This window comes from Clostridium oryzae (assembly GCF_002029235.1).
GTDB classification, from domain to species: domain Bacteria; phylum Bacillota; class Clostridia; order Clostridiales; family Clostridiaceae; genus Clostridium_AE; species Clostridium_AE oryzae.
This window is the reverse complement of sequence record NZ_MZGV01000009.1, coordinates 57,672-115,342: the sequence shown is the minus strand read 5'-3', so window position 1 is coordinate 115,342 and position 57,671 is coordinate 57,672. Positions and strand designations below refer to the sequence as shown.

The 57,671-nt window shown below is 32.9% G+C and carries 54 protein-coding genes, 5 tRNA genes and 3 riboswitches (1 of these 62 only partly in view); of the genes, 9 read left to right on the top strand and 50 right to left on the bottom strand.

Annotation, left to right across the window (positions count from 1 at the left end):
- Together tsaB and rimI are read left to right on the top strand one after the other, a co-directional pair.
- On the top strand, window positions 1–212 hold the end of the coding sequence (tsaB, locus tag CLORY_RS06320) for a tRNA (adenosine(37)-N6)-threonylcarbamoyltransferase complex dimerization subunit type 1 TsaB (RefSeq protein ID WP_079422662.1). The gene continues 508 nt to the left of window position 1, outside the view; only the last 212 of its 720 coding nucleotides appear in the window; its start codon lies beyond the left edge, outside the window; its stop codon occupies window positions 210–212.
- Window positions 199–645, top strand: a complete 447-nt coding sequence (rimI, locus tag CLORY_RS06315) for a ribosomal protein S18-alanine N-acetyltransferase (RefSeq protein ID WP_079422661.1) — start codon at window positions 199–201, stop codon at window positions 643–645. Before tsaB ends, rimI begins: the two co-directional genes overlap by 14 nt.
- Before the next feature lie 171 nt (window positions 646–816).
- On the opposite strand, the gene CLORY_RS06310 is transcribed toward rimI, so the two are convergent.
- Window positions 817–1,401 carry an ECF transporter S component gene (locus tag CLORY_RS06310; protein ID WP_242954355.1) on the bottom strand — a complete coding sequence of 195 codons (585 nt, stop codon included), beginning with the start codon at window positions 1,399–1,401 and terminating at the stop codon, window positions 817–819.
- A 134-nt stretch (window positions 1,402–1,535) separates the two neighbouring features.
- Window positions 1,536–1,651: riboswitch (FMN riboswitch) on the bottom strand.
- A 56-nt stretch (window positions 1,652–1,707) separates the two neighbouring features.
- Window positions 1,708–3,861, bottom strand: a complete 2,154-nt coding sequence (locus CLORY_RS06305) for a Tex family protein (protein WP_079422660.1) — start codon at window positions 3,859–3,861, stop codon at window positions 1,708–1,710.
- A 206-nt stretch (window positions 3,862–4,067) separates the two neighbouring features.
- On the opposite strand from CLORY_RS06305, the gene CLORY_RS06300 reads away from it, so the two are divergent.
- Window positions 4,068–5,408, top strand: coding sequence for a M28 family metallopeptidase (locus tag CLORY_RS06300; protein ID WP_079422659.1), 1,341 nt, complete (start codon window positions 4,068–4,070; stop codon window positions 5,406–5,408).
- A gap of 673 nt (window positions 5,409–6,081) precedes the next feature.
- Here CLORY_RS06300 and prfB read toward each other — a convergent pair.
- From prfB to CLORY_RS06265, 7 genes are all read right to left on the bottom strand, one after another.
- Window positions 6,082–7,189, bottom strand: a protein-coding gene (prfB, locus tag CLORY_RS06295) for a peptide chain release factor 2 (protein ID WP_139375975.1) whose coding sequence is annotated in 2 segments (ribosomal slippage) — window positions 6,082–7,110 and window positions 7,112–7,189 — 1,107 coding nt in all. Because the reading frame shifts where the segments join, the coding sequence is not laid out codon by codon here.
- Window positions 7,190–7,254: 65 nt separating this feature from the next.
- The gene (secA, locus tag CLORY_RS06290; protein ID WP_079422657.1) at window positions 7,255–9,762 is read right to left on the bottom strand and encodes a preprotein translocase subunit SecA; all 2,508 of its coding nucleotides are present in this window, start codon (window positions 9,760–9,762) and stop codon (window positions 7,255–7,257) included.
- A gap of 240 nt (window positions 9,763–10,002) precedes the next feature.
- Window positions 10,003–10,530 (bottom strand): ribosome hibernation-promoting factor, HPF/YfiA family, encoded by a 528-nt coding sequence (hpf, locus tag CLORY_RS06285; protein WP_079422656.1) that lies wholly within the window; start codon window positions 10,528–10,530, stop codon window positions 10,003–10,005.
- A 326-nt stretch (window positions 10,531–10,856) separates the two neighbouring features.
- Complete coding sequence (locus tag CLORY_RS06280; protein WP_079422655.1) at window positions 10,857–11,291, bottom strand: YbaK/EbsC family protein; 435 nt, start codon at window positions 11,289–11,291, stop codon at window positions 10,857–10,859.
- Between the two features lie 105 nt (window positions 11,292–11,396).
- Window positions 11,397–11,506: riboswitch (SAM riboswitch) on the bottom strand.
- Window positions 11,507–11,685: 179 nt separating this feature from the next.
- Window positions 11,686–12,141 carry a hypothetical protein gene (locus CLORY_RS06275; RefSeq protein ID WP_079422654.1) on the bottom strand — a complete coding sequence of 152 codons (456 nt, stop codon included), beginning with the start codon at window positions 12,139–12,141 and terminating at the stop codon, window positions 11,686–11,688.
- Between the two features lie 416 nt (window positions 12,142–12,557).
- A complete protein-coding gene (locus tag CLORY_RS06270; protein ID WP_169911547.1) occupies window positions 12,558–14,135 on the bottom strand; it encodes a response regulator transcription factor in 1,578 nt (525 codons plus the stop codon).
- 33 nt (window positions 14,136–14,168) lie between these two features.
- Entirely contained in the window at window positions 14,169–15,914 is a 1,746-nt protein-coding gene (locus tag CLORY_RS06265; protein WP_079422652.1) for a sensor histidine kinase, read from the bottom strand.
- A gap of 216 nt (window positions 15,915–16,130) precedes the next feature.
- On the opposite strand from CLORY_RS06265, the gene CLORY_RS06260 reads away from it, so the two are divergent.
- The 4 genes from CLORY_RS06260 (at window position 16,131) to CLORY_RS06245 (ending at window position 20,367) form a co-directional block, all read left to right on the top strand.
- Entirely contained in the window at window positions 16,131–17,441 is a 1,311-nt protein-coding gene (locus CLORY_RS06260) for an ABC transporter substrate-binding protein (protein WP_079422651.1), read from the top strand.
- A 140-nt stretch (window positions 17,442–17,581) separates the two neighbouring features.
- Entirely contained in the window at window positions 17,582–18,436 is an 855-nt protein-coding gene (locus tag CLORY_RS06255) for a carbohydrate ABC transporter permease (RefSeq protein WP_079422650.1), read from the top strand.
- Window positions 18,433–19,275: a carbohydrate ABC transporter permease gene (locus tag CLORY_RS06250; RefSeq protein WP_079422649.1), complete on the top strand. Its 843-nt coding sequence runs from the start codon at window positions 18,433–18,435 to the stop codon at window positions 19,273–19,275. The genes CLORY_RS06255 and CLORY_RS06250 overlap by 4 nt, the downstream gene beginning before the upstream one ends.
- Before the next feature lie 117 nt (window positions 19,276–19,392).
- A complete protein-coding gene (locus CLORY_RS06245) occupies window positions 19,393–20,367 on the top strand; it encodes a glycoside hydrolase family 43 protein (RefSeq protein WP_079422648.1) in 975 nt (324 codons plus the stop codon).
- Between the two features lie 190 nt (window positions 20,368–20,557).
- Here the strand turns inward: CLORY_RS06245 and CLORY_RS06240 are convergent, their stop codons facing one another.
- The 14 genes from CLORY_RS06240 to CLORY_RS06175 form a co-directional block, all read right to left on the bottom strand.
- Window positions 20,558–21,526: a permease gene (locus CLORY_RS06240; RefSeq protein WP_079422647.1), complete on the bottom strand. Its 969-nt coding sequence runs from the start codon at window positions 21,524–21,526 to the stop codon at window positions 20,558–20,560.
- Window positions 21,527–21,639: 113 nt separating this feature from the next.
- Window positions 21,640–21,879 carry a thioredoxin family protein gene (locus tag CLORY_RS06235; RefSeq protein ID WP_079422646.1) on the bottom strand — a complete coding sequence of 80 codons (240 nt, stop codon included), beginning with the start codon at window positions 21,877–21,879 and terminating at the stop codon, window positions 21,640–21,642.
- 28 nt (window positions 21,880–21,907) lie between these two features.
- Complete coding sequence (locus CLORY_RS06230; RefSeq protein WP_079422645.1) at window positions 21,908–22,201, bottom strand: ArsR/SmtB family transcription factor; 294 nt, start codon at window positions 22,199–22,201, stop codon at window positions 21,908–21,910.
- A 146-nt stretch (window positions 22,202–22,347) separates the two neighbouring features.
- Window positions 22,348–22,920: a cupin domain-containing protein gene (locus CLORY_RS06225; protein ID WP_079422644.1), complete on the bottom strand. Its 573-nt coding sequence runs from the start codon at window positions 22,918–22,920 to the stop codon at window positions 22,348–22,350.
- A gap of 408 nt (window positions 22,921–23,328) precedes the next feature.
- Window positions 23,329–24,006: a ComF family protein gene (locus CLORY_RS06220; protein ID WP_079422643.1), complete on the bottom strand. Its 678-nt coding sequence runs from the start codon at window positions 24,004–24,006 to the stop codon at window positions 23,329–23,331.
- Window positions 23,979–25,004: a hypothetical protein gene (locus CLORY_RS06215; protein ID WP_079422642.1), complete on the bottom strand. Its 1,026-nt coding sequence runs from the start codon at window positions 25,002–25,004 to the stop codon at window positions 23,979–23,981. Before CLORY_RS06215 ends, CLORY_RS06220 begins: the two co-directional genes overlap by 28 nt.
- Window positions 25,005–25,018: 14 nt before the next feature.
- Window positions 25,019–27,262 (bottom strand): SF1B family DNA helicase RecD2, encoded by a 2,244-nt coding sequence (gene recD2, locus CLORY_RS06210; protein ID WP_079422641.1) that lies wholly within the window; start codon window positions 27,260–27,262, stop codon window positions 25,019–25,021.
- Window positions 27,263–27,451: 189 nt separating this feature from the next.
- Window positions 27,452–28,627, bottom strand: a complete 1,176-nt coding sequence (gene metK / locus CLORY_RS06205) for a methionine adenosyltransferase (RefSeq protein WP_079422640.1) — start codon at window positions 28,625–28,627, stop codon at window positions 27,452–27,454.
- Between the two features lie 113 nt (window positions 28,628–28,740).
- A riboswitch (SAM riboswitch) is annotated at window positions 28,741–28,841 on the bottom strand.
- A 384-nt stretch (window positions 28,842–29,225) separates the two neighbouring features.
- Window positions 29,226–29,307 (bottom strand) — tRNA-Tyr (locus tag CLORY_RS06200).
- A 3-nt stretch (window positions 29,308–29,310) separates the two neighbouring features.
- Window positions 29,311–29,385: transfer RNA gene (locus CLORY_RS06195), tRNA-Thr, on the bottom strand.
- 16 nt (window positions 29,386–29,401) lie between these two features.
- Window positions 29,402–29,477, bottom strand: a tRNA-Val gene (locus tag CLORY_RS06190).
- A gap of 10 nt (window positions 29,478–29,487) precedes the next feature.
- A tRNA-Tyr gene (locus CLORY_RS06185) sits at window positions 29,488–29,569 on the bottom strand.
- Between the two features lie 6 nt (window positions 29,570–29,575).
- Window positions 29,576–29,647, bottom strand: a tRNA-Thr gene (locus CLORY_RS06180).
- A gap of 157 nt (window positions 29,648–29,804) precedes the next feature.
- Window positions 29,805–30,419, bottom strand: coding sequence for a hypothetical protein (locus tag CLORY_RS06175; RefSeq protein ID WP_079422639.1), 615 nt, complete (start codon window positions 30,417–30,419; stop codon window positions 29,805–29,807).
- Window positions 30,420–30,566: 147 nt separating this feature from the next.
- Here CLORY_RS06175 and yyaC point away from each other — a divergent pair, with 147 nt between their 5' ends.
- Window positions 30,567–31,091, top strand: coding sequence for a spore protease YyaC (gene yyaC, locus CLORY_RS06170; protein ID WP_079422638.1), 525 nt, complete (start codon window positions 30,567–30,569; stop codon window positions 31,089–31,091).
- Between the two features lie 129 nt (window positions 31,092–31,220).
- Here the strand turns inward: yyaC and mreB are convergent, their stop codons facing one another.
- From mreB to prmC, 26 genes are all read right to left on the bottom strand, one after another.
- Complete coding sequence (gene mreB / locus CLORY_RS06165) at window positions 31,221–32,234, bottom strand: rod shape-determining protein (RefSeq protein WP_079422637.1); 1,014 nt, start codon at window positions 32,232–32,234, stop codon at window positions 31,221–31,223.
- A gap of 86 nt (window positions 32,235–32,320) precedes the next feature.
- On the bottom strand, window positions 32,321–32,575 hold the full coding sequence (gene spoIIID, locus CLORY_RS06160; protein WP_079422636.1) for a sporulation transcriptional regulator SpoIIID: 255 nt from the start codon (window positions 32,573–32,575) through the stop codon (window positions 32,321–32,323).
- Between the two features lie 281 nt (window positions 32,576–32,856).
- Window positions 32,857–33,609 carry a M23 family metallopeptidase gene (locus CLORY_RS06155; protein ID WP_079422635.1) on the bottom strand — a complete coding sequence of 251 codons (753 nt, stop codon included), beginning with the start codon at window positions 33,607–33,609 and terminating at the stop codon, window positions 32,857–32,859.
- 356 nt (window positions 33,610–33,965) lie between these two features.
- The gene (spoIID, locus tag CLORY_RS06150) at window positions 33,966–35,036 is read right to left on the bottom strand and encodes a stage II sporulation protein D (RefSeq protein ID WP_169911546.1); all 1,071 of its coding nucleotides are present in this window, start codon (window positions 35,034–35,036) and stop codon (window positions 33,966–33,968) included.
- Between the two features lie 184 nt (window positions 35,037–35,220).
- Complete coding sequence (gene murA / locus CLORY_RS06145) at window positions 35,221–36,471, bottom strand: UDP-N-acetylglucosamine 1-carboxyvinyltransferase (protein ID WP_079422633.1); 1,251 nt, start codon at window positions 36,469–36,471, stop codon at window positions 35,221–35,223.
- A gap of 19 nt (window positions 36,472–36,490) precedes the next feature.
- On the bottom strand, window positions 36,491–37,174 hold the full coding sequence (locus CLORY_RS06140; RefSeq protein WP_079422632.1) for a hypothetical protein: 684 nt from the start codon (window positions 37,172–37,174) through the stop codon (window positions 36,491–36,493).
- Window positions 37,175–37,760: 586 nt separating this feature from the next.
- Entirely contained in the window at window positions 37,761–38,174 is a 414-nt protein-coding gene (locus tag CLORY_RS06135; RefSeq protein ID WP_079422631.1) for a F0F1 ATP synthase subunit epsilon, read from the bottom strand.
- 13 nt (window positions 38,175–38,187) lie between these two features.
- Window positions 38,188–39,588 carry a F0F1 ATP synthase subunit beta gene (gene atpD / locus CLORY_RS06130; RefSeq protein ID WP_079422630.1) on the bottom strand — a complete coding sequence of 467 codons (1,401 nt, stop codon included), beginning with the start codon at window positions 39,586–39,588 and terminating at the stop codon, window positions 38,188–38,190.
- A gap of 36 nt (window positions 39,589–39,624) precedes the next feature.
- Window positions 39,625–40,473, bottom strand: a complete 849-nt coding sequence (gene atpG, locus CLORY_RS06125; RefSeq protein WP_079422629.1) for an ATP synthase F1 subunit gamma — start codon at window positions 40,471–40,473, stop codon at window positions 39,625–39,627.
- A 32-nt stretch (window positions 40,474–40,505) separates the two neighbouring features.
- On the bottom strand, window positions 40,506–42,014 hold the full coding sequence (gene atpA, locus CLORY_RS06120; protein WP_079422628.1) for a F0F1 ATP synthase subunit alpha: 1,509 nt from the start codon (window positions 42,012–42,014) through the stop codon (window positions 40,506–40,508).
- Between the two features lie 4 nt (window positions 42,015–42,018).
- The gene (locus tag CLORY_RS06115; protein WP_079422627.1) at window positions 42,019–42,564 is read right to left on the bottom strand and encodes a F0F1 ATP synthase subunit delta; all 546 of its coding nucleotides are present in this window, start codon (window positions 42,562–42,564) and stop codon (window positions 42,019–42,021) included.
- Between the two features lies 1 nt (window position 42,565).
- A complete protein-coding gene (locus tag CLORY_RS06110) occupies window positions 42,566–43,045 on the bottom strand; it encodes a F0F1 ATP synthase subunit B (RefSeq protein ID WP_079422672.1) in 480 nt (159 codons plus the stop codon).
- 56 nt (window positions 43,046–43,101) lie between these two features.
- Window positions 43,102–43,326: an ATP synthase F0 subunit C gene (gene atpE, locus CLORY_RS06105; RefSeq protein WP_079422626.1), complete on the bottom strand. Its 225-nt coding sequence runs from the start codon at window positions 43,324–43,326 to the stop codon at window positions 43,102–43,104.
- Between the two features lie 35 nt (window positions 43,327–43,361).
- Window positions 43,362–44,039, bottom strand: coding sequence for a F0F1 ATP synthase subunit A (locus CLORY_RS06100; protein ID WP_079422625.1), 678 nt, complete (start codon window positions 44,037–44,039; stop codon window positions 43,362–43,364).
- A 4-nt stretch (window positions 44,040–44,043) separates the two neighbouring features.
- Window positions 44,044–44,412, bottom strand: coding sequence for a hypothetical protein (locus CLORY_RS06095; RefSeq protein ID WP_079422624.1), 369 nt, complete (start codon window positions 44,410–44,412; stop codon window positions 44,044–44,046).
- Window positions 44,413–44,952: 540 nt separating this feature from the next.
- The gene (locus CLORY_RS06090; RefSeq protein ID WP_079422623.1) at window positions 44,953–46,134 is read right to left on the bottom strand and encodes an acetyl-CoA C-acetyltransferase; all 1,182 of its coding nucleotides are present in this window, start codon (window positions 46,132–46,134) and stop codon (window positions 44,953–44,955) included.
- A 280-nt stretch (window positions 46,135–46,414) separates the two neighbouring features.
- Entirely contained in the window at window positions 46,415–47,548 is a 1,134-nt protein-coding gene (gene wecB / locus CLORY_RS06085; RefSeq protein ID WP_079422622.1) for a non-hydrolyzing UDP-N-acetylglucosamine 2-epimerase, read from the bottom strand.
- Between the two features lie 42 nt (window positions 47,549–47,590).
- Complete coding sequence (locus CLORY_RS06080) at window positions 47,591–48,079, bottom strand: deoxycytidylate deaminase (protein WP_079422671.1); 489 nt, start codon at window positions 48,077–48,079, stop codon at window positions 47,591–47,593.
- Window positions 48,080–48,240: 161 nt separating this feature from the next.
- Window positions 48,241–48,870 (bottom strand): uracil phosphoribosyltransferase, encoded by a 630-nt coding sequence (upp, locus tag CLORY_RS06075; RefSeq protein ID WP_079422621.1) that lies wholly within the window; start codon window positions 48,868–48,870, stop codon window positions 48,241–48,243.
- 17 nt (window positions 48,871–48,887) lie between these two features.
- Window positions 48,888–49,337 carry a ribose 5-phosphate isomerase B gene (gene rpiB, locus CLORY_RS06070; protein ID WP_079422620.1) on the bottom strand — a complete coding sequence of 150 codons (450 nt, stop codon included), beginning with the start codon at window positions 49,335–49,337 and terminating at the stop codon, window positions 48,888–48,890.
- A gap of 12 nt (window positions 49,338–49,349) precedes the next feature.
- Complete coding sequence (locus CLORY_RS06065; RefSeq protein ID WP_079422619.1) at window positions 49,350–49,787, bottom strand: low molecular weight protein arginine phosphatase; 438 nt, start codon at window positions 49,785–49,787, stop codon at window positions 49,350–49,352.
- Window positions 49,788–49,804: 17 nt separating this feature from the next.
- Window positions 49,805–50,848, bottom strand: a complete 1,044-nt coding sequence (locus CLORY_RS06060) for an L-threonylcarbamoyladenylate synthase (RefSeq protein WP_079422618.1) — start codon at window positions 50,846–50,848, stop codon at window positions 49,805–49,807.
- A gap of 134 nt (window positions 50,849–50,982) precedes the next feature.
- On the bottom strand, window positions 50,983–51,705 hold the full coding sequence (locus tag CLORY_RS06055; RefSeq protein WP_242954354.1) for a ZIP family metal transporter: 723 nt from the start codon (window positions 51,703–51,705) through the stop codon (window positions 50,983–50,985).
- 69 nt (window positions 51,706–51,774) lie between these two features.
- Complete coding sequence (locus CLORY_RS06050; RefSeq protein ID WP_079422617.1) at window positions 51,775–52,350, bottom strand: hypothetical protein; 576 nt, start codon at window positions 52,348–52,350, stop codon at window positions 51,775–51,777.
- An 82-nt stretch (window positions 52,351–52,432) separates the two neighbouring features.
- Window positions 52,433–53,512 (bottom strand): peptide chain release factor 1, encoded by a 1,080-nt coding sequence (gene prfA / locus CLORY_RS06045; RefSeq protein WP_079422616.1) that lies wholly within the window; start codon window positions 53,510–53,512, stop codon window positions 52,433–52,435.
- Window positions 53,513–53,597: 85 nt separating this feature from the next.
- Entirely contained in the window at window positions 53,598–55,430 is a 1,833-nt protein-coding gene (gene prmC, locus CLORY_RS06040) for a peptide chain release factor N(5)-glutamine methyltransferase (RefSeq protein ID WP_242954353.1), read from the bottom strand.
- A gap of 507 nt (window positions 55,431–55,937) precedes the next feature.
- On the opposite strand from prmC, the gene rpmE reads away from it, so the two are divergent.
- Entirely contained in the window at window positions 55,938–56,150 is a 213-nt protein-coding gene (gene rpmE, locus CLORY_RS06035) for a 50S ribosomal protein L31 (protein ID WP_079422615.1), read from the top strand.
- A gap of 36 nt (window positions 56,151–56,186) precedes the next feature.
- Here rpmE and rho read toward each other — a convergent pair whose 3' ends face one another.
- Entirely contained in the window at window positions 56,187–57,662 is a 1,476-nt protein-coding gene (rho, locus tag CLORY_RS06030; protein WP_079422614.1) for a transcription termination factor Rho, read from the bottom strand.
- Window positions 57,663–57,671: the final 9 nt, after the last annotated feature.

The following is a 57,671-nucleotide window of genomic DNA, read 5'->3' as shown; positions in this document are numbered from 1 at the left end:
ATTTCTTTAAGGAGAAGCTTTCAAACTGTTATTTTGCACCAACTCACCTGAATATAGCTAAAGCAGCTTCCTTAGGGGAGCTAGGATTGAAGTTGCTTGAAGCTGGAGTGAGCGAAGATTTAAACACATGCACTCCTATATATCTTAGAAAATCTCAAGCCGAGAGAGAATATGATAAGAAAATGAGGTTATTAGAAAATGGACACTGTTGAAATTCTACCAATTAACAGTAAACATTTAGATGGAGTATTAGCTATAAGTAAACTAAGCTTTGCCACAAGCTGGAGCAGAGAGTCCTTTGAAAGTGAGCTTACCAATCAGCACGCAACTTATTTTGTTGCAGTTGTGGATGGTTTTGTTGCTGCTTTCGGAGGAATGTGGATAATAGTTGATGAAGCTCATATAACTAATATAGCTGTTCATCCTGAATTTAGATCCTGCCACATTGGCACGAAAATATTAAGCGCACTGATAGATAAATGTAAAATGAGCGGCATAGCAGGCATGACTTTAGAAGTAAGAACATCAAATTATATTGCTCAGAAACTTTATTCCAACTTCGGTTTTCAGGTTGAAGGTGTAAGAAAAGCCTACTACGCTGATAATAAAGAAGATGCTCTAATTATGTGGAAAAGGGACTTCTAGAAAAAAAAGATAGCAGCATCCAGCTATTAATCCCTTTCGTTATTAAAACTAAAAAGGCGTGTAATAACAGAAGATTTTAGCCTTCTGTTATTACACGCCTTTAGACTAGCTTTATATTTCTAACATTTTATTTTTCTTCTGCTTATTCCTTAAAGCTTTTTCTTTATCATATTAATTCTGATTGACACTTTTCATGTTATTTTTTGTTTCTATATGCATTGCAATACTTACTCTCTTATATACAATAAAGGTTATTACTGATACCATAACTGCCTTAATTAAATTAAATGGTACAACTCCAGTTAATACATAGTTCATAATCCATGCTGGTTTCTGGCCAGGCATAAATAGCGGAATCAGTAAGAAATAGTTCGCTATTGCACCTACAACAGCCATTGTAACAGCACCAATTGCCATTCCTATAATTGCATTTTTCTTAGTTCTATTCTTAGAATATAAAATTCCTGCTGGTACAACTAATGCACAACCCATTATAAAGTTAGCAAGCTGTCCTATACCAGCTGTAGCTGTACCCTTTATTAAGGTTATCGCTATATTTTTTACAAGCTCCATTACTACTCCTGCTAAAGGACCGAAAGCAAACGTTCCTATCAGGATAGGCAATTCACTAAAATCCGTAGTTAACCACGGAAATGCTGGTAAAATAGGAAAATCAAAGTACATAAGCACCACTGCTATTGCTGAAAATAAAGACATTTTAACCAACGTGCTTGTTTTTACTGAAACATTTGTCAATTTTAATTCCTCCTCGTATTTTCATACATCCTCAAGGAGCACTATATGTGTTGATGTTCTAAAAACTTTTGGCGCCGTTAAAGTTTAACAAAACAAAAGCCCTAACAAAAAGTCAGGGCATAAATTCAACACACATATACCTTCTTCCATCCAGACTATACTGTCGGCTTCGGAATCTAACCGAATCTGCCAATTATGGCTCGCGGGCTTTACCGCCGGTAGGGACTCACACCCTGCCCTGAAGATAACTATTCTTTTTTCGTGTATATTATATAATACAAATTCAATATTTGCAATACTATTTAGCTATATTTTCATAGTTAATGATATTCTCTTTCGTTTTTCATCCACATCAAGAACTTTAACTTCAACTATGTCTCCAACTTTTACAATATCTAATGGATGTTTTACAAATTTATCTGCCATCTGACTTTTATGTACAAGGCCATCCTGGTGAACTCCAATATCTACAAAAGCTCCAAAATCAGAAACATTCCTTACCGTACCCTTAAGCAGCATTCCAGGTTTAAGCTGAGTTATATCAATAACTCCTGTTTTAAATATAGGTCTAGGTAATTCTTCCCTTGGATCTCTTCCTGGCTTCTTAAGCTCTTTGGCTATGTCTTGAAGAGTAGGCACTCCTATGCCCACCTCGTCAGCCAGCTTTTGAACACCTTTTTCTTTTACTCTCCCTTCAATGTCAGGTAAACCTCTGCTCACTTGATCTAAATCATAGTTGAGCAATCTAATAAGCTTTTCTGCTGCATTGTAGGATTCCGGATGCACAGCAGTGTTATCCAGAGGTTCATCACTTTCCATAACCCTCAAAAAACCAGCACATTGTTCATAGGCCTTTTGTCCAAGTCTTTTTACCTTAAGTAATTCCTTTCTGCTTCTAAACTTTCCATTCTCTTCTCTATAAGCAACTATGTTTTGAGCTATTGAGCTGTTTATACCAGATATATACGAAAGCAAAGATGCGGTAGCAACATTTAAATCAACGCCCACATTATTTACACAGTCCTCCACTATTCCCTTTAATGATTCATCTAATTTTTTCTGTCCTACATCATGCTGATATTGACCTACTCCTATAGATTTAGGATCAATTTTAACCAATTCAGCAAGGGGATCCTGAAGTCTTCTTCCAATAGATATTGCACCTCTGATTGTAACGTCCAAATCAGGATATTCTTTAGAAGCTAATTCTGAAGCGGAATATACTGAAGCACCAGCTTCTGATACAACTACATAATAAAGATCTAAGCCTTTTTCCTCTTTAACCTCTTTTATGAGCCTTGCGATAACCTCTTCAGATTCCCTGCTGGCAGTCCCATTCCCCAGTGATATAACCTGCACACCATATTTATATACAAGGCTCTTTAACGTCTTTATAGAGCCTTCTACATCGTTCTGAGGTGCTGTTGCATATATTGTTGCTTTGTCGGTAAATTTACCAGTATCATCTAATACAGCTACCTTACATCCTGTCCTAAAGCCTGGATCATATCCCATAACTATCTTACCTTTTATAGGCGATTGCATTAACAGAGCTTTTAAATTTGCCTTAAATATATCTACAGCTCCATTTTCTCCTTTTTCAGTAAGTTCAGCTCTTATCTCTCTTTCAATAGATGGGAATATCAGTCTCTTAAATGAATCCTCAACACTCTTAACTATGTACTTGTCTGTATAATCATTACCTTTCATACATCTCTTTTTTAGATATTCTAACACCTTATTATCATCTATTATCAATTTCACATTAAGAATCTTCTCTTTTTCTCCACGATTAATAGCTAATATTCTATGCGATGGTAACGTCTTAACAGCTTCTTTATAATCATAATACATTTCATATGGAGTTGGCTCTTCACTTTCACCACGGGTTTCAATAATGCCTTCCTTAAATGCATAGCTTCTTACCCATTTTCTAAATTCAGCCTCATCTGATATGTTTTCACTGATTATATCCATAGCGCCTTGAAGAGCATCTTCTACACTAGTCACACCTTTTTCTTCGCTTACGAATGTTGCTGCATAGGATTCTATAGGCTCATTACTATCACCAGAGTATATCCTGTCCGCTAAGTCTTTTAGTCCTTTTTCCTGGGCAATTATAGCTCTTGTTCTCTTCTTAGGTTTATATGGCCTATATATATCTTCAATTTCTGTTAATGAATCTGCATTTGTAATACTTGCTTTTATATCTTCTGTTAATTTACCTTGTTCCTCTATTAGTCTTATAACATCTTGTTTTCTTTCTTGAAGATTTCTAAGATATTGAAGTCTTTCTGAAAATTTTCTCAGAATCTGATCATCAAGTCCGCCAGTTCTTTCTTTTCTGTACCTGGCAATAAAAGGCACAGTGTTCCCTTCATCTAGAAGAGAAACAACGTTTTCAACCTGTTTAAGGCTTATATTAAGCTCTTCCGCTAATGTTCCCTCAATATTTTTCATATCTATTCTACCTCCAAAATCTTTTGCTAAGCCTTTATTTATTATACGTTAATACGCTTATCTATTTCAAGGAAATTAAGTACATCACATCTAAAGCAATACTTCTGAAACTTTTTAATTCATCTCTTATAGATTTTAGTTATGATATATCCCCTCATATCATATTAATTAAATAAATATCATTATTCGATAAGAGGTTAACTAAAATGAAAAAAACTTTTATTATATCAATTGTATTTGTTCTAATACTAGCAATGGGTTTAGGCATATACGGCATAACCCATCAAGGAAATTTCAGTGCTGCACAAGTGAAAAATACTGCTTCCTACCTATCCTCCTCAGACTTTGACGGAAGATTGTGCGGTACTATGGGGAACATTCAGGCAGAAGAGTTTATAAAAAACTGGTTCAAGGTAAACAAATTAAAATCCTTCAAAGGTACATATATGCAAAAATTCTATGTGTCTTATCCAAAAAAGATAGCCGGCAAGCCATACTTAAGAGTCGTGGATAAAAATTCTGCTGTTGTAAAAGATTTTATCTACGGAAAAGATTATAAAGAGGATATGCTTAATTTCAAAGAGCATAGCTTTAAGATAAGCAAAAAGCAGGTAATAAATAAATCCTCCTCTTCAATACATATTGTACAGAATAATAATTCATTTTTAATCTATCATGGCAACAATAAAAAGTCTCTTGAAATGAGAAGTTCCTTTTTCAGTGACTCAAATATCAGTATGTGCATTCTTGTTTCTAAAAACACTATAAGCAAACTAAATAAATATATTGACCAAGGATACTATATCGAGTGCTTTATTCCCATGGAAAACTCCAGGACCGCTGCCGAAAATGTTATGGGCTATATACAAGGAAAAAATAGAAATAAGGACCCTTTAATAATTTCGGCGCATTTTGATCATTTAGGCATGGATCTAAACAACAACATATACTATGGAGCACTAGATAATGCTTCCGGTACTGCCTTTATGTTAGAATTAGTCAAGTATGTAACTTCTCTCGGTACACCTGACAGAAGTATATTGTTTATAGGCTTTAACGCCGAAGAATTCGGTTGTTTAGGATCAAAAGCATTTGTAAAAAAGTATAAATCAAATATTAAGGATAGTACCGTATTTAACTTTGATATGATCGGAAGCAATAATTACCCCTTATGTATCATGGGAAGTGAATCGGATAGCTCTAAAACAAGTCTAATAAAATCTACTGCAGAAACCTGCACAAATAAGAAAGTGTACTATAATTATATTTTTGCCGACTCTAGCGACCACGAATATTTCAGGAAAAATAATATAGATGCTATAACATTTTGTGACAATGATACAAGCAAAATACATACACTTTCGGATAAAGCTGAAAATATAGATGTTTCTGCTATTAATAGGTGCTTCAAAATTATTTCAAGGGAAATTATCCGATATTCCTATAACAATGATCCTCTTAAATTGTATTGCAACCAAATTTTCATGTATTCATTTCTAGGTTTATGCGGAATATTTACTTTTCTCATGGTATATAAACGAAAATAAAAAATGGTTACACCCTATGTCGGGTAATTCCGCTGCGTTAAGCAATTTCACCGCATCTTTTAGTCAAATTTCCTAATGGCTCATAACTCGGCTGCGCCTCAAACAATTCGCCATCTTAACGTAAATTTGCCTAAAAGACACGGATAATTGCTAAACTCACTCCAAATGCCTCCGTCGGATGTAACCATTTTTAATGCCCTAACTCTTAATATTAACAAGATGCTTTTATTATACTGCTTCTGTTGCCTTCTTATCTTAATTCTCTAATTTCAAAATATATTACTGTTTCTTGTTAACTTCTTCGTAAACACGTTGTATCGTTTTTTCATTTAATAACCACCTTTTCTCTTATTTAGTGGTGTATCTTAATTTTGATTAAAAGTTATCCCCAATTGGAAAAAATCATAAATTCCTATAGAATGAAAAAGGGTAGGAAGTGATTTCCGTCGGCTGAAAAATGCCTTCTCCAACCACTTCCTACCCTATGCTGACTCTATGCATTTACAAAATATTATTTTCTATATTTCTTCTCACAAATTATTTTTCTTGTTTATTTATTTTTTATTATATTGCTGCTGTTATCTTATTCTCTTAATTTAATAACTTCAAAATACATTATGTAACGCTTTTTTAATTTTAATCTAAGGGAATAAGCAGATTTAAATTTCCAAATCTATTTACTGCTCTCTTTTAAATATTCATTTATAAATAAATCTATATCTCCGTCCATGACAGCTGTAACATTCCCATTTTCAGCACCGGTTCTATGATCCTTAACCATGGTGTACGGCTGAAAAACATAAGAACGTATCTGACTTCCCCAGCCTATATCCTTCAAATCTCCTGTAAGATCTTCTACCTTTTCCTTATGAGCTCTCTCCATAAGTTCTATAAGTTTAGCCTTTAACATTCTCATAGCTTCTTCTTTATTTGCATGCTGGCTTCTTTCGTTTTGGCACTGAACCACTATACCTGTAGCTAAATGTGTTATTCTTATAGCGGACTCTGTTTTGTTTACATATTGCCCTCCAGCACCGCCAGCTCTAAAGGTATCAACTCTTATATCCTCAGGTCGTATTTCTATATCCTGACTTTCTGTAAGCTCCGGAAGTACTTCAAAGGATGCAAAAGACGTCTGCCTTTTTCCATTAGCATTAAAAGGAGAAATTCTCACTAAACGATGGATACCCTTTTCTGCCTTCAAATATCCATACGCATATTCACCAATAACTTTAAATGTAACTGTCTTAATCCCTGCTTCATCTCCAGCAAGATAGTCTACAGTTTCAACCTTAAAACCTTTTTTATCACACCACCTAGTATACATTCTGAGCATCATTTCAGTCCAGTCTTGTGCATCTGTTCCCCCAGCACCAGCATGAAGTGTGCATATTGCATTGTCTGCATCATACTCACCAGATAGAAGCGTTTCTATTCTAAAACTCTCTATTTCAAAATTTAATTCAGCTATGCTTTGAAGCAATTCTTGTGTTTCTTGCTCATCCTCCGAATCGGCAAGCAACTCTAACATTACCTCAGCATCTTCTAAACCATGAAATATAGTATTCAGCCTTTCAAGTTTAGCTTTCATAATTTTGCTCTTCTGTGTTATCTCCTGAGCCTTGTTAACATCATTCCAAAAGTCTGGCTGCTGCATATAATTATCTAATTCTTCTATTTTAATCTTCAGATTATCCGGGTCAAAGAGAAACCCTGATTTCTTCCAATGTTTCTTTCAACATGTTAATAGAGTTTAATGCTTCTTCTAATTTCATTAACATCATTTATCCCACCTTATAAAATTGTTAAGGGTTTCCTATGGGAAACCCTTTTAGCTAAAATACTCTTAAGCCATTCTTCCGCAACAGTTTTTATACTTTTTACCGCTTCCACAAGGACAAGGATCATTTCTGCCTACTTTCTTTTCCTTCCTAATAGGCTCCTTCTTTGTGGTATCACCATCATAACTTGTTGCAGTTTCTTTTACTACTCTTTCTCTTTCTGGTGCTTTTTCAATTTCTACATGATATAGGAATTTTACAGTATCAGTCTTTATTGAATTTATCATTTCATCAAACATATCACTGCCTTCAAACTGATATGCCTGTGTAGGATCTTGCTGCTTATAGGCTCTAAGTCCTATACCCTGTTTTAAATGTTCCATATTATCTATATGATCCATCCACTTTGTGTCTACAACTCTTAATAATACTACTCTCTCTATTTCTCTAAACTCTTCTTCTCCGAAATCCTCTTCCTTCTTTTTATATTGGCTGCTAGCTATCTCATGAAGCTTTTCCTTTATCTCGTCATTAGACATAAGAGAAAGTTCCTTAGCCGTGACGCTTTCTTTAAATTCACATATATCATCCAGATAATCGAGAAGTTTTTCAACATCCTGCTCTATGTCTTCTTCTATACCAGAAAGATGAGAATCTACCGCAGAATTAATTACTTCTTTTATCATGTTCTGAACCTGCTCTTTTAAGTCCTCACCTTCAAGTACTTCACTTCTTTGCTTATATATTATTTCTCTCTGTTGATTCATTACATCATCGTATCCAAGCAAAGTCTTTCTTATATCGAAGTTATTTCCTTCTACCTTCTTCTGTGCATTTTCTATGGCAGAAGTTACCATCTTACTTTCTATTGCTTCATCTTCTTGAAGTCCTAATCTTCCAACTATGCTTTGCAGTTTTTCAGATCCAAATATTCTCATCAAATCATCTTCAAGTGATATATAGAATCTTGATGAACCTGGGTCTCCCTGTCTACCCGCACGTCCTCTTAACTGATTATCTATACGTCTAGACTCATGTCTTTCAGTACCAATAATCTTAAGGCCTCCTATCTCTGTTACTCCCTCTCCAAGCTTTATATCAGTACCACGGCCGGCCATGTTAGTAGCTATGGTAACCATTCCTTTTTCACCAGCATGACTGATTATTTCAGCTTCTTGTTCATGATATTTAGCATTTAATACCTGATGTGGTACGCCTTTTTTCTTAAGTAGCGAAGAAAGTAACTCGGATTTTTCAATACTAACCGTACCAACAAGTATTGGTTGTTCAGTTTTATTTGTATCGACAATTTCTTCAACTATCGCATTAAACTTTCCTGTTTCTGTTTTGTATATAACATCAGGATAATCTATTCTTGCAACCGGCATATGAGTTGGTATAACGACAACATCTAAGCCGTATATTTCTCTGAATTCATTTTCTTCTGTCTGCGCTGTACCTGTCATACCTGAAAGTTTCTCATACATTCTAAAATAGTTCTGGAATGTTATAGTTGCTAGAGTCTTTGATTCTCTCTGAACATTTACTCCTTCTTTAGCTTCTATAGCTTGATGTAATCCGTCACTATATCTTCGGCCTTCCATAAGTCTTCCAGTAAATTCATCGACTATTACTACCTCGCCATCTTTTATCATGTAGTCTTTGTCTCTTTTCATCATATAGTTTGCTTTAAGTGCCTGTGCTACATGATGTTGTAGTTCCATATGAGAAGGATCAGCGTAATTCTCAAGCTTAAAGAATTTTTCCGCTTTCTCAACACCATCATCTGTAAGAATAACTGAATTAACTTTTTCATCTACCTTGAAGTCAGTTTCTTCTTTTAATGTCTTAACAAAGAAATCGGCAACCTTATAAAAATCTGTAGATTTCTCTCCTTGACCAGATATAATAAGAGGAGTTCTAGCTTCATCGATAAGTATTGAGTCGACCTCATCTACTATGGCAAAATTAAGAGGTCTCTGTACTCTCTCTTCCTTATATATAACCATGTTATCTCTAAGATAATCAAAACCAAATTCGTTATTAGTTCCATATGTTATGTCAGAACCATAAGCTTCTTTTCTCTCATCAGAATCTAAATCGTGTACAATAACTCCAACAGTAAGTCCAAGGAATTCAAAAATTTGTCCCATCCACTCTCTATCTCTTTTAGCAAGATAGTCATTTACTGTTACGATATGCACACCTTTTCCAGTAAGTCCATTTAGATAAGCAGGAAGTGTAGCCACTAATGTTTTACCTTCGCCTGTCTTCATTTCCGAAATTCTACCCTGATGAAGTACGACTCCACCTATAAGCTGTTCTCTAAAATGCTTAAGACCTATAGTTCTGCTAGATGCTTCTCTAACAACTGCGAAAGCTTCAGGTAAAATGTCATTGAGTGTTTCACCACTAGCTAATCTTTCCTTAAACTCATCAGTTTTTGCTCTAAGCTCTTCATCAGAAAGCTTTTGCATATCTCCATCCAGAGCATCTATCTTATTAACTATAGGAATTATCCTCTTAACTTCCCTTTCACTGTAGCTACCAAATATTTTTCTAATTAGTCCCATGCTTTCTTCATCCTCACAATTCTATTTTATGATTAATGATATTTAGTTTTTAATTTTTCAACAGAAAAACTATTCCATTTGGATTATTTTGTAAAACCTTTTATCATAAATCATTCCTATTATATCATTTAATTATTATTAATTTCAACTTAATGACTTAAACAAAAAGTTAATTTCAAAAAATTAATTAAAATTAAAGAGTACCCTCAGGTACTCTTTATAAATTTCCTTACAAACTCTTTAATATTCTGGTTCAATAAGACCATAATTTCCGTCTTTTCTTTTATACACTACGTTCAACTCTCCATTATCCGAATCTTCATAAACAAAGAAGTTATGTCCAAGCATATCCATCTGTAGGACAGCTTCCTCTACACACATCGGCTTAATTGCAAACTTTTTAGTTTTAACTATTTTAGGTTCATAACTCTCCTTATCACTTATTTCATTTATAAATTGAAATCTCAAAGAATCACCATGGGTTCTTCTCTGAAGCCTTGTTTTTTGCTTTCGTATCTGTCTTTCTAATTTATCCACAACTAAATCTAAAGACGAGTACATATCATCATTATCTTCTTCCCCTCTTAATATTATACCGTTAAATGGTATCGTTACCTCCACGATATGCCTGTTCTTTTGAACACTTAATGTCACATGAGCCTCCACTTCTGGATTGAAGTACTTTTCTAATTTAGCAATCTTCTTTTCAGAAGCACTTCTTAATGCCTCCGTCAATTCAATGTTTTTAGCACTTACTGTTATTTTCATAATTCCAGCCCCTTTCCTTCACTTAGGTAACTATTTTATTCAAAGAGGAAAAAACTACCTAGAATATTCTAATACTATGATTATATTTTGCTATGTAGTTTTTTATGTCTTTATAATATTCTAATACCAATTTATCATAAACTCAACATTAATATATTGAATTTACAAAATATTTAGTATATTTATATTTCTACTGCTTGCTTTTTCTCTTATTCTTTAATTAAACATAGTAAATATCACATTTGCTTTTTTATTTTTTAGCATTATAAGGTTTACAAAAAATATTTATTTCATTATAATACTATAATTTCTACATTTTTTGATAGCTATAATTTATAGGATATATCTATCCATTTACCGTCTGTAAGTGTTATTGCGTCGTTTGGATTAACAGCTATTAGTAAATTTTTCAACCCAGCAGACGTATAAAAATGAGATTTCTGTTTTAATGAACTATCAAAGTAAATCTCTGTAGACTTTATAAGTTCAGCTAGATTTATATTTTCTCTTGAAAAACCCAATTCTGTGTGAATCTCTGTTCTACTAAGCTGCCTAGGAGTAGTCTTGAACTTATCAATAAATTTCTCATAGCTTATTCTAACTTTTTCCTCCATAATTATAGTTATATAATTAGAACCTATTCTAAATACTGAAGGCTTAGTTACACATATTTGAGAATCATTGCTCTCTTCCATTGGATTTATTATAAAACATTCTATACCCTTCTTTAAAAAAAGATTTACCACATTGCTAATGCTCATATTTTGCTAATGCTCCTCTCTATTTGCTTTTTTACAAAATAAAAAAGCCATCTTTCAAATAGAGAGATGACTTAAATAAATGATTATAAACCATTCATTTGCTCTCCCTCATCTCTCAAAACTAAATTTGCAGGATTTAGCACCTTCTACGCTAATGAAACGCAGTGGTTGCTGAAACTTCATCGGGCCAGCCCCTCCATCTCTCTTGATAAGGAAATTACCAATTTAATTTATATAAGTTGCAATAAAGTTCTTCCTTTATGGCTTCTAAAATATCACTGCTGAATCGGTTCGACCCTAGGATCTTTTAAAAGTCAGAATGTATTAGAACTTTCACAACTTATTTATATTCTTGCTAACAAGTTTTAATGCTTATATTATAGAAACTCTTTAATTATTTTGTCAATACATTTTCGCTCTTATCTTCCATATAATAAAAGGAGTTATCAGCAATTGTATTTCCTGTACTCTCTATCTGCTTCTCAATCGCTTCTTGCATAATATAATTTACCATCTGAGACATATAGTTATTGCTTCCGCCGAAATAGCTGTCACTATCCGATTCAGTACTTTCATCATCATTACTTCCGATACTACCATAACTTTGTAATTGATTTTGTAACCCAGTCAGTTGTAACAATTGTAATAAATCCTCCGAATTACTGCCTGAAACTAAATCAGAACTGTCCTTCAAATTTGATGATGTATTGGTTAAATTACTTTGTCCTGTTATATTCCCCAACAACTTTTCAAACGTACTATTTGTGTCAGATGAGGAATAAATATTATTGTTGTTTATACCATATAGCTTCTGCAGATAATCTAATTGAGATATAGAACTTACGCTCATTTTTTCGCCCCCTTTCTTTTATAATACCTAAATATATCACTTTTTTATGACAGTTTTATGACAAAATGTAAAATAAGTGGTATTTTATCCAAAACCACCTTCTCATTACTTCGTATGCTTTAATTACACTTTTTTTCAATACGTAGAATATCTTCTTAATAGCTTAATATAGCTCTTAACTCTAATACGCCTCAAACACTGCCAAAATCCTAACGAAAATTTGCATAAATTTGCTGACAATTGCTAAATTCACTCTATATCTCCGTTGGTTAAAGGCCTAAATGGCCTTTAACGGGTTATCTGCGAATGATAATGAGCGTGCTTAGATAACCCCGACTGTAAACATTTCCTATACCCTAACTCTTAATATTAACAAAATACTATCATTTTATTGCTTCTGTTGCCTTATTCTCTTCTTAAGACGACTTATTGTAATATTCTGTAGGAACTGTTCCTGTATATTTTTTAAATAATTTATAAAAGTATGAATAATTATCTATTCCAACTCTATTTGCAACCTCATATACCTTTAAATTTGACTCTTTCAAAAGTTTTTCCGCCACACCTATCTTTATCTTATTAAAAAGATCTACAAAAGATTCACCGGTATCCTTCTTAATAACTCTGCATAAATGTGTAGGTGTAAGACAAACATAATCAGCTATTTCTTGAAGCGATATTTTCTTATCATAATGATCATGCAAATAATTAATTACGTTTATTGTTACTTTGCTATAGTTTGGCTGATAGTCATTATTAAGGCCAGCTTTTATATTTTTCACAAAATTTTTAACATATAAAATAGCATCTTCTAGATTATCAATATCATTGATATCATCATTGATTTCTGCATGGCTTTTGTAATTATAAGACTGATATAATTTATCATTGTAGAAACACTCTAGTACAACAAAGCAAATATTTGACAATAAATTTTTAACAGCCAGAATTGACGGTGTCTCCTTTAGCAGAATTTCATGTATTTCATCAAGACCCTTATCAATTTTCTGTATATAGGTATTTTTTATACTACCATATACTTTTTTCATAAGTGCATACTCATTAAAAACACCTTGAATTTTAATAGAATCTCCCATTACAATTTTTTTATTCGGTAAGAAAAAGCTAAAGTTAATTGCATCCAGAGTCTGATTATAAGCATTTTTTATTTCATCGTAATTTGTATGAACTTTACTTACTCCAATTATATAGTCATGTCTATTAATAAGAGAACTCTTCTCAACAAAATGATTACATATTTTTAAAATATTATCACTCATTCTATTGGATGGTTTTCTATTGCTTTCTGTTACAACAACGGTAAAATAATTGTTCAGCCAAAAATAAATAAATGCATAATCAAAGTATGTCCTTAAAGCCTTGACTGCTTGTTCTGCTCCTTCGATGAAGCTGCGAAAATTATCATCTTCGGTTTCTTTGCAATTAGATTTGTACCTGATAGTAAACATAAAAAATCTTTTCTGAGTTTGAAGTAATTTATATGTGTCAGTTATTTTAATACCAGCAATACTATCAATTATCATTTTTGCTACTACTTGCTCTTTGCTGTTTGCAATAGTACTTTTCATGTATTCCTTTTCATATTGCTCTTCTTTGTGCTCGTCTAGAACAGAAGTAGCCCTTTTAATAACCTCACATAACTCATTATTATCTATGGGCTTTAAAATAAGATCAAATGCACCAAGTTTTATAGCTTTCTGAGCATATAAAAATTCGTTATATCCGGTTATTATAATTACTTTAACCCATGGGAACAAGTTTTTAACTTCCTCTGTAAATTTAAGTCCATCCATAGCAGGCATTCTAATATCAGTAATAATTATGTCAGGAATATACTTTTTAGTCAGCTCAAGAGCATCAATACCATTGTCAGAGTCTGCAATCACTTTACAGCCCAGGCTTGACCAATCAATAGTTAACATGATTGATTTCCTAGTTATATTGTTATCATCGGCTATCAATACATTATACATAGACATCCCCCACAATATTTATTTTGTACACATTTATAATGCCTTAATAGGTATTATTATTTCTACAACTGTTCCTATTTCAGGTTTGCTAGAAATTTTCAATCCATATTTATTTCCATATAATATTTTAATTCTCCTGTCCACACTTTTTATTCCTATATGGGTATGAGCATCATCAGATGACTCCACAGGCTGCTGTATACCTAAAATTATACTTTGAAGTTTATCTTCTTCGATACCTGTTCCATCATCAGAAATATTGATTTTTAATACGTCATCCTCTTTATGTGCAGAAATCAAAATTAATCCACCGCTTTTTTGAAATTCTATTCCATGATTTATAGCGTTTTCAACAAGTGGTTGCAGAATAAATTTTGGAACTATACAATCCAATGTATCATCATCAATATCATATTCGATGCTGATTCTTCCTCCAGTTATAATCTGTTCAATAGACATATAATTTTTTACATATTCTAATTCATTTTTTAGACTTATCTCAGAGTTTTTTCCGCATATAGTACTTCTTATCAAATAACTCAATGCTGAAATAATTTGTACTATTTCGTCCTGACCCTTAATTTTTGCAAGGCCGTTTATTGATTCCAAAAGATTATAAATAAAATGCGGGTTTATTTGTGCAAGTAAAGCATTATATTCAGCTCGTTGAGTTTCAGTTTTTTCATAAGCAATCCTTTCAATTAAGTCTTCAAGTTTTTCACTCATAATATTGAAATGCTTAAAAAGTTCAGCAGTTTCATCATGACTTTTAGGTTCCAGGTGAAGTTTAAAATTTCCCTGCCCAACAGACTTAATTTTTTTTAGCAAAAGCCGTATATTTGAAGTTAAACTATTAGAAATGACTAAAGCAATTGCTATTGAAAAAACTAACAGAGTAATACAAAGAATAATCACAAGCCTTTTTATATTTTCTACATCCTTAAGTAAATCTTTTACTGATACTAAATATAGTACCTTCCAGCGCTTGTTCTCAGAAATACCACTTTCTACTATAAGACTCTTGTCCTTATAATTAAAGAAATTTTGACCATAAGTATCTTCTGCTAAAAGACCGTTAAACCTATCTGCAATTGGCTTCACCTTTTCATCACAGATAAGAATTTTAGAGTTTCCATCACATACTACAATTGACCCGTTTTGAAGTTTTGATTGTGAAAACAAATCTTTGATATAACTGTCTCTTATTCCTATTGCCATAATACCATTAGACACATGAGTATTCAGAGTAATATTAGATTTAATTATATAGAGTACCCCTGGTTCATTATCAAATTCCACATATATAGGCTTTCCCGATGCATCTATTATAGATTTTTTATTAGCAATCAAGTATCGGTAAATATTCGAATTAACATAATCAGAAGACCCATCTTTATCATAATAAAAACAGGAACCAGATGCATTCATAAAAAAATCGTTAACTACATGTATTCCTGAATTTTGAAGATACATATTAAAAACGTATACATTTTGCATCAAAATAACATAATCAGAAAAATTACTTTCATCAAATATCTTTGAAGCACCAACTGCATAAAATATATCTGTATCAAGTCCTGACATCTTGTATGAAATATTATTTGAAAGCTGCTCAACCATATTGGTAGAAGAAGATTCAATGTTTTTAATTGTATTTGCTTCGGATATACCATAGATCATATAATTTACAGTTATAACTAGAATAATTATAAATAGATAAGACAAAAACAGTTTAGAACGCAATTTCAAATTCATCATTAATTTTATTATTCTGTTCATAATTAACCGCCACCAGCCCTAAATACTGTTACTTATTTTACACTCAAAACAATTATACTATATATCTATTAAAAATAAACAAGCACTTTTTGGAAATGATGAAATAGTTCATAATTTGATAAAATTGTACATAGAAGTTATGAAATCGATAACATATAATTATGATTGCAGATAAAAAATATAAACCATATATAAAAATATAGTGAGGTGGATTTTATGAAAAAGTCAAGAATCAAAAAGTCCTTGGTTGCATTTCTATGCCTAGCAACTACTATGTCACTGTTTGCTGGTTGTCAGTCAAGTTCAAGCAGTTCATCCGGCAAAAGTACTACAGCAAAAAAGGAAAATCTTACCATAATGCATTATCTGGTTGAAAAGGGTAAGTTGAAAGCATTAAATGATACAGTAGCTGGATTTAAGAAGAAATATCCTAATGTTGATGTTACTATTCAAGGTATGAGCTTGGACCAGTACTCAAACACACTAAACATGAAAATCAGTGCTGGCGACATGCCTGATGTTATGTTTGGTAGTCCTAAGACCTACTCTGATATCGTTAAATCAGGAAACATAATGGATATTACAGATAAAGATTTTACAAGCCGAGTAGATAAGGATGCAATAAAGTGTGCTGAGGTAGATGGCAAGGTTTATGGAATTCCAATGGATTTAATGCTGTCTGGAGTAATATACAATAAAGATATCTTTAAAAAATATAATATTCAAACACCTAAGACATGGTCTGAATTTGTTAATGTAATGAAGACTTTAAAACAGCACAATGTAACACCTGTTGCAGCCGGATATAAAGATCTTGCATCTGTAGGAGGAAGTTACTGGTGTCAGCTTTTCGGAAGCGGACTTGCACAAATGCCAACTATGCGTGCTGACATTATGTCTGGTGCAAAAAAACCTTCTGATTACCCAGTTTTGAAACAATTCTTAACTCAATGGAAAACAATCAATCAATACACTTCAAATGCAACTCAAGTTGGTGTTGACCGTTCTGAACAGGAATTTGGAAGTGGTAGAGCTGGAATGATCATTATAGGTAGCTGGGCTGTAAGTGCAATTCGCTCATATGCACCTAATGGTAATTTTGGATCATTTGTTTTCCCATTCTTCGATGATGCTAGTAAAAACAAGATGCAATACAACACAGATGATACATGGATGCTTTCTTCAAAGAGTGCAAACCAGAAAACTGCTTTGAAATTCTTTGACTACATGACTTCAAAAGAAGCTGCTTCAACATGGGCAACCGACGTACCAGCAGTATCTGCAATTACAGGAGCAAAAGCTGATAAACTTGATCCTATTCTTGATGATATGAATGCAGCATTAACTTCTGGTGCAGCTTATAATGCTATGGCTGAAACTGCTTTTTCCGGTCAGTCCGCTACAGTATGGGACGCTCAAATGCAATCATGGGCATTTACTTCAACTTCATCAGCTAATGCTGACCTTAATAAATACCTTAGCCAATTAGATAAAGCTATGGCAAATGCTCGTACAACAGGAAAATAATTAAAAATGTTTATCCATTGCTTCTGATATTAACCCTCTCCCTGCAGAAGCAGTGGATTACTTTTAGCAATAATAATCAACAAATTATAAGATTAGCATAAATATTTTACACTAACCTGCTCAAAGGAGTTGATATCAATATGAATAAAAAAATGCTAGATAAGCTTCTAGATTTTTCATTTGTACTTCCAGCTTTAATAATTTTCGCGTTTGTAATCCTTGTTCCATTTATTCGTGGAATTCATATTGCTTTTACAGATTGGAATGGTATAAATCAAAGTTATCATTTTGTTGGACTTAGAAATCTTTTTTCAGTTTTTAAAGATGGTGAAGTATTAAATCCATTACGTAACACAATTTTCTTTACAACTGTTACCGTTATAATTGTAAACATATTTGGACTTGGACTCGCTCTAGCTCTAAATAAATCATTTAGAGGTGCAAATCTTATTAAAACATTTATCTTTATGCCTATGGTAGTCAGCCTAGTACTGACATCTTATATGTGGGTATATGTTTTTAATGATTTTATTTCACACTATATGCATATTGCCAGTCCATTATCAAGTGCCAAAACAGTTATGATAGGTTTATGTATTATGTCAATTTGGAAGGAAACTGGACTTGCTATGGTTCTTTACTATGCAACACTTCAAACAGTACCTAAGGATCTGCTTGAAGCAGCAGAAATTGATGGTGCAACTGCATTCCAAAGATTCCGTAATGTTACAGTACCTTTTTTAGCACCAGCCTTTACTTACTGTATTCCATTGTGGCTTGGTCTTGGATTAAAGCAATTCGATTATTCTTTTGTTGCAACAAACGGCGGACCAGGAACTTCTTCCATGTCTATGGCTATGTACATCTATCAGTACGAATTTCCATACTATAAGACTGGATATGGTCAAATGGTAGCCTTAGTATATTTAGTATTTGTATTAATTATTACTTATTTTGTAACAAAAGCCTTAAGAAAGAGGGAAATAGAGCTATGAAAAAACAAATTTCTTCTAAACTCACAATACTTGACGGTATAAGAATATTTCTACTGTGTGTTATAGCAATAATGGTTTTATTCCCATTTTATTTTGCGATTCTCTATGCTTTTAAAACTCCTGTAGAAATTGCTAATAACCCTATTACTTTACCTACAAAATTAAACTTACAGAACTTTGTTGAAGCCATTAAACTTCCTAATTATATAAGTGGATTTTTCAACAGTGTTATTACAGCTGTATTTGTAGTGTTTCTTGTAGTTATAGTTACTTCAATGGCATCATACAAGATTGTAAGGAAAAATAATAAATTTTATAATACATTCTATTATCTTTTCCAATTTAGTATTTTACTTCCATTCCAGGTTATCATGTTTCCACTATATTCTCAGCTAAAGGTGTTTCATATGATTAATCGTCTTCCAACACTGATGATTGTTCAAACTGGTATATTAATAGGATTTTATTCCTTCCTTTATGCAGGTTTTATTAAAACAGTTCCTATTGAATTAGAGGAAGCTGCCACAATTGATGGTTGTACAAAGTACGGTATATTTTTTAAAATTGTTTTTCCACTGCTTAGGCCTATCACTATGACAATAATTGTATTAGTTGCTCTTGCATCCTGGAATGACTTTATTGTACCTATGGTATTTATGCAGCAGGCTAATGTTAGAACAATGCCACTTATTCAATTTTACCTCTTTGGTCAATATTCTCAATATGTAAATGTTGCGTTTGCAGCAGTTATTCTATCAATGATTCCTGTGCTTATAATATACTTTGCATTTCAAAAATATATTGTTAGTGGTATTACTGCAGGTGCAGTTAAAGGATGATTTCCTTTTAAAATTTATTTATATAGCGTTGTTGCCAATAAAAGAACTGAAGAACTCGTTTAATATAAAAGATAAATAAACTTTTTAATTAGTAATAAATATTGGAGGGAATATAACATGTTGAAAAGAGAGGAACTTAATAATCCACTAATAAAGCAAACAGCAGATCCATTTATTTATAAACATTTAGATGGCTTTTACTACTTTACGGCATCAGTTCCAGAATATGACAGAATAGAAATCAGAAGAGCTGAGAGTATTAAGGAATTAAAAAATGTATTACCTACTGTAGTTTGGAGAAAACATAAAGATGGAGAAATGAGCAATTTAATATGGGCGCCCGAACTTCACTTCATTGATGGCAAGTGGTATGTATATTTTGCAGCAGCAGATACACCTGAAATAATAGATGGATTATTCTGTCACCGAATTTTTGTACTCGAAAATGCGTCTCCTAATCCTTTAGAAGGTACTTGGGTGGAAAAAGGTCAACTCAAAACAAATTGGGAATCATTTTCCTTAGATGCTACAACCTTTGAACACAATGGTGTAAGATATCTTGTTTGGCCTCAAAAAGATCCTAATATATATGGAAATTCTAATTTGTATATAGCTCGTTTAAGTAATCCTTGGACAATTGAAGGTACTCAGGTAATGATTTCAAAACCTGAATTCAATTGGGAGACTATAGGCTTCCGGGTAAATGAAGGACCAGCTGTACTTAAGAAAAACGGAAAGATTTTTATTAGTTATTCTGCAAGTGCTACTGATTATAACTATTGTATGGGATTGCTAACAGCTGATGATACAAGTGATCTATTAAATCCTTTATCTTGGAGTAAATCTAGTAAACCTATTTTTAGTACAAATTACGAGGACGGTATATATGGACCAGGCCACAATAGTTTTACAGTCTCTGAAGACAACAAAGATGACATATTAGTATATCATGCAAGAGATTACAAAGAGATAGAAGGCAATCCTTTATATGATCATAATCGACATACCAGAATCCAAAAGATAGAATGGAACAGTGATGGAACTCCTGACTTTAGGAAACCTGAAATCAGTATTGATTATGGTAATAGATAATATTAAAGGAACTATGAAAAAGATATTTTATAAAAAAACTCAAATAGATTTTTACACAAAAGTGAGCATAGATACTCCATCTAAGCTTACTTTTGTGTATGAAAATAAATTTATATAAGATTATATTTAACAGCATATTTCCCCTATTCTTAGTCTTATCAGTGACTTTATCACACATTTACTTTATATATTAGACTATTATGATATTAAATAGGTAACCAGTAAATACAATTCCTAAGCCTACCACTACATAAAACACTGCTAATAATTTAGGCTTTAGAACCCTTCTTAATAGGATACCCTCTGGTAAGCTTAGACCTGTAACAGCCATCATAAATGCCAGAGAAGTTCCCATTGAAACACCAGCTCTTGTAAGTTCACTAACTAACGGTATTACACCAGCAGCATTAGAATAAAGCGGAATACCAATTGCCACTGCTATAAACACTGCAAACGGATTATTTTCGCCTGCATATCTTGCTAATGCTCCTGCTGGAATCCATCCATGCATAACCCCTCCTATAGCTATACCAATCACTACATATATCCATATCTTCTTTATTAAATCTTTAGTAAAATTCCATGAATCCATTATCCTTTCTTTGCTAGTAGGATTAGGCACGTTCACATCAGCGTTCATTTGCATTTCATACACATAACTCTCTACATGCTTTTCCATTTTTAGCTTACCAATTATAATACCGCTTATAATTGCTATTATTTCTCCAGATACAACATAGAACAGTGCTATTTTTAATCCAAATAGACTATAAAGAAGTCCTAGTGCCACCTCATTTACCATTGGCGCAGCTATTAGAAAAGAAAATGTAACTCCCAGCGGAACACCAGCTTCAACAAATCCGATAAACAGAGGAACTGCCGAACATGAACAAAATGGGGTTACTATTCCTAGTAGTGCTGCAAGAACATGACCTGCTAACGTATTTCCTTTACTTCTAGCAAGTATTTTTCTCGTCTTTTCAGGAGGAAAAAAACTTCTTATGAAAGTAATTACATAAATTATTATTAATAGTAAGATAAATATTTTTATAGTATCAAATACAAAAAAATCAAGAGCACTTCCAAGCCTGCTTTCCTTATTAATTTCCAAAACATTATAAATAAGCCAATCAGCAAAAATTTGTATAGGTGTAAACATAGTATTCCTCCATTAATTTTATAACTTTATAATTAATTACTTATATAGTCTTCAAATTTAAAGGACTTCATTCCTAAATTATTATAGAACTAAGTCCTCCAATATGAGTTTTATTATTTTTCATCACTTATATATTTCTTAATTTCATCAACCGTACAAACTTTACCAAACATTTTAACTTTTTCATTAATAACTATAGCTGGAGTTCTCATAACGCCATACTTCATAATATCCCTAATATCTTCTACTTTTATAATTTGGGCATCCACATTAAGCTCCTTAACAGCTTCTTTAGTATTCGCCTCAAGTTTTTTACAATTTGAGCACCCTGTTCCTAAAATCTTTATTTCCATTAATTTAATCCTCCCATCTAAAATATTTTTATTTGAAATTATAATCGTAACTACTAACAAATTCATCTACACTATCGATAATACTTTTGATTTCATCATTAGCAAGGCTATAATGCATATTCATCCCTATTTTTTCAGATGATAAAATACCAGCTTCTTTAAGAATTTTTAAATGCTGAGATAGATTAGCCTGACTAAATTCAATATCTTCATTTAATTTACATACACACTTAGGTCCATCATACAAAAACTTAACTATTTTATATCTTATAGGATGTCCTAGAGCTTTAAAGACTCTGATGCTTAACTCTTCTTTACGCATAACGACCCTCCTCGAGTTATAACTATATAATTAAATGCTTATATAGTCAGTATATGTTTTTCCTTGTCTTTTGTCAATAATAGATGTGACAGCTTACAGCACAAGCTGTCACATCTTATTTACTGATTTGCCTAGTATTTTTTCTTTTAATAGCTATAGGCGCGATTCTGTTCAGCAGCTTCTGCATCAGCTTTAGTAGCATGAACCGTGCCATATGGATGTTGAGGAGGTGCATAAATAGAATACAATTTAATTGGTTTATTACCTGTATTAATTAAATTATGCCATTTGCCAGCAGGTATGATAAAAATAAAATCATCGTAGACTCTTTCTTGAAAATCTAAGTAATCTCTTCTGTCACCCATTTTAACAATACCTTGACCCTCCTCAATACGTATAAATTGGTCAAGGTTAGAGTGACGCTCTAAACCTATTTCCCCTCCAACAGGGATGCTCATCAAGGTAAGCTGTAAATGTTCTCCTGTCCATAAGGCAGTACGAAAATTATTATTTTGCTTAGTAGCCTCCTCAATATTAACTACAAATGGTTGTGGTCCATAATCTTTTAGCTGAACTTTTGAAAAGTCTGAGTTATTTGCCGGCATATTACCGTGATAAGGGCAGCGATATGTGTTGTAAGCATCACACATAATGTCTGAATTATACTGTGATGCGTTTATATAATAAGGATAAGGGTACGTTTGATAATCATTATACATATTTATTCATTCCTTTGATATACTTACAATATCATGATATGCTTAATATATGGAGAAAGTGATTTGGAAAATAACAACATCTTTGTACCTAAGGTGTAACTTACCGTGCGTTATTTTTAATCAGGCGGGAATTTTAAAAATAGAATAAATATAGCAGCCTCCGGAAAGACTGCTACACCGCTATTTTACTAGTTTTAAAAGTTAGTTGACCTGGTCTTTGACCCCACACTCGCCTGCTGAAATGTTCGCTACCCGGTTTTATTCCTCTCACTACTAATTTTCTCGCTTTTCACGGCAGGACTTACTTCTAAGCCGCACCATGCTCATTAAACCTTTTGTCTAACTTACGTGGATCGTTTTGCCTGCGACTGGCATCGACTTTCAACCACAAACCTAACTTAATATCTATTATATCGTACTTTTAGCTACAGTCAATACTGTAACGGACTTTGCTCCCGCATCAACCAAAGCTTTAGAACAGTAAAAAGCAGTGGCTCCAGTAGTTACTACATCATCTACTAACAAAATATTTTTATTTTTTATAGCTTTAATTTCTCTGACTCCAAACGCACCCTTTAAGTTTTTCCAACGTTCGTTGCCGTCTAATCCTATCTGATCTGATTTAGTTTTATTTAAATATAAACAATCTACTGTCTTTTTATTTTCTGCATCTGATAGCTTTTTACATAAAAACTCGCTGGGATTATATCCTCTTCTGCCATATGCTTCTGCACTAGAAGGTACAAATGTAAAAAGTTCTTGATTAAGTTTCAACCTATCAAAAGTTTGACGCAGTAAGTCAACAAGCGCACTGCCTGCTCTAAAATCACATTTGTACTTTAACTTAATAATTAGTTCCTTTATAAGGATATCATAATAGCAACAACTATAAAATTGAACAAATAACTTTTCTCTGTAAAGTTTCACATTTAACAGTTCTAAGCATATATTTTTCCTACAGTTTATACATAGTTCATCACCATTTGAATAATTTCCACATATCACGCACTTTCCATCATCTCCATAAATCACTTCCAGCACACTGTCAAATAGATATTTTAAATATTTACTAATCCTAATTCCCATGCCTTTTTATTGAAATTTCTTATCAATTCTTTGCACCTTTCCATAGCTGTAGATATGTTCCTAGATAAGAATACGACTTCAGCATTCTCTCCATGCGGACTTTTAGAAGCCATTGCACACAAGTATACAAGTTTTTTATAATCAAAATACCTGTTTTCACTATCGTACACAATAAAATCCATATTTTCTTTTGCAGCTTCTAGTATATGCATAGAATTTGTTACTATTATCGCAGCTTCTAGTCTCTCTGTGCTTTTAAATTCATTCAAATCATCTAGATTATCTATTTTTACAATATGGAAGTGAGGATCATTATTAATTTCGATTAGATGTTGACATACTAGAAAATTTTTCTGCCTCGAAGACGTCAGGATTAATAGATTACGCTGTCTCATAATACTCCATTGTATATATTCATACATTATGTATGGAATTTCTTTTTCTAAATCCAGCCTGGTACTAACAAACCTAGGTTCATTGACAGGAACTCTTTTTTCTCTGAATATTATTTCAATGCATGGCGCATTCTTTAATATTACTTCTGTAGATCTTGCTATTATTCTGCTATCATATTTATAATACCTGGCTAATATATCCATAATTTCATATTTACTATAATTGGAATACTCCAGTACTTCATCGTATATAACTAGTCCGAAACTCTCTTCTAAAGATATTGCATAATTAAAACTAGTAACTATAATTTCTGCTTCCCGAGGAATTCTACTATTTATTTCATTATAAGCATAACAGCATTTATCAAACTGTTTCTTTTTCATCAACTTCATGAAATTGACATATCCATTTTCTGTTGCAGTTATATATAATATTCTTTTTCCATTGTTAATTTCAAAATCAATAAAAGGTAGAAATATATCGACTTCATCATACGGTAAACTCAAAATGTTTAGTACTCTTTTGTCACTATTAATCCAATCAGTAACTTTTTTCATTGTATCCTGTCTTATTTTACGAGAATTTTCTGTATGGAAAAGCATGCGAATCCTCCTATCTATTCTTCTGCATTATCTGAAACGACCTGTTCTATTCTCCACTTTAGTGACGAATACCTTTCAAAACTTCTGTTGTTAGTAATCATAAAATTGAGGGCCTTTATCGAACCTACAACAACCACAAGCTTTTTAGCCCTAGTTATACCTGTATATATAAGGTTCCTGTTCATTAACATTGGAGGTCCCATAAATGACGGAATTATAACCACTGGAAATTCGCTTCCTTGACTTTTATGTATGGTTATTGAATAGGCCAATTCAAGTTCATCCAGATATATGGAATCGTAAACTACTTGCCTCTCATCATCAAAAATCACAGTAACTGTATTCATTTTATTATCTATGCTGTCTATAAATCCTATATCCCCATTATATACGCCTAACCCCTCATTATCACCGTCATTATCATATTTGCCATTTCTATTTATTTTAATCCATTTCAGAGAATAATTATTTTTGGTTTGCATAACTTTATCTCCAACTCTAAATATCGTATCTCTGAATTCTCTTTCCTCCTTTTTTTCATCCTTTGCATTTAATATTTTCTGAAGTTCCTTGTTAAGATTGTAGACACCAAGAGTTCCTTTTCTCATAGGCGTAAGAATCTGCATATCCCTCAACCTATCCCAACTTTGATTAAACTTAGGAAGTCTTTTATTAATTAAATCTATGAGTGTATTTTTTATCTTCATAGGATCTTCTTCTCTTATAAAATAGAAGTCCTTGTCTTTCTCATTTAAAATTGGCATTTCCCCATTGTTTATTCTATGTGCATTTATTGTTATAAGACTGTTATTTGATTGCCTAAATATTTCATTAAGCTTCACAACTTTTATACTAGAGCTTTCAATTAAATCTCTAAGTACATTTCCTGCCCCCACTGATGGAAGCTGATCAACATCTCCTACAATTATAATTCTGGTTCCAAGCGCAATTGCCTGAAGCAAATTATTCATAAGCATTACATCAACCATAGAAGCCTCATCAATAATTATTACATCACACTCTAAAGGGCTATCTTCACCCTTTTCAAATACAGCGGTATCATCATCTCCATAGCCTAACTCCAATAGCCTGTGAATTGTCTTTGCTTCTCTGCCTGTAGCTTCAGTCATTCTCTTAGCTGCACGGCCTGTTGGTGCTCCCATCATAACCGTTAATCCTAACTCCTCGAATACATTTAAAATACAGTTAATTATAGTCGTTTTTCCCGTTCCTGGTCCTCCAGTAATTATTTCCACTCCATTATTTATTATTCCTGCTATAGCTTCTTTTTGAGTAGCAGCGAACTTAATACTGTTGTTATGTTCAAACTCTTCTATCTTCTTATCTATGTCAATTTCAAGCTTATCATAAGCGCTATAGCACATGGTCAATATCTTTTTAGTAATACTAAGTTCACAATAATAATACGGAAGTGTAAACACACAATCAGTACCATCTACTTTTTCAATTTTAATTTTTCCGTCTACGGCACTCTCAATAAGGTTCTTTTCTACATCTTCTCTTTTTACAGTTAGTATGTCCATACAGTTCTTAATAACTTTTTCTATAGGCATATATGTATTACCCATAGCACAAAATTCATTAATTACATATTTTATTCCACTTTGAATTCGAAATGGTGAATCCGTCTCTATACCCATACTTTTAGCTATTTTATCTGCTGTTTTAAAGCCTATACCCCTTATTTGTTCTGTTAATACGTAAGGATTATTCTTAACTATCTGTACAGATTCATTTCCAAACTTATTGTAAATTTTCACACATTGATTATTACTTATACCGTAACTTTGAAGAAATATTATTACATCCTTTACTTCTCTTTGCTTACAGTATGATTCATATATGATATCAAGCTTTTTATCTCCTATACCTTCTATATCCTTCAAAAGTTCAATATGGTTTTCTAATACATCAAGAGATTTCTCACCGAACTTTTCTACAATTTTTTTTGCAGTTACAGGTCCGATTCCAAAAATAACTCCCGATGCTAAATATGTTTCTATACCTTTTACTGTGGATGGTAATATCTCCTCGCAGCTATCAACCTTCAATTGACGTCCAAAATGTGGATGTAGCACCCATTCACCTTTTACACTTAGATTTTGTCCCTCATTAATATATGGTATTGTTCCAATAATCGTAATGGTCTCTTTACCAGTTTTAAGTTTTGCTACCACATACCCATTTTCTTCATTTTTAAATACTACTTCTTCCACTACACCTTGAATATCAGACATAAACCCTCCAGAACAAAAATATAAAATTTAAATAACAAATGTTATTTCCTGTATTTATAGAATACTCTAATATATTCTCAAACTCAATCCCTTATAATTATTACCACATTAATGTACTGATAGACTTTTAATATATACTTAAGAAAAAAACTGCCTTTATAAAATATAAAGACAGTCTTTTCACAGCTATTATAATAAAGCTTTTATCTTCTCTACCTTGTTAAGTTTTTCCCAAGGTATATCAATATCAGTTCTTCCAAAATGACCATATGCAGCTGTTTGCCTATATATAGGTCTTCTTAAATCCAGATTCTTAATAATAGCAGCTGGTCTCAAATCAAAAACTTTATTAATTATCTCTACTATTCTATCATCCGAGATTTTTCCTGTTCCAAAAGTATCAACTTCAATAGATACTGGTTTAGCTACTCCTATAGCGTAAGCTAATTCAATTTCAAGTTTATCTGCTAATCCTGCAGCGACAAGGTTTTTAGCAACCCATCTTGCAGCATATGCAGCTGAACGGTCAACCTTTGTTGGATCCTTTCCTGAGAAAGCTCCGCCTCCATGTCTTCCATATCCACCATAGGTATCAACTATTATTTTTCTGCCAGTAAGTCCAGTATCACCCTGTGGTCCACCTATGACAAATCGACCTGTAGGATTTATATAATATTTAGTATCTGCATCTAGTAATTCAGCTGGAACGATTGGTTTTATAACTTTTTCTATCATGTCCTTCTCTATCTGCTCATGAGTAGCCTCAGGTCCATGCTGTGTGGAAATTACAATTGCATCAATCCTAACTGGTTTGTTATCCTCATATTCTACTGTTACTTGAGTCTTACCGTCTGGACGTAGATAAGAAACCGTACCATCTTTTCTCACATTAGAAAGCTGTTTTGCAAGTTTATGAGCCATAGCTATAGGTAAAGGCATATATTCTGGTGTCTCATTTGTAGCATATCCAAACATCATACCTTGATCTCCAGCGCCAATAGCTTCTATAGCATCCATTTCGCCTTTTTTAGCTTCAAGAGCCTCATTAACTCCCATAGCTATATCTGCTGATTGTTCATCTATAGAAGTTAAAACAGAACATGTAGCTGCATCAAAGCCATATTTGGCTCTAGTATATCCTATTTCCTCTACGGTCTTTCTAACTACTTTCGGTATATCTACATAACAATTTGTTGATATCTCTCCCATTACCATTACCATACCTGTAGTAACGGTTGTTTCACAAGCTACCCTAGCATTAGGATCACTTTCAAGTATACTATCTAATATAGCATCTGAAATTTGATCACACATTTTATCTGGATGCCCTTCTGTAACTGATTCTGATGTAAATAATCTTTTCATAACACATCAAAACTATGCTTAAAAATATTATTTCAAGCCTAGTTCTTACTCTCTCCTTTCTCTTTACAAAAAATAAAAAAAAGCTCTTCGATAAGAAGAGGTGTTAACCTTCTCTCTTATCTTGCAGACTTTACTGCAGGAATTGGCACCATTGTGCTGTCACTGGTTGCCGGGTTTCATCGGGCCCTTTTCCCTCCGCCTCTCTTGATAAGAGTTATCATATATGATTTTATCAATTTCATATTACCATTGTATTATCATTATGTCAATATAAAATTGCGTAGTAATTTCTCGTAACTTCTGTTTATCCCCTCATAATTATATTGAAAGTATAAAGTTTTTCATTCTATATAAAAAAATTGGCAAAACCAAGTGCCGATTCCGGAGGGGGCCTATATCCTCCGGACCGGAGCTATCTATCTCACTCGTTGCCACTCGTAGATAGCTCGTTCAAGGCCATTTAGGCCTTGACCCCCTGCGGCGTCCGCTGCGCTTCCAGACCCTTTTGTAGGTCTCTGTGGGTACGTAAAGATTGTAAAACACATAATTTCCTTAAGACTAAAAAAAGTACCTATACATCGTATAGATACCTTTAGTATGGAGGAAGATGGATTCGAACCATCGAAGTCGGTGACAACAGATTTACAGTCTGCCCCCTTTGGCCGCTCGGGAATTCCTCCGAATGGAGCTGGCAATAGGAATCGAACCTACAACCTGCTGATTACAAGTCAGCTGCTCTACCGTTGAGCCATGCCAGCGTATTATATTAAATTATGGTGGGCACAACAGGGCTCGAACCTGTGACCCTCTGCTTGTAAGGCAGATGCTCTCCCAGCTGAGCTATGCGCCCATAATTTAGATGGAGGAAGATGGATTCGAACCATCGAAGTCGGTGACAACAGATTTACAGTCTGCCCCCTTTGGCCGCTCGGGAATTCCTCCATATGAAGCTGGCAATAGGAATCGAACCTACAACCTGCTGATTACAAGTCAGCTGCTCTACCGTTGAGCCATGCCAGCATTTATCTTTAACTGCGTTTCCCCGCAGTCGACAAAATATAGTATACATAGAACTACATAGTAATTCAACCATTAACATATATCATATAGGCTGATTATCATAATAATACTCGACATAAATACGTTTTTCTCTTATTTAACCCACTATTTATATTTTTTATTTTTCTATATAATTCTTTAGTTTATCCATATTTATATACTTTGATGCAACTTGTTGTAATTTATTATATTGACCATCACTCAATCTTTTCTTTAATAGTTTAAATGTCTTAATTATAGCTTCAACAGCATCCTCATCCTGTAAATATCCGTATACTTTACTATAATCTTGAGGGGATATTCCCTGAACTATCGAAATTATTTTGAGTTTATCAGCAAAACTAATCTCTTTTTGTATATTATAAATGCTTACTTTAAAAACAGCAGTACTATCAGGATACTCTTCACTTTTTTGAGTAGTCGTAAACATATTATCATATTTTTTTTTACTTTCTGATATTTTTTTATACTTTTTTTGATTTTTTCTTATAGCTGTTTTGTTTTTTTTCACTTTTGTCTTAATTTTTGTTTTAGTTTTAGTCTCTTCGAGATTTCTTTTTGTAATTTTATCTTTTATAATTACAGGCTTATTCTTGTTATTTGGTTTTACACTATATCCTTTATAATTATCCTGTTTAGGTAATTTAACCTTATCTGGTTTGTAACAGCTTATTATCAAGACCGTTAATAAAGTATATATTATTATTAAAAATGAGTATATTTTTCTTCTCAAAATCAAACCTCCATTTATAAGCTTTGATATAAATCTTCTATATTTCAATTCTTTCGCATTATCCATTTTTTTATTCTTAGAATACACTAAAAATTTAGTTAATAAAGACTACTACATCTCATATATATATATAGGGGGTGTTATCACTTGAATAAGGTTAAAGTTCACTACAAAGATTCTCTTGCCTATTATGAGTTAGCATTTTTCTTAAAACAACATTTAGACAAAGATAGTGTTATTGTTTGTATTGGTACAGATAGATGTATAGGTGATTGTTTAGGTCCAATGGTTGGAACCCTTTTACAAGAAAAACATTTCCCTTTACCTGTTTATGGAACAATATCAAAACCAATACATGCTTTGAATCTAAAAAAAGAACTTTCTCAGATAAATCATATGCATCCCAAAGCTAATTTAATAGGAATAGACGCATGCCTAGGAGATACCGATTCCATAGGTGAAATTCAAATACGCAATTATCCTATTCATCCTGGCAAAGGTGTTGGTAAATCACTTCCATTAGTCGGTGAGATATCCATAATAGGCATAGTTGATACAATTGAAAATAATGAACTTTTTTCAAATCGATCCATTAGACTGGATTTGATCATAAATATATCAAAAGTAATAGTAGATGCTCTTTTTTATGCTGTAAATATGAGCTCAAACTAAGTTTAATTATAGTATTTATTCCTATGAATGCTCGTTTGAAAGGTGTTTCCTAAAGAGTAAAAAAAAATAAAGGTGAATGAAAATTCACCTTTACTCATATAATTTATTTTACAAGTATTCAATTTATAGCTAATTATATAAGCCTGTTTCTAAGATGTCTAAATATTCTAAAGCCTCACCTGTTCCTATAGCTACACAGGATACAGCATTATCTGCAACACGAACCGGAACTTTTGTCCTTTGAGATATCAATTCATCAAGACCATGTAAAAGCGATCCTCCGCCAGTCATGACAATCCCTTTTTCCATTATATCAGCGGCCAATTCTGGTGGAGTCTTTTCTAATACAGAATGGGCACACTCAGCAATTTCCATTACAGTTTCATACAATGCATCACTAATTTCTTCAGAAGTTATTGTTATATTTTTAGGTAAACCTGTTATTAAATCTCTACCTCTAATGTCCATATAACTATCTTCTTCTCTCTTATATGCAGTACCTATATTTATTTTTAAATTTTCTGCAGTTCTTTCTCCAATCATAAGCTTGTGTTTTTTTCTTATGTACCTAATAATCGCTTCGTCGAATTTGTCTCCTGCTACTTTTATAGATGATCTTACCACCATACCATCAAGTGATATTACAGCTATATCTGTAGTACCTCCTCCTATATCTATTATCATGTTTCCGCTAGCCTTTGTTATATCAAGTCCGGACCCTATAGCTGCAGCTAAAGGTTCTTCAATTAAAAAGACTTTTTTGGCTCCGGCATTTACTGCTGCATCTTTAACTGCTCTCTTTTCTACTTCTGTGGCTTCACAGGGTACACAAGCCATCACTCTAGGTGCAGATATTTTTTTTCGTCCACAAGCCTTTCTAATAAAATGTTTAAGCATTTTCTCTGTTATGTCATAATCTGATATAACACCATCTCTTAATGGTCTTATAGCAATTATATTTCCAGGAGTCCTTCCTATCATCTGCCTTGCTTCTTCTCCTACAGCTAACACTCTATTAGTTTGTTTATCAATAGCAACAACTGATGGCTCTTTTAAAATTACTCCTTTACCCTTGATGTAGACTAGAACGGTAGCCGTTCCTAAATCTATTCCAATATCTGTACCCATACCAAAAAACCACATTACAAATTCACTCCCGACATTACAACATTTTATTTAAATTACTAAAAGATTACAAAATCCTCTTAATAATTATACTAGTAATGCCGTTAACCTTCAATAGCTTTATACTTCATCTTTGTAGCTTTTCCACCCCTTATATGTCTCTCTGCTTTATTTATATCTAATATAACCTTTGCTTGCTTTGCAATCATAGGATTAATTTTAGGCAATCTTTCTGTCATGTCTTTATGAATAGTACTTTTGCTTACGCCAAAAACTTTTGCAGTTTTTCTTATAGTTGCTTTCGAGTCAATTATATAGTTAGCAACTTCAAGTACTCTCTCTTCAATGTAGTCCTTCAACGTACTACCTCCTTATTTATCTATAATTTATAAATATGCAGCATGCTATTTTTAAATTACAGCTGCATATTTGAAACAAAATATTCTGTCACATTGTAGTTAAACATGTTAGTTTAACGAAATATTTCAATTAAGAATAACCATTTATATTAGCTAATGAGTTATTATAGTTTATACATACACCTAAATTATGCGTATGTATAAACTTATAAAAACTCTTTACTTGACCTTTAGTGCTAAAAGATATTTATCATAGGTTATTTTAATTTCAACACAATAAATTAATTGGATTTAAATGTCTTATAAGAAATATATCTGGCAGGATCTACATATTTACCATCTTTCATTACCTCAAAATGTAGATGATCTCCATACTTTTCATTGGTGTAGCTTCCTTGGGTCTTTCCAACTTCTCCAATTACTTCTCCTCTTTTAACTCTGTCACCAACTTTAAGTTTTATCTCATTCTTAAGATTTCCGTACACAGTTTTTAATCCATTTTGATGATCAACTATTATGTACTGACCTAATTCTGTTTCATCGTTTCCAATAGCAGTAACTTTTCCATCTAAAACAGCTGATACCTTACTTCCAAGTTTAGCGGATATTTCTATACCATTATCAGTTTTGTACGTTCCTATAGTTTCACATTTAATTAGACCAGTAGTATATTTTGTTGCAGTATTACTTCCAATAACAGGCCTAATAAATTTGTATTCCACACTTTTTCCTACAGGTGCTGTTGAACTTTTCTTTCCTTTATTTTTAGTATTAGATATATTTTTTTTAGTATTAGATTTCTTATTCACCTCTAGCGCATTTGGAATCTTAACTTTTTGGGTATCCGCTGAATTCTTTGCAATCTTTTTAGAATTCTGTTTCTGTGCAACTGATACTTTTTTATCAGCAACATATTTATTTCTTGTAGCTATGACTGCAACAGTAGCTACTATGCATAAGCAAACAAATAAGATTACATAGAATCCCTCCTTCTTAAAAAAGTTTGATGATTTTCTGAATAATTTTTTATCCATATGAACACCTCCATTTTGTAGTCTGTCCAAAGGTAGGCAAATAATACATATTTTTTATGAAAATGTTTCCTTATTTTGTGACTTAATTTGACATTTTTATAGGATGAGTGACCTCTGTCAACTGAAAAATGCCTCCATCAATCAATCATCCTTATGCTAACTCTATGCATTTAGTAACATTATTTTCTATATTATGATTTCTACATTTTAGTAGTTCACAAAATAAAAAACTTTCCAGGTTTAATTCATTAATTCTGGAAAGTTTGTATTTATTCATAGTTATATAATATTTTGTTGAAATTATTGCAGCTAAATTTATATCTTCACTATTAATTCATCATTTCTTATTTTCTTATTTAATCGTCATTAACTAATTTTTTTATTTCTACTCCAGTATAATAATGCTTAAGAATTTCTTCATAGTTCTTCCCCTCCTTAGCCATAATATTGGCTCCCCATTGACTCATTCCAACACCATGACCAGAACCTATACATTTTATCTTAACTTCGTTTCCTGCATATGTTATTGTAAAATTCGTTGATCTTAACCCTAACATAAATCTAAAATCAGTTCCCTTTATCGTTTCTTTTCTAAGTTTGATTTTTAGAACTCCTCCAGCTGAACTTCTTTTTAAAATATGTATGTCTTGACTAATTTGACTTTCTCTCACGTCTGCTTTAGGATATTTTGTATCTATAATTGTAGATAAGTTACTCTTAGTAAATAACTTAACAGTCTTGTAGTTATCTAACTTACTTTCTCCTGAGCTTTTTACACTCTTTAAATAGGGTACATTGGAGCCAAAAACGGCTTTTGCACTCTCCGTCCTTCCACTGCTCATAGCAAAATATTGAGGATTCATAACTAAATTATTTCTATAGGTAAGAACCTGACCTTTAGTTGCATTAACTGCATGTACAATTTTATTCCAAAGTTTATATCTGTCAGCTTTAGGCCATAACTTTAATCTTTGAGTCTTTCCGATATAAACTTGATTTTTAGTTGTATCGGTAACATCTGCCCCTTGTATCCCATTATTTATATTCTGATCTACTTTCATATGCGCTATTGCATAGGTTCTGGCTGCTACAGCTTGTGCTTTAAGGGCCTCATCGCTGAATCCTGCAGGCATCTCTCCGGATACTACTCCAACAACATAGTCTTCTATTTTAATTTTTTTAACTTTTTTTTGTTTTGCCAAATACACTCTTATTTTATCTCGCCTTATATCTATGCCATTAGCTTTTACATCTTTGTCTGATAATTTATACTCTTGAACCTTTTCAAGATTCTTTACATCACTAGAATCGTAGCCAGTAATATTGGTCATAATTGCTGCTACAGGCATCAGAATAACAATCAGTACAATAATAATAATTGCATACTTTAATTTTGTATTCATTGATACCATATTTACGTTTCTCATATACATACCCCATCCCAATTTTATAAATAATACAAGAAGATATATTCTAAATCAAATATCTTCAGATAATAAAAAATGGCATAATTATAATTATTCTTTCTACTAGAAATATATCTTTATTTCAGTAAAAAATCTAAATTGTAATTATGCAATTCATTATATATTAAATATACTCTTATAAAATTTAAATAGTCCTTTTTATTTCAGCACCAAGCTTTTTTAATTTTTTTTCTATTTCAACATATCCTCTATCAAGATGATAAATATCATTTACAGTAGTAATTCCGTCTGCTGCTAGTCCCGCAAGAATTAATGCAGCACCCGCTCTAAGATCACTTGCCTTTACTTCTGCTCCGCTAAGTTTTTCTATTCCCTCTACAATAGCTATTCTACCGTCTATTTTGATATTTGCTCCCATTCTTTTTAGTTCCGATGCATGCATAAATCTATTTTCAAACACGGTTTCAGTTATTAGACTCGTTCCAGGCACAGTGCACATAAGAGACATCATTTGTGCCTGCATATCAGTAGGGAATCCTGGGTATGGCATAGTTTTAATATCAACGGGACATAATTCCTCTGTAGCATTCACAATAATTCCATTGTCTGTCGTCTCCATGATAACCCCGCACTCTTTAAGCTTTGCAACAACTGGTTTTAAATGTTCTTGTTTTACTCCATTGATTTTTATTTTGCTTCTTGTAATAGCTGCAGCTACCATAAATGTACCTGCCTCTATTCTATCATATATAGGAGTATGTGTGGTTCCATGCAGACTATTAACGCCTATTATATTAATAGTATCTGTACCTGCTCCTATTATCTTACCGCCCATATAGTTTATAAAAGCAGCTAAATCCTCTATCTCTGGTTCAGCCGCTGCATTTTCAATTATGGTTTCACCTTCTGCAAATATAGCTGCCATTAAAATATTTTCTGTAGCCCCAACAGATGGAAAATCAAGATATACTCTATTTCCTTTTAATTTTGGTGCAGTAGCTTCAACATATCCATGTCCCTGAGTTATTGTTGCTCCTAACGCAGCAAGGCCTTTTAAATGAAGATCTATGGGCCTTGAGCCTATATTACATCCTCCAGGCAATGCTGTTTTAAATCTCCTAAATCTGGCTAGCATTGGACCCATAATAAAAAACGATGCTCTCATCTTTCCCACCAATTCTTTATTAGGTTCTATAGGCACCATATTTCTTGTATTAATATATATGTCATTACCATCAAACTCTATATCTGCTTTCATAGATCTAAGCAGGTTACATATTACATTAACATCCTCTAATCTAGGTGAATTTTTTATGCAGCATCTATCGCCGCAAAGTATGCTTGCTGCAATTATAGGCAGAACAGAATTCTTTGCAGTATCTATATTCACTTCTCCACTTAATTTATATCCACCTTTTACTACTATCTTTTCCATATTGTCCTCCAAGAAATTGTTAATAAGTTATACTAATTATAGGACTTCCTATTACTAGATAAGTTCCTGTATTATACCTGCAAATAGCACAATTTAGATTTATTAGTTTGTCTCCTATTTTCTTAACCGGACCTTTTCCAATCAAAGCTGTTATACTATAGCCATTACTAATTCTTATTCGATCAATGTTGTTGCCATTATCATTCCTAATAGTTTTTTCTATAGCTTTTTCACAATTAATCATACTGCTTTCCATGCATTTTACTTTTACGTACTTATAGCTATTACTATTAAAGTTCTTCACTTCAACGAAATTATCTAGTTTTTTTTCTATTTTACTTATTAGCTGTTGTTTCCCTTCTTCAGATAATGAAATGAATACCTTTGTGTCTTTGCCTCTGACTATCTTTATGCTTGCATGTATATTATCTTGATCAAGATAAGCAACTTCCTCTGCTCCTCCGCTGTACTTCCTATAGCTCCACGAAATCTTATTATAAATATTTCTTATTAGTTCATCCATATGGATGTTCTGTGTGTCATCCAATTGCAAGCTATATTCCATACCTGATTCAACTATTTTTCCGCTTACTGAATTTATTAACCGAGAATTAAGTCTATTATTCTGAAAAAAAGTGCCATTACCCATTATGGAAATTATAAGTAAGCATAAATACAAAACTATCTTATATCTATAATTCATCATACCCCCAGCCTTTCACTTTTGTAATTATTACCATTATTTTCATTTTTTATGCAGCTGTCTGTATAAAATAGTCTTTTTTATTTATGCTAAAAAGTATTTAAGATATTATTAATATATAGTGATTTAAAAAAAGTGTGAATATAAAAAAAGATTACATCCTACGTAGGCTAATTCCGTTCATTAAGTAATTACACCACATCTTTGATGGAAATTTCCTAATGGCTCATAACTCGGCTGCGCCTCAAACAATTCGCCATCTTAACGGAAATTCCCCTCAAAGACATGGGTAATTACTAAACTCACTCCAAATGCCTACTTCTGATGTAATCTTTTCTATGCCCTATCTCTTAATCTTTATATAATACTTTCATTTTATTATTTCTGTTGCCTTAACATCTTAATTTACAAACTTCAAAATATTTTACTATTTATCTTTAACTTCTTCATAAACACGATGTACTGTTTTTTCATTTAGTGATTACCTTTTCTCCTATTTATTGGTGCACCTTAACATTATCCAAAAGTTATCTACAATTGACAAAAACATAATTTTCTTAAAAAGTAAAAAAACAGATTTTCATGGTTAACCATGAAAATCTGTTCCCTTAAGTTTTAATCTCATTATAGATTTTAGTAAAGCCATTTCAGCTCTTCTTGCATCTATGTCATCGTCCTGTTTTAATCTGCTCTCAGCTCTCTTTTTAGCCTCCTCAGCTCTCTTAGCATCTATGTCTTCTGGCCATTCACAAGAGCTGCAAAGCACTTCCACTTTTCCCTTTTCAACCTTAATAATTCCATCAGAACTGAAAAATTTACGAGTTTTTCCATCTGCATCAGAAATTTCAGTTATCCAAGGCATAAGTACAGTAACTAAAGGCATATGATTGCTAAGTACCTCAAACTCACCGTCCACACCTTTACACTTGATGCTAGTAGCTTCGCCTTTATAAAACTGTTTTTGTGGAGTAAGAATTGTAAGATCAAATTTATTGCTCATAAATCCCACTCCTTTATGAATTTAATATTTTATTAGCTTTTTCTCTAGCCTCTTCAATTGTTCCAACAAACAGAAATGCGGATTCAGGCATATCATCGCATTTTCCTTCAAGTATTTCTTTAAATCCACGTACTGTATCTTTTACGGGTACATATTTTCCTTTTATGCCCAAGAATTGTTCACCAACAACAAATGGCTGTGAGAAAAATCTTTGAACCTTTCTAGCTCTTGTTACTGCAAGTTTATCTTCTTCAGATAGTTCATCCATACCAAGTATAGCTATAATATCTTGAAGTTCCTGATAACGCTCAAGTACATGCTTTACTTTTGTTGCAACTTCATAATGCTCTTCTCCAACTACTCTTGGATCAAGTATTCTCGAAGATGATTCTAATGGACTTACTGCAGGGTAAATTCCCAGCTCTGATATAGATCTTGATAAAACAGTAGTTGCATCAAGATGTGAAAATGTAGTTGCAGGAGCAGGATCAGTAAGGTCATCTGCAGGCACATATACAGCCTGAACAGAAGTTATTGATCCATGTTTAGTTGAAGTAATTCTCTCCTGAAGTGCTCCCATTTCAGTTGCTAGTGTTGGCTGGTATCCAACAGCACTAGGTATTCTTCCAAGTAATGCTGAAACTTCAGAACCTGCCTGAGTAAATCTAAATATATTATCTATAAACAAAAGAACATCTTGGCCTCTATCTCTAAAATATTCAGCCATAGTAAGTCCAGTAAGTGCAACTCTCATTCTTGCACCAGGTGGTTCATTCATCTGACCAAAAACAAGAGCAGTCTTATTTATAACTCCTGATTCTCTCATTTCGTGATAAAGGTCATTACCTTCTCTTGTTCTTTCACCAACACCAGTAAATACAGATATACCTCCGTGCTGCTTAGCTATATTATTAATAAGTTCCTGAATTAAAACGGTTTTTCCAACTCCAGCACCACCAAATAATCCAATTTTTCCACCTTTTTGATATGGTGCTATCAAATCAATTACTTTTATTCCTGTCTCAAACATCTCAGGTTCAACTGATTGTTCTTCGAAACTTGGTGCACTTCTATGAATAGGATAAGCCAAATCAGTTTTAACTGGTTCATTTACATTGTCAATCGGTTTTCCTAAAACATTGAATAGTCTACCAAGCACTCCATCACCAACAGGTACTGATATAGGCTTACCGGTATCTACAGCTTCCATTCCTCTTTTTAATCCCTCTGTAGCTTCCATAGCTATAGCTCTTACAATATCGTCACCGATATGCTGCTCAACTTCAGCTATTAAAATTCCGTTTTCCATTTTAATTTCAAGGGCATTAAATATATTTGGAAGGAATTCCGCATCGAATTTTATATCTATTACCGGGCCTATGACCTGTACAACTTTACCAACATTTTGGGCCATATTGTTCCTCCTTCTAAAGCTAACTGCTAATATATTTTATCTCTGAGCTTCTGCTCCTCCAACAATTTCAGTTATTTCCTGGGTTATAGAGAACTGTCTTATTCTGTTATACTTCAGTGCAAGCTTATCCAAGATATCATTAGCATTTTCAGATGCATTGTCCATAGCAGTCATTCTTGATGAATGCTCACTAGCTTTAGCAGACGTCAATGCATAATAAATCTTATTTTTAATGTTCTCCTTTACCGCATAATCGAAAATAGACTCTATTGAAGGCTCAAAAACAAAATCTTCAACAGTACCTTTTTCATTTTTTTCAATAGGCAATAATTTATCTACTGTTATAACTTGCTTAACAGAAGATATAAATTTTGTAAAAACTATATTTACTTCTCCGACTTCTCCGTTTAAGTAAAGAGATATAGCCTTGGAGAATATTTCATTTGTTTCTTTTAATGAAGGTACGTCAGAAACTTCTACATACTCTGCAGCAGTTTCATATTTTAATCTATTAAAATATCCACGTCCTTTTTGACCAACCACAAGAATCAATGAATCAGCCTTATCGTTACCTGTAATCTCAGAAACCTTGTTTACTACAGATGCGTTATAGCCTCCACAAAGTCCACTTTCGGAGGTTATAACAATATACAGTTTTTTGCTACTCTTATTTCCAGTAACAAAAACACTGCTCTCTGCATAAGCATTTCTTACTGCTTCAAATATTGAAGCATACCGCTTACTAAATATCTCTGCACTATTTAATGAAACACGCACTTTCCTGAGTTTCGAAGTAGCTACAAGTCCCATGGCTTTAGTTATTTTAAGCGTATTGGTTACAGATTTCATTCTTCTTCTTATGGTTATAAGACCTGCTCCAGCCATAGTAACCCTCCTAATGACAAGTAGTAATATTACTAGTCAATAAATGATTTCTTAAACTCATTTATAGCTTCTTTAAGCTCGTTTTCTATCTCTTCAGTAAGCTTTTTAGTTTCTGATAGCTTATTGATCATTCCTCTATGATGTGTATCTATATATTCCAAAAATTCTCTTTGGAATTTCTTTATATCAGATACTTTAATATCAGAAAGATAATCATTAACAGCAGCATACAATATTATTACCTGCTTTTCAACATCCATTGGCTGATATTGATCCTGCTTTAATATCTCTGTCATTCTCTTACCTTTTTCAAGTCTTCTGGTAGTATCTTTATCCAAATCAGAACCAAACTGTGAAAAAGAAGCAAGTTCTCTATACTGAGCAAGTTCAAGTCTTAATGTACCTGAAAGCTTCTTCATAGCAGGTATTTGAGCGCTACCACCAACTCTTGATACTGATATACCAGCGTTAACTGCTGGTCTCTGACCTGCGTAGAATAACTCAGATTCAAGGAATATCTGACCATCTGTAATAGAAATTACATTAGTTGGTATATATGCTGTTACATCTCCAGCTAGCGTTTCGACAATAGGTAAAGCAGTTAATGAACCTCCACCTAATTCATCTGAAAGCTTAGCTGCTCTTTCAAGCAATCTGGAATGTATATAGAATACATCTCCAGGGAAAGCTTCTCTGCCTGGTGGTCTCCTAAGTAGTAATGACATCGTTCTATAAGCAACTGCATGCTTCGATAAGTCATCATATACTATAAGTACATCCTTACCTTTATTCATGAAATATTCTCCAATAGTACATCCTGAATATGGAGCAATATATTGAAGTGGTGCACTGTCTGATGCTGTAGATGATACAACTATTGTATAATCCATAGCATTCATTTCAGTAAGAGTATTTACTATATGTGCAACTGTAGACTGTTTTTGTCCGATAGCTACATATATACATATAACATCTTTACCTTTTTGATTAATAATAGCATCAAGAGCAATAGCTGTCTTTCCTGTTTGTCTATCACCTATTATAAGCTCTCTTTGGCCTCTTCCTATAGGTATCATGGAATCAATAGCTTTTAATCCAGTCTGTAATGGCTGCTTAACTGATTGTCTATAAATAACTCCAGGAGCAACCTTTTCTATTGGACTTGTTTCACTAGTAGCAATCGTTCCTTTACCATCTATAGGCTGACCTAATGAATTAACAACTCTTCCAACCATGGCTTCACCAACTGGCACTTCCATAACTTTACCAGTTCTAGTAACCACGTCTCCTTCCTTGATTCCTTCTTCAGAACCAAGTAAAACACATCCTACATTATCTTGTTCCAAGTTAAGTGCCATTCCGTATATCCCATTAGGAAATTGAATCATTTCACCTTGCATACAGTCTTGAAGACCATATATTAGAGCTATACCGTCACCTACTTGAATAATAGTCCCTGAGTCAGTAGTTTCTATCTTTTTTTCATATTTTTCTATTTCGCCTTTAATTATCGAAGTAATCTCCTCAGGTTTAATAATCATTAAATCACCTCTGTCCTGCTTTTAGCATTAATTGACGCATATCTTCAAGTTTTGATCTGATTGTTCCATCGATAACATCATCTCCAACTCTTACATAGACGCCACCGATTACACTTTCATCTATTTCTGTTTTTACAATTACCTTCTTGTTATACTTCTTCTCAAGTTGCTCAACGAGCTTAGAAATTTCATTATCCGACATAGGTATAGCAGTTTTAACTAAAGCTAAAAGTGTATTATTCTTCTCAAGATGTATCTTTTCCATCTCGTTTAGCTTTTCTTTCAAATAGAGAATTCTATCCTTATCAATAAGTATGTATAGAAATTGAAGAATGTCATCCTCTATCTTGCCTTTAAAAATACTAGCAAAGGCTTCCTTCTTTTTTGATATACTTATCTCTGGATGTCTAAGAAATTTTATCATATCCTCATTGCTATATATAGCATCTACGATTACTCTAAGCTGTTGAAGATAATCATCTACTTTATTTTTTTCTTCGGCTATTTTATAAAGAGCTAACGCATATCTTCGATCAAGATATTCATACATATTAATTACCTACCTTAACAATAAAGTCATCAATTAGTTTTCTATGCTGGGCTTCATCTATTGTCTTCTCTAATGCTTTTGAAGATATTAATATAGATAATTGAACTGCCTGTTCCTGAATCTCAGATTCTGCTTTATGCTTCTCTCTTTCAGCCTCTTTCATAGCCCTTTCGATTATCTGCTGGGCTTCATTGTTAGCATCTTTAACTATATCGTCATACAAAACCTGCGCTTTTTTCTTATACTCTTCGACAATTGTTCTTCCCTGAGACTTTGAGTCTTTTAAAGCTTTTTCACTTTCTGATTTGTTTTTATCAGCTAACATTTGATTTTCATCAGCATCTTTGATCTTTGTATCGATCTCCTGCTGTCTAGAATTTATTGCATCGCTTATTGGCTTAAACAAGAAATGTCTCAATAAAAAGAATAGTATGAAAAAGTTTATTATTGTCAGAATAAGCGTACCTAGATTTACTTTAATCTCCATCTAATTTGAAGCCTCCCTCCATTATCATATTTGTAATATCGGTAGACTTACTATAATTTTGCTTGAAGTAAGAATGCAATCAAGAAACTTAATATAGCAGTTATTTCTGAAAACGCAATACCAACTATCATGGTACTGATTATCTTACTGCTAGCTTCTGGTTGTCTTGAAACTCCTTCAACTGCTTTCCCTGCAGCTATTCCTGTTCCAATACCTCCACCAATCATTCCTAGACATGCTAATCCAGCACCTACAGCAATTAATGTTGTTCCCATAATTAAAATCCTCCTCAATAATAAAATCTTATTTTCTACTCTTCACAAGCTAATTTGATATTAACCATTGTTAACATAATGAAAATTATTGTTTGTACTACGCTCTCGAATACATCAAAGTAAAAATGAAATGGAACTGGTATTGCTAGTTGAAGAAAAGGTGTTATTCCTTTCAAACCGTTATAGATCATGCCCATTATAACTGCACCAGCAGCTATGTTTGCAAACAATCTCAAGCTTAAAGATACCAAAAGTACTATTTTTTCCATGATATTCATTGGTAACATAAATACGAATGGATGGAATAATGATTTGATGTATCCACTAATGCCAATCTTATAAATAGCATATACTTGAACTGTAATGAAACTTATTGCTGCCATTCCCAATGCAACACTATATTCTTCTGTTGGATCTGGTATATTAAATAAACCCAATGAATTCATAAACAATATAAATATTGCCATGGTTCCTATAAATGGCACAAAGTTTCTAAATTCAGCACCCATATTTTCTTTTACTAGGTTATCAATAGTCTCATAAACTATTTCTAAAACACTTTGTTTCTTATCCGGACGCTGCTTTAAATTTCTTGTTAACCATATTGATATAATGGTTAAAATAAGAATTATTATCCATTGAACTATTATAGCAGAGGTAAACACAAAATTTATACCAAATAGTTTTATAGATAATTCTCCACTGAATTCCACTAAGTCACTTCCTTTCCACTAGGGATTTAAATCCATAAATTGTTATTCCTACAATATGAAATATATAACCCATAATATATATTATAAAACTAGGACTATTATATCTGTACACCAAAATTGATATAGCTAATATAATCTGAAGCCTTATAATATAACTCAGTATATATATTATTCTCGATGCAATTGATGTTTTCTTTAATAAATAATCACTTATAATTGCATTAGAAAACAAATTCATGCTTGCAAGGGTCAGTCCAAAAAACCAATACAGAGCATTTTTGAACGTTAATTGAATAACAATTCCTATAAATATTCCTAGTACAAAATTAATCAAGGATATTTTTCCTACAAGTGCTTTTAGTTCTTTATTCACCGGTTAATCCTCCAACTTAGACACCTGCATTGATTATATAACGTCTATAATCAATTATAAAAGCTTGTATTCTGAATAATTCTACTGTTTATTACTGTTTAAGTCGATTTTTTTAATATTTTGACGTACTATCTCATGAAAGCTTTTGAAATAATTATGTTATGCCATTTTAGATGCTTTTTTTATTTGGATTTCATAGTTTAGAATATTTTGAATATTGTATCTTTGCCGTCATTTTTTGTTAACCTTTACATTAATAAATTAACTAAAAATTAAAAATGGTTACATACTTTTCACATTTATCGTTGGAATGTAAACGTACGACAATAAACGGTACACTCAAACTTAAAACATGGTAATGCATAACGTCATTATTATTTATTCAATAATTTTATTTATTATTTTATTATGTTACTATTATTATTATATTTTCAACTATATAATGCTCATTATCTTAAATTAAAATTCCTTATTCCTAATATTTTTTAATATCATTATAAAAAAAGCATTGCCTCTCGGCAATGCTTTAAATTAGCCATCCTATTTTTCTACTACTAGAGCGGTTCCCATTCCTCCACCTATGCAAAGAGTTGCAAGGCCTTTCTTGGATCCTCTCTTCTCCATTTCATATAGTAATGAAACTAATATTCTTGCACCAGAAGCTCCAATTGGATGTCCTAATGCAACGGCTCCTCCATTAACATTCACTTTATTCATATCAAAGTGTAAGTCTTTAGCTACAGCTAAGCATTGTGAGGCAAATGCTTCATTAGCTTCAATTAAATCAAGATCTTCTACTGTAAGCTTAGCAGCTTCTAAAGCAGCTTTAGTTGCACCAACTGGACCATATCCCATTATTGATGGATCTAATCCTCTGCTTCCATATGATAAGATCTTAGCTATTGGCTTAATTCCTAATTCCTTCGCTTTGTCAGCACTCATTATTACAAAAGCAGCAGCTCCATCATTTATTCCAGATGCATTACCTGCTGTAACTGTGCCACCGTCTTTTTTAAATGCTGGTTTTAATTTTGCAAGAATTTCTTTAGTTGTTCCGAATCTAGGAAATTCATCTGTATCAAATACTTTTGGATCTCCTTTTCTTTGAGGTATTACTACTGGAATTATTTCATCCTTAAATCTTCCAGATTTTATAGCAGCCTCTGCTCTATTTTGAGATTGAGCTGAGAACTCATCTTGCATTTCTCTAGTGATTCCCCATTTTTCTGCAACATTTTCTGCTGTTATACCCATATGATACTGATTAAATGCATCCCAAAGTCCATCATTAATCATGCTATCTACCATGGTTCCATTTCCCATTCTCTGTCCCCATCTTGCATTGTTTAACACATATGGTGCTCTTGACATGTTTTCCATACCACCAGCAACTACTATATCGTCATCTCCAGCTTTTATCATCTGCGCAGCTAATGATACAGCTCTGAGTCCTGATCCACAAACTTTATTTATTGTCATAGCAGAAACTTCAACTGGAAGTCCAGCCTTTAGAGTTGCCTGTCTTGCTGGATTCTGTCCAAGACCTGCCTGAAGAACATTTCCCATTATAACTTCATCTACTAATTCTGGTTTAATATTAGCTCTTTTTATAGCCTCTTTAATAACAAGTGCTCCTAAGTCTACAGCTGGTACATCCTTTAAAGAACCACCAAATGAACCTACTGGTGTTCTAACCGCACTAGCAATTACTACTTCCTTCATGACTATACCTCCTAAAAAATACATTATTTCATTTTATTCTACTATTTTTCCTTACAGTTTAATTATATATGCAAGTTAATATTTTATCAATATAAATTTGTTAAAAATTAAACAATCTTTTTCCGAATTATTCCGTATTAACTAATTAGAAACTAAAAATGAAGAAACAGCTGTTCTGAATGAATTTTCACTTCATAGAATTTTTATTAATGATTAATACAATAACTAAAATTCAGAAAAGCTGAATTTCATCCTCCATTCTTAATTGCTAATTTCTAATTTAATCCATTCTTTGTTTAATAAAATACTCCACTATGGCTTTGCATATTCTTTGTGAAGCCTTACCATCTCCGTAAGGATTTATAGCTCTGCTCATGCCTTCATACAAAGCTTTATCATTTATCAATTTTTGTGCTAGGGCTACTATCTCTTCCTTGTTATCTGCACCTACTAGTTTCACTGTTCCAGCTTCTACAGCTTCAGGTCTTTCTGTAACATCTCTAAGCACTAAGACAGGTGTTCCCAAATGCGGCGCTTCCTCTTGAAGCCCACCTGAATCTGTCATAACCATATAGCATTTATTCATAAGATTATGTGTTTCTTTTGTATCAAGTGGATCTAATAAATGTATTCTTTCTTTATTACCTAATATTTTAAACACTTTATTTTTTACGATGGGATTAGGATGAACCAAGTAAATAACTTCTACATTTCTATTTTCTTTCACCAATTCATCTATAGCAGTGCATATATTTTCTATACCCGCTCCCCAATTTTCTCTTCTATGAGCAGTTACCATAATAACTTTTTTAGAATAATCAATATCATTCAATTGTTCTACTTTGAATTTATAATTATTCTCTACAGTGTAATTCATAGCATCTATAACTGTATTTCCTGTAACAAATATATTTCCTGCTTCTACTCCTTCCCGTAAAAGGTTATTTTTAGCACTTTGAGTAGGTGCAAAATGTAAATCTGCGAGAGATGCTGTAAGTTTTCTATTCATCTCTTCAGGGAATGGAAAATATTTATCAAAGGTTCTTAAACCTGCCTCAACGTGTCCAACTTTTATTTGTTTATAAAATGCTGCTAAAGCGCTTGTAAAGGTGGTAGTAGTATCACCATGTACTAATACTATGTCTGGCTTAACCTGTTCATATATTTTCTCAAGTCCCTCCATTACTCTTGCCGTTATACCTGTAAGGCTTTGTTTTTCTCTCATGATATTCATGTCAAAATCAGGAACTATCTTAAAAAGTTCTAACACTTGATCCAGTATTTCTCTATGCTGAGCTGTCACACACACTTTTGAATCAATTTCATCAGCTTTCTCTAATTCTTTCACAAGCGGTGCCATTTTAACTGCCTCCGGTCTAGTTCCGAATATAGTTAAAACCTTTATCTTTTCCATAACTTGTTCTTCCCTCCACACAAAACTGAGATCTGATATATATCAGTAAGAACCGTCGCCTTCTAAGGAATCATCCTTATCAATCCATTCCTTTACTAATATACTCCTATTTTTTTTCTTGTCATCCCTTATAATCACTTTTTCTATGCCGGAATTAATTATAAATCGCTTACAGAGAGCACAAGGTTCAGCATTATATACGTATTCTCCAGTTTTGCTTTCCCTTCCAACAAGATATAGAGTTGATCCAATCATATCACTTCTGCGAGCTGATATTATAGCATTTTGTTCTGCATGAACAGATCGGCATAACTCATATCGCGTTCCTCTTGGTACATTCATCTCTTCTCTTCTGCAAAAATTCAAATCAGTACAGTTTTTTCTTCCTCTTGGTGCTCCTGTATAACCCGTAGATATTATTTCATCATTTTTTACTATTATCGCAGCAAAATTTCTTCTTAAACAAGTTCCTCTCTCAAGTATAGTTTCGCAAATATCAAGATAATAGTTATCTTTATCTATTCTCTCCACCATAGTTCCTCCAATAATTAAGTTATTGTCTATATAAAATACAGGCTTATAGGAAACAGTTAATACTATCAACCTATACGTATAAAAGTTATCTTACATTCGATACAATTTCACGTATAGGTTAAATTTCATACTATTTTCCTAGAGCCTGTGCAAACTATCTACTTTGTACCAAATAACCTATCCCCTGCATCGCCAAGTCCAGGTACAATATAACCTTTTTCATTTAATTTCTCATCTATAGCCCCAATGTATACATCCACGTCTTGATGAGCTTCAGTAACAGCTTTAATTCCCTCTGGTGCTCCAATTAAACACATAAGCCTTATATTTTTAGCTCCTCTTTTCTTTAAAAGAGTTATTGCATCTATGGCTGAACCTCCAGTAGCAAGCATAGGGTCTGTAACTATGACTTCTCTTTCTTCAATATCCTGAGGTAATTTGCAAAAATATTCTACAGGTTGAAGCGTCTCTTCATTTCTGTACAATCCTATATGACCTATTTTTGCTGCAGGAATAAGTTTAACCATTCCTCCAACCATTCCTAGACCCGCTCTAAGTATTGGAACTATGGCCACTTTTTTACCTGAAAGCATCTTGCTCTTTGTTCTGCATATTGGAGTTTCTATTTCTACTTCCTCTACAGGTAAATCTCTAGTAACCTCATAGGCCATTAGCATAGCTACCTCTTCAACAAGTTCTCTAAAATCCTTAGAACCTGTATCTTTACTTCGTATAATTGATAATTTATGTTGAATTAATGGATGGGATATTTGTGTTACTTTGCTCATTGTATAAACCTCATTTCCTATTTATTGTATTTTTTTTCTATCTCTGTTATTTTATTTAATCTTCTCGTATGTCTATCACCCTCAAATTTTGCATTGAGAAATGCATCAACTATATCTACTGCAAGTCCTGGGCCAACTATTCTTTCACCCATAGTAAGAATATTAGCATTATTATGCTGTCTGCAGGCATGTGCGCTAAATGTATCATGACATAGAGCAGCTCTTACTCCGGGTACTTTATTAGCAGCAATTCCTATTCCTATTCCAGTTCCACAAATTAATATTCCAAAATCGTATTCTTTAGCTGCTACGGCTTCTGCCACAGTCAGAGCATAATCAGGATAGTCACATGACGCTTCATCATATGTACCATAATCCTTATACTCAATCTTATGTTCATTAAGATATTCAAGCACATATTTCTTTAGTCTATAACCAGCATGATCTGATCCAATAGCTATTTTCATTTGATACCTCCATTACTTAATTTTTATTATCAGTTTTTTTATTCTATTTAGAAGCATATCAAAGGTTTTTTCATAAATACTTATATCTCCTCCATATGGATCTAAAATATCACCATTTTCTCCTATATACTCATTCAAAGTATAAATTTTGTCCTTATGCTGAGGATACAACCTTTGAAGATATAGTTTAATATTATCTGTCATAGTAAGAAGTAAATCCGAATTTATTATGTGCTGCAATTGCAACTGCTGAGCTTTCCTATTAGATATATCTTTATTTAGTTTATCTTTAATTGTCAAAGCAGAGTTCAAGGATATACTGCTTCCAGGAACTACCGATGCTCCTGCTGAGAATGCCTTATTATTTTTATTCTTGTTAATACTATTAAATATAACCTCAGCCATAGGACTTCTGCACGTGTTACCAGTACATACAAACAATATGTTCATGAATTCCTCCACTTAATCTATATTTTTATTATATCAAAAGCAGCTGACTTTTTTAATCTATTCATTATAGCTATACCTATTCCTCTTTCTTCAAAAGCTTCTGAAAGAACGATATCAACCCCTATATCATCAAAGCTTCTCAATACTTCAAAAAGATTTTGAGCTACAGAAGCTAAATCTTTTCTGCTGCCTAATGATATGATTTCATCACAATTATACATTTCCTTGGTTTCATCCGTACACATTACTCCTACTTTTACGCCTCTATAATTTTGCACCATTTTATTAATTTTTTCAACAGTTTTTTCTGTCTGTCCCATAATTATTCTAACTTGAGCTTTCGGAGCGTAGTGTTTATATTTCATACCTGGCGCCTTAGGTTTTATGTTTCCAATACTTTTACCCATTACTGCAGGATCTATATATATATCTTTATTCACCTCCTGAAGCATTTCAAGAGTCACTCCGCCCGGTCTTAATACACATGGAATATCTGCTGTGCAGTCTATTACTGTTGATTCAACTCCTACATTACTCTTATCTCCTCCTATTATACAGTCCACTTTTCCATCAAGGTCTTCTATACATCTTGAAATAACTGTAGGGCTAGGTCTGCCTGATATATTTGCAGATGGTGCAGCTATAGGACATCCAGAAAGCTTTATAAGGTTGAGAGCAATCTTATTTTTAGGCATTCTAATTCCTACACTATCAAGGCCTGCACTAGTAGTATCAGGTATTAATTTTGATTTTTTTAGTATAATAGTCAGCGGTCCCGGCCAAAACTTATTCATTAACGTTCTCGCAATGTCTGGCACTTCCTCTACAAAATTCTCTATATTAAAATCTGCAACATGAACAATCAGAGGGTTATCCTGAGGTCTTCCCTTAGCCAGAAAAATTTTTTTTACGGCATCTTCGTCAAGAGCATTAGCTCCAAGTCCATAAACAGTTTCTGTCGGGAACGCAACCAATCCTCCTTTTTTAATTATATCCGCAGCTGATTTCATTTTATTAATATCTATAGAGTTCTCATCCATATCAATTATTTTTGTATTCATTTGCATTTCACTTCCTTAAAATTTTAGAAATTGACTATGTCAATCTCCGTATGGAATTATTCATCTAAAATATAATGTCTCTGCATAAAATATCATATTGAAGTTAAAGACTATTAATAGTATATAAATATGTATTAAAGCAAACTTATCATTATAATTCCAATTAACACCCCTATGCATATTCCCATACAAGGTGCTGTAACTTCGCCTACTCTCCATGATTCAGGTATCAATTGACCACATGATACATAAAGCATTATTCCAGATGCCAGCGCCAGACTTATTCCTAACATGCTTTGAGAAACAGTACCAAGCAAATTTCCTATAAAGGCTCCTAGAGTAGTAGGTAATGCAGTTACAAAAGCATATGATAATATCTTCTTGGATTTATAGCGGGACATCATTAGCGGAGCTGCTACAGCCATGCCCTCTGGTATATCATGAAGTCCAATAACTATACTCATTTCAATGCCAAGTTTTCCGCTAGCCGCCATGCCGCATCCCATAACTATTCCCTCAGGAAAGTTATGTAGCATTAATCCAATAGCCGTAAGTAATGCAACTTTACTATGAACATCATATCTATCCTCTGATAGTACAAAACTATCAAGAAATATTATTATTGCCATACCAGCTAAAATAAATAGTGCGGTAAAGTATGTTCCTAGTTTATCCTGCGATTCCGGAATTAGCTCAAAAGCCACGACAGCCATCATAAGACCTGCCGCAAAACCAAGAATAGATGACATCATCTTTTTAGATGGATTCCTAATAACTACACCTAATGCTGCTCCAAGCATTGTACCTAAGAGCGATATACCTGATAAAATAAACGTTTTTATAATAAAATGATTCAATATTTTTCACTCCTTTCTATAAGATTTTATTTATAGAAAGGAACAAATATCACAGCATAACTAATGTTTTTATATCATCCAGCATTTTATATTATCAATTGCTGCCTCAGAGTATTTTGCTTTTACACAGGTTTTATATATATCCATAAGTAACTTATACTTTATGGCTCCGCCTCTATATATTGAAATCAAATAATATTCTGCATCCGGATTTATTTTCTTTAACCGATTATACTCCTTAACTAAATAAGGATGTCTGCGTAAAACCTCTTTATTTACCCACTTTATGTTTTCATTTCTAAACTTGGACTTAGACAGCATTACTATCCTTATTCCATCTTTCATCTTTTCTGTATGAACATAAACTATCTTATCACAATCAATGTTGAATCTTCTTATAAACAAACCTTGTTTTATTCTAAGTCTTCCCAAAGCATAGCTATAAATTAACTTATTTGAATCCTTCTTATAAATTATACCCATAATCACAAAGAAATCAACTACACATAGATATAGTATAAAAAAAGAACTAAACTTTTTTAGTATTATAAGTAATATCGGAAATACAAAAAAAATAAAGCACATAAAGAGAATAAATCTAAACTCAGATTTTTTCTGCTTCTTTATGGCTTTATTAATATCCATTATCTCACACCTCTATTGTTTAGTCTATAGATAACAATTTTGCTAATTATCAGCTAACTTGAAATATCTATGCAAGAATGTCTTACATATCATTTGACCCTATACTCTTCATTTTTTCGGCCTGATCGGTAGTAATAAGCGCATTTATTATTTCATCAATGTCTCCATCCATAAATGCATCTAATTTATATAGTGTCATACCTATCCTATGATCCGTAACTCTTCCTTGAGGAAAGTTATAAGTTCTTATTCTTTCGCTTCTGTCACCAGATCCTACCTGACTTCTTCTATCAGCAGCGATAGATGCACTTCTCTCTTGTTCGGCTCTTTCAAACAGTCTAGCCCTAAGAACCTTCATAGCCTTTTCTTTGTTTTTTAGCTGTGATTTCTCATCCTGACAAGTTACTACAAGGCCACTTGGAAGATGAGTAATCCTTACTGCTGAATCTGTTGTATTAACGCACTGACCACCATGACCTGAAGATCTATAAACATCTATCCTTAAGTCATTTTGATTTATTTCAATATCTACGTCATCAACTTCTGGAAGAACTGCTACAGTTGCAGCAGAAGTATGTATTCTTCCGCTTGCTTCAGTATCTGGTACTCTCTGAACCCTATGAACTCCACTTTCATATTTTAATCTACTGTAGGCTCCATTTCCTTTGATCATAAATACTATTTCCTTAAAGCCTCCAATATCAGTTTCGTTAGCGCTCATGACCTCAATCTTCCATCTTCTTGTTTCAGCATATCTTGAATACATTCTAAATAAATCTGCAGCAAACAGAGCAGCTTCTTCTCCGCCTGTACCACCTCTTATTTCAACAAATACATTCTTTTCATCATTCGGATCTTTTGGGACCATGAGCAGCATAAGCTCGTGCTTTAGTGTTTCAACGCTCTGTTCTAATTCCTTTAGTTCAGCCTGAGCCAGCTCTTTCATTTCTGCATCTGTCTCAATCTCTGCCATTTCTTTAGTTGAATCTATCTCTTCAAGCACTTTTTTATATTCTCTATATTTAAGGACTCTTTCTTCTAGCTCGGAATGTTCCTTGCAAAGTTTTTGCCATTCTTTTTGGTTCTGCATTACTGATGGATCGCTTATTTTTATAGAAAGTTCTTCATATTTACCTTCCATAAAGTCAAGTCTTTCTAACATGTACAAATCAACTCCGTATTCGTATTTAACAATTAGTTATTATAGCATAATTTCTTTAGTTTTATCAAATTTAATTTTGGCAATGCTATAAGTGCCCTACAATAACTCTATCTCTTCCAGCCAGATCCTTTACACAGTATATATCAGAAAAACCATTCTCTTTAAGTATATATTCAACCTGCATTTTCTGATCATCCCCTATCTCGTAAACTATAACCCCACCGCTATTCATACATTCAACTGCTTGTTCCGAAATTTTTTTATAAAAATCCAACCCGTCTTTTCCGCCGCATAAAGCTATATATGGTTCATAATCTTTTACATCGCCCATAAGTGTTGGAATTACTTCTTCAGGTATATAGGGTGGATTACATACAATAATATCAAATTTCTTGTTTCCCTTTATAGCCTCGTTAAGCATATCGCTATTATAAAACTTCATTCTCTGCTGAAAATTATTATCCAATATATTCCTTTCAGCGACTTTTCTGGCATCTTCTGATATGTCATAGCACTCTATCACAGTATTTTTTACTTCATTAGCGATAGCTATGCCTATTGCTCCACTGCCGCAGCATACGTCACATACAGTATTGTACTGCTTATTATTTATGATTTTAACTGCTTCTTCTACTAATACTTCCGTATCAGGTCTTGGTATAAGTACTCCTTCATCAATATACAGGTTAATACCCATAAACTCGCATTGCTTTATAATGTATTTTACAGGCATCTTCTTTTGCCTTAATTTTATCATTTTCCAAAAGGTCTGTGCCTGTTCTTCACTTACCTCTGCCTCTCTATTAGTCATCACTTCTATTCTTGTTTTATCCAAAGCTTTTGCCATTATCAACTGACTATCTATAATATAGCTTTCTATATCATTTTCTTTCAAGATAGCATTAGCAGTATTGAGAAGTTCCCCTACAGTATTACCACAATTTCTAGTAACAGCTTCCTCAAGCTGGGTCTCATCTCTATCTGGATTTCTGTTAAACCTCTTTATATCTTCTGAATAATCTATACCTTCTGCTGCTTTTAATGCTATAATAGCTACTTCTAATTGTGATTCATCAGGTTCATTAGTTGTAAGGTTCTGCAGCTTCAGTCCAGGATATGCTATTATATCCGATAGTCTGCTTTTACTTTTTCCTAGCCATTTAATTAGCTCATAGGATACTCCAGCTACTATTGGTAATAAAATCACCCTGTAAACTATTTTTTCCCACAAACTATTGAATTCAACTAGTGAAAACAATACTATACTTACAATCATTACTATAAAAAGAAAGTTTGTTCCACACCTAGGATGGAATCTAACAAACTTGGCAGCATTCTCAGCTGTCAATTCTTCTTCATTCTCATAACAAAATATTGTCTTATGCTCGGCTCCATGATATTCAAAAACTCTTCGTATATCACTCATTTTGCCTACAAAATAAATATATAATATAAAGATGCCAACTCTTAAAATCCCTTCGATTATGTTTACAGTGAATTTATCAGCTTTTAGTTTGTAAAGTAAATTAGATAGGAAAGTCGGAAGTATAAAAAACAATCCAACAGAAAACATAAGTGAGACAATCAATGCAAATCCTAAAGCTACATCGTTGCTTTTATCTTTAAATACACTAGCCAGCCACTTTTCAAATTTAGACGGCTCAGCCTCGCCCTCAAAACAAGATGCAGAATAATTCAAAGTTTTCATTCCAATAACAAGTGATTCTATCATAGCTACAAAGCCTCTTATTATTGGTATATTTAAAACACTATGCTTCTTTGTAAAAGGAATTGAATTGTTAAAATCAACTTCTATTTCCCCGTTCTCAAGCCTCACAGCAGTCGCTATTCCTTTTTCTCCGCGCATCATAACCCCTTCAATTACCGCCTGTCCTCCAACGCTGGTCTTTTTGGCCATAAAAACACCTCTCTCATTGTGAAGTATAAATAAATTGCGAACCAAGAAATTGGATTAAATGAAGATAATATTTAATAGTTAGTGTATGCTTTAAATATGTAAGAGAAAAGAGAAAAGTGAAGGTTAAAATTCAGCCATGCTGAATTTTGATTGTATAGATAATCCTAATTATTTTAATAGTCCTTTTGTAATACTAGGTATAGTCTTAGTTTTTAAAAAGTTATCGCAGATAATCACATTTAAATTCTCAGAAATTCTGTACAGCAGAATTTCTTCCTTCACTTTTCTCTCTACTCTTTTCTCTTTACTCTTAACTCTCACACCTATTTAATGCACTTTCTCTAAACTATTCCGTCTAGAGCATTTAGTTCGTAATATATTTATTTCATAACATTATATATACCATATATATATTTAAAAGTCTATGGATTCTTATTATTGACGTTATTCTGCTCCTATGATATACTTTACTAGTTAAATTTGTATTTCTTGAAAGAGGTGAAAAACATGAGAGAAGGCATACATCCAGAATACCACCATGATGCTGTGGTTAAGTGTGCATGTGGAAATACTTTTACAACTGGTTCTGTAAAAGAAGAACTAAAAGTAGAAATATGCTCTAAATGCCACCCATTCTTCACTGGAAAACAGAAAATCGTCGATGTCGGCGGTAGAGTTGAGAAGTTTAGAAAGAGATTTAATCTTAATGATGGTGAGTAAAAGATATAACGGGAAGATTTATTCTTCCCGTTTTTCTTATCTATCTCTATTATTTTCTTTTGAAAACACGTCTGTCTTAGTAAATATGTTTAAGAAATCTATATTGTTCTTTGTTTTCGATAACAAGTTTATAAGCTTCTCAGTAATATCATCTACATTGCCTTCCCTGTATAAAGTTTTCCTTATATTGTAAGCGACTTCCTTTTCAAGATCTGTCTGAATAAGATCATCTCTTCTTGTTCCTGACTTATAAATATCAATAGCAGGGAATATCCTTCTTTCTTGAAGTTTTCTATCAAGATGTACTTCCATATTACCTGTTCCTTTAAACTCTTCAAATATCATATCGTCCATCCTGCTTCCCGTTTCAATTAAGGCTGTCGCAAGAATAGTAAGACTTCCACCATTTTCTATGTTTCTAGCTGCTCCAAAAAACTTTTTAGGCATTATAAGAGCACCTGGATCTAGTCCACCTGAAAGAGTTCTTCCAGTTGGTGTTATAGTTAGGTTATACGCTCTTGAAAGTCTTGTTAAACTATCAAGAAGAATAACGACATCCTGTCCTTGCTCTACCATTCTCTTAGCTCTTTCTAGCACCATTTGAGCAACTTTGGTATGATGTTCAGGTTCTTCATCAAAAGTAGAAAATATTACCTCACCATTTATAGAACGCTGCATATCAGTAACTTCTTCTGGTCTTTCATCTATCAGCAGAACAATTAGCTTTATCGATGGATAGTTTTTAGATATGTTTTGTGCTACTTTCTTTAATAAAGTGGTCTTTCCAGCCTTAGGCGGTGCTACAATAAGTCCTCTTTGACCTTTTCCTATTGGACATATGATATCCATAAGTCTAGAAGATAAATTCAGCTGGCTATCTGTCTCTAATCTCAATCTTTGATTAGGATAGATAGGAACTAAGTATTCAAATGGTTTTCTTCCGACCGCTTTCTCAGGATTTTCTCCGTTTACTTTATCTACATACAAAAGTGCTTTAAATTTTTCGCCTTCCTTAGCAGTTCTTACTTTTCCTTCAATTTCATCACCAGTTCTTAAGTTAAACCTTCTTATCTGAGAAGGAGAAACATAGACATCTTCCGGGGTTGATAAATAATTCTTTCCCCTTAAGAAACCAAAATTATTATTTTCATTAATTTCAAGAACGCCTCTGGCAGAATTTGATTCGTTAACCATATCTCTGAACTTATCCTTTTTTTCTGTATCAGTGCTTTCATTTTTTCGTTCAGAATTTGCAGCAGGTGTACCAGGATTTTTTACTTCCTCATGCTTTTCTTCTTTAACTTCCGGCTTTAACTTATCATTTTTACCACTTCTATGTGAGATCTTTTCTCTTAAAATAACCCCTTCTTTTTCTATTGAAGCAGGAGATGATTTTTCTATCTCAGCTATTAATTCTGCCTTTTTATATTTAGCTAGATTCTTAATTCCTAACTCCTTTGCTATTACCCTTAACTCATTTAGCGTTTTGCTTTTATATTCTACATCACTCAATATATCAAT

Bases quoted from the DNA above. Each gene is read 5' to 3' on its own strand.
- rimI (WP_079422661.1), top strand. From the start codon at position 199: ATGGACACTGTTGAAATTCTACCAATTAACAGTAAACATTTAGATGGA.
- CLORY_RS06305 (WP_079422660.1), bottom strand. From the start codon at position 3,861: ATGAAAAATATTGAGGGAACATTAGCGGAAGAGCTTAATATAAGCCTT.
- CLORY_RS06300 (WP_079422659.1), top strand. From the start codon at position 4,068: ATGAAAAAAACTTTTATTATATCAATTGTATTTGTTCTAATACTAGCA.
- secA (WP_079422657.1), bottom strand. From the start codon at position 9,762: ATGGGACTAATTAGAAAAATATTTGGTAGCTACAGTGAAAGGGAAGTT.
- hpf (WP_079422656.1), bottom strand. From the start codon at position 10,530: ATGAAAATAACAGTAAGTGCTAAAAACATTGAATTGACGGAGGCATTA.
- CLORY_RS06280 (WP_079422655.1), bottom strand. From the start codon at position 11,291: ATGAGCATTAGCAATGTGGTAAATCTTTTTTTAAAGAAGGGTATAGAA.
- CLORY_RS06275 (WP_079422654.1), bottom strand. From the start codon at position 12,141: ATGAGCGTAAGTTCTATATCTCAATTAGATTATCTGCAGAAGCTATAT.
- CLORY_RS06270 (WP_169911547.1), bottom strand. From the start codon at position 14,135: ATGTATAATGTATTGATAGCCGATGATAACAATATAACTAGGAAATCA.
- CLORY_RS06265 (WP_079422652.1), bottom strand. From the start codon at position 15,914: ATGAACAGAATAATAAAATTAATGATGAATTTGAAATTGCGTTCTAAA.
- CLORY_RS06260 (WP_079422651.1), top strand. From the start codon at position 16,131: ATGAAAAAGTCAAGAATCAAAAAGTCCTTGGTTGCATTTCTATGCCTA.
- CLORY_RS06255 (WP_079422650.1), top strand. From the start codon at position 17,582: ATGAATAAAAAAATGCTAGATAAGCTTCTAGATTTTTCATTTGTACTT.
- CLORY_RS06250 (WP_079422649.1), top strand. From the start codon at position 18,433: ATGAAAAAACAAATTTCTTCTAAACTCACAATACTTGACGGTATAAGA.
- CLORY_RS06245 (WP_079422648.1), top strand. From the start codon at position 19,393: ATGTTGAAAAGAGAGGAACTTAATAATCCACTAATAAAGCAAACAGCA.
- CLORY_RS06240 (WP_079422647.1), bottom strand. From the start codon at position 21,526: ATGTTTACACCTATACAAATTTTTGCTGATTGGCTTATTTATAATGTT.
- CLORY_RS06235 (WP_079422646.1), bottom strand. From the start codon at position 21,879: ATGGAAATAAAGATTTTAGGAACAGGGTGCTCAAATTGTAAAAAACTT.
- CLORY_RS06230 (WP_079422645.1), bottom strand. From the start codon at position 22,201: ATGCGTAAAGAAGAGTTAAGCATCAGAGTCTTTAAAGCTCTAGGACAT.
- CLORY_RS06225 (WP_079422644.1), bottom strand. From the start codon at position 22,920: ATGTATAATGATTATCAAACGTACCCTTATCCTTATTATATAAACGCA.
- CLORY_RS06220 (WP_079422643.1), bottom strand. From the start codon at position 24,006: ATGGGAATTAGGATTAGTAAATATTTAAAATATCTATTTGACAGTGTG.
- CLORY_RS06215 (WP_079422642.1), bottom strand. From the start codon at position 25,004: ATGCTTTTCCATACAGAAAATTCTCGTAAAATAAGACAGGATACAATG.
- recD2 (WP_079422641.1), bottom strand. From the start codon at position 27,262: ATGTCTGATATTCAAGGTGTAGTGGAAGAAGTAGTATTTAAAAATGAA.
- metK (WP_079422640.1), bottom strand. From the start codon at position 28,627: ATGAAAAGATTATTTACATCAGAATCAGTTACAGAAGGGCATCCAGAT.
- mreB (WP_079422637.1), bottom strand. From the start codon at position 32,234: ATGTGGTTTTTTGGTATGGGTACAGATATTGGAATAGATTTAGGAACG.
- CLORY_RS06155 (WP_079422635.1), bottom strand. From the start codon at position 33,609: ATGGATAAAAAATTATTCAGAAAATCATCAAACTTTTTTAAGAAGGAG.
- spoIID (WP_169911546.1), bottom strand. From the start codon at position 35,036: ATGAGAAACGTAAATATGGTATCAATGAATACAAAATTAAAGTATGCA.
- murA (WP_079422633.1), bottom strand. From the start codon at position 36,471: ATGGAAAAGATAGTAGTAAAAGGTGGATATAAATTAAGTGGAGAAGTG.
- CLORY_RS06140 (WP_079422632.1), bottom strand. From the start codon at position 37,174: ATGAATTATAGATATAAGATAGTTTTGTATTTATGCTTACTTATAATT.
- CLORY_RS06135 (WP_079422631.1), bottom strand. From the start codon at position 38,174: ATGAGCAATAAATTTGATCTTACAATTCTTACTCCACAAAAACAGTTT.
- atpD (WP_079422630.1), bottom strand. From the start codon at position 39,588: ATGGCCCAAAATGTTGGTAAAGTTGTACAGGTCATAGGCCCGGTAATA.
- atpG (WP_079422629.1), bottom strand. From the start codon at position 40,473: ATGGCTGGAGCAGGTCTTATAACCATAAGAAGAAGAATGAAATCTGTA.
- atpA (WP_079422628.1), bottom strand. From the start codon at position 42,014: ATGATTATTAAACCTGAGGAGATTACTTCGATAATTAAAGGCGAAATA.
- CLORY_RS06115 (WP_079422627.1), bottom strand. From the start codon at position 42,564: ATGTATGAATATCTTGATCGAAGATATGCGTTAGCTCTTTATAAAATA.
- atpE (WP_079422626.1), bottom strand. From the start codon at position 43,326: ATGGGAACAACATTAATTGCTGTAGGTGCTGGATTAGCATGTCTAGGA.
- CLORY_RS06090 (WP_079422623.1), bottom strand. From the start codon at position 46,134: ATGAAGGAAGTAGTAATTGCTAGTGCGGTTAGAACACCAGTAGGTTCA.
- wecB (WP_079422622.1), bottom strand. From the start codon at position 47,548: ATGGAAAAGATAAAGGTTTTAACTATATTCGGAACTAGACCGGAGGCA.
- upp (WP_079422621.1), bottom strand. From the start codon at position 48,870: ATGAGCAAAGTAACACAAATATCCCATCCATTAATTCAACATAAATTA.
- rpiB (WP_079422620.1), bottom strand. From the start codon at position 49,337: ATGAAAATAGCTATTGGATCAGATCATGCTGGTTATAGACTAAAGAAA.
- CLORY_RS06065 (WP_079422619.1), bottom strand. From the start codon at position 49,787: ATGAACATATTGTTTGTATGTACTGGTAACACGTGCAGAAGTCCTATG.
- CLORY_RS06060 (WP_079422618.1), bottom strand. From the start codon at position 50,848: ATGAATACAAAAATAATTGATATGGATGAGAACTCTATAGATATTAAT.
- CLORY_RS06050 (WP_079422617.1), bottom strand. From the start codon at position 52,350: ATGGATATTAATAAAGCCATAAAGAAGCAGAAAAAATCTGAGTTTAGA.
- prfA (WP_079422616.1), bottom strand. From the start codon at position 53,512: ATGTTAGAAAGACTTGACTTTATGGAAGGTAAATATGAAGAACTTTCT.
- prmC (WP_242954353.1), bottom strand. From the start codon at position 55,430: ATGGCCAAAAAGACCAGCGTTGGAGGACAGGCGGTAATTGAAGGGGTT.
- rpmE (WP_079422615.1), top strand. From the start codon at position 55,938: ATGAGAGAAGGCATACATCCAGAATACCACCATGATGCTGTGGTTAAG.